Genomic DNA, 57,671 nt, shown 5'->3' with positions numbered 1-57,671 from the left:
GCCTGGCTCTCGATCCTGATCGGCTGCGCGGCGGGGCTGATCATGTTCACGGGATACGCCTATCTGTACCGTAAGCACCCGGACCAGCCTTTTACAGCCTATACACGGCAAATTCTCGGAAAATATATCGGGGCACCGGTAGGCCTGCTCTATATTATTCTCTACATAAACCTGGCCGCCCGGGATCTGCGCGATGGCAGCACCATGCTCGCAATGTCGACCATGCATCATACTCCGCTGTTCATCTTAAGCGCCCTGATGCTACTCTCGGGAGCTTATGTGCTGCATAAGGGAGTGGAAGTGCTGGGCAGAACATCCATGGTATTTGCGTTTGCCGTTCTGGGGATCGGCCTGTTCGGGACAGTGATGCTGATACTCTCCGGTACAATCAATCTGCACAGACTGTTCCCTGTACTGGAGAATGGCTTCCAGCCCGTGCTTAGCTCGGTGATTCATCAGAATTATATGTTTCCGTTCGGGGAGATGGTGTGCTTCACTATGCTGATGCCGTATTTGTCCAGTGTCAAAAAAGGACCGTGGATCATCGCCGCCGCCATGGTGTTCTCCGCGCTGCTGCTCAGCTTCACGATGGCGCTGAATGTTTCGGTTCTGGGTGCTGACATTGTTGAGCGTTCACCGCTCCCGCTGATGCCGACAATCAGCAAGATCTCCGTTTCGGATATCATCCAGCGGGTGGATATTTTCGTGGTTATGGTGCTGATCATCGGGGTGTTTTTTAAAATGGCCGTCTTCTTTGCTGCCGCGCTGATCGGAATCTCGGACCTGTTCAAGCTGCCGTACCGGAGAATGCTCTATCCCTGCGGACTGATCATCCTCTTCACCTCCATGCTGGATGCACGCAGCTTCATTGAACATCTCGATGAGGGCGGGACCCTGCTGTACAGGGTATATCCTTATTTAATGATAGTCATTCCGGCGCTGCTGGTCATCGTGACGGCGGTTCGTGATCATTTCTCCGCTCCCCGGCCAGGCTGACGGCCGTTCACCCAATAGATGGCATCCGGCACGATCAGCAGCAGCACCAGTACAGCCGCAGTCAGCTTCTCCGAGGTAGTATAGAGCAGATAATTCAGAATATAGCGGATATTCTCCGCGCCGTAGCCTAACATCAAGTCCAGCAGGTACAGGTACAGCAGCGAGAGCGCCGACAGCAGGAGAATTACGGCATATTTGCGCAGCAGCAGTTTTCTTATTTTTTTCTTCATTCCTACACTCTCCTTTTGGCAAGATTAAGCGTAGTATGAATCATTTGCCGGACTGGCATACAAGAATAACGGACGGCCGCCTCTTTTGCCCGCTAAAGCTTATCATCCATCCCGATTTATGTTACATTAGTATGAAACTAATGTCAGTCAAGGGGAGGTTCTTGCGGTGAAGCCGGATTTGCGCTCTGCATGGGAGAATAATGTGTTGGTCGGAGACGGAGCGATGGGAACTTTTTTGTATCAAAAGGGTTTCCCTGTCGGCATCTCCTACGAGGAATTGAATCTGACCTCACCGGAGGTCATTGAGGATGTGCACCGGAGCTATATCAATGCAGGTGCTGTACTGCTGGAGAGTAATACCTACTCCGCGAACTACGACAAGCTGTCGAAGTTCGGACTGGAGGCCAAGGTGGCGGACATCAACCGTGCGGGGGTCCGCATTGCCCGCCGGGCTGCCGGCGAGAACGGTTATGTAGTCGGAGCCATCGGCTCGATCCGCGCCGGCAAACGGGCCAATCTGTCCTCCTCCGAGCTGAAGAAATTCTTCTCGCAGCAGATTGCTGCGCTCCTGGAGGAAGCGCCGGACGGGATCATGCTGGAGACCTTCTATGATGTCGAGGAGCTTCATCTGGCGCTGAAGGCTGTGCGTAAGCTCAGTACGCTGCCGGTGATCTGCCAGCTGGCTGTGGACGATTCGGCGCGGACGCTGGACGGATTAACCCTGCCGGAAGCGTTCCATATTCTGCAGCAGGACGGAGCGGATGTGATCGGCTTCAACTGCAACACCGGACCGAACGGGATCAAGCGTGCGCTGGGTACGCTGCAGGGCAAGCTGGCGCTGCCGGTGTCGATCTATCCGAATGCGGGCGTAGCCGATTATGTAGACGGCCAGTACCGCTATGGCGCCTCGCCGGAATATTTCGGACAGATGGCTCCGGTGTTCGCGGATATGGGCAGCCGGATTATCGGGGGCTGCTGCGGCACCACTCCTAAGCATATCGCTGAAATCTCTGCTGCCCTGAAGGGCTATGTGGTGGAGCCGTTGCCTGAGCCCGCTGCCTTCAGTGCGCCTGAGAGCATTGCGGTGCAGGAGCATCTGGCGGATGACGGGGGACAGGGAGGCGGGGAACCGACGCTTGTTGATCTGGTCAAGGAACGCCACACCGTTATCGTAGAGCTTGACCCTCCGCGCGATCTGGACATCGCGAAGTTCATGAAGGGGGCAGAGGCGCTGCGCCGGGCCGGAGCCGATGCGCTGACGCTGGCCGATAATTCGCTTGCTGTCACCCGGATGAGCAATATGGCGCTGGGGCATCTGGTACAGGCCCGCACAGGCCTGCGGCCGCTGGTGCATATTGCCTGCCGTGACCGCAATCTGATTGGCACCCAGTCGCATCTGATGGGCTTTGACGCGCTGGGGATTGACCATGTGCTGGCCGTGACCGGAGATCCTGCCCGGTTCGGGGATCTGCCCGGCTCAAGCTCGATCTATGACCTGACTTCATTTGAAATTATACGTATGATCAAGCAGCTCAATGACGGCGTGGCCTTCTCCGGCAAGCCGCTCAAGCAGAACGCGAAGTTCGTCATCGGCGCAGCGTTCAATCCCAATGTCAAGCATCTGGACAAAGCGGTCGAGCGCCTGGAGAAGAAGATTGCCTCGGGTGCGGATTATATTATGACCCAGCCCGTGTATGATCCTGAATTGATTGCCCGGATTGCCAAGGCTACCGAGCACCTGGATATTCCGATCTTCATCGGCATTATGCCGCTGGCCAGCGGACGCAATGCAGAGTATCTGCATAATGAGGTTCCCGGCATTCAGCTTTCCGCCGAGGTCCGCAGCCGGATGGCCGGACTCGAAGGCGAGGCGGGCCGGGCCGAAGGGGTGCTGATCGCCAAGGAGCTGCTGGATGCGGCGATTGCACATTTTAACGGAATCTATCTGATTACACCGTTTATGTTCTATGATATGAGCGTGCAGCTGCTGGAGTATATTTGGGAGAAGCAAGGACGTAAGTTATCCCCCTTGTTTCGCTAGTAATAATCAATTACAATAGTGTAATGGATGTGATTCCGTTGTCATATAGTATGACCGGATACGGTCAGTCAGCCCTGCAATACGGCGGACACAAGATAACGTTCGAGGTCAAATCGGTGAATAACCGGTACTGCGAAGTTGTGCTGCGGTTGCCCAGGGAATGGACGGGGTATGAGGATAGGCTGCGCAGAATGGTTCAGGCTCATATCAGACGGGGACGGGTAGATGTTATTATTAATAGAGAACTCACCGACGGGGCGGCTGACACGCATGTGCTTGACCGCCGCAGGGTGAGCTCCTATCTGGATGCAGCGGAGGTACTGGTCCGGGAGTATGGCTTCAAGGGAGAGTTGTCCCTGCGGGATATCCTTGCTATGCCCGGTGTAATGGAACCGAAGGAAGAGACGGCTGCTGCTGACTCCTCCGGAGAACTTGCAGATCTTCTGGAGCAGGGTCTCCAGCTTAGTCTGGAGGCCCTGCTGGAGATGCGCGGACGGGAAGGCTCCTATTTGGCGGCCGATCTGACGCGCAGACTTGACCGTCTGGAAGAGCTGCATGCCGGAATCAGCAGATATGCGCCTCTGGTTGTGGAGGAGCAGCGCGAGAAGCTGCGGCAACGGCTTAACCTGCTGAATGACGGGAGCTTCCCCTGGGATGAGCATAAATTCGGCATGGAGATGGCTATTTTCGCCGACCGCTGCAATATAGATGAGGAGCTGACCCGGCTTCACAGCCATTTCGGCCAGTGCCGGGCCTTGCTGCTGGGCAGCGAGCCTGCCGGACGCAAGCTTGATTTTCTCATCCAGGAGATGAACAGGGAGACCAACACAATAGGGTCGAAGTGCAGTCATCTGGCGGTTGTGAATCTGACGCTTGATATGAAGGCGGAGCTCGAGAAGATTCGGGAGCAGGCGGCGAACCTGGAATGACAGGAACCAGGGAGCAAGCTATGATGTTACTTATGGGGGGAACAACCGGAACATGGCAATCAAATTAATCAACATCGGCTTTGGGAATATCGTGTCAGCGAACCGTATTATTTCCATTGTCAGCCCGGAATCGGCACCGATTAAGAGAATTATCCAGGAGGCCAGAGACAGGCATATGCTGATCGATGCCACCTACGGGAGGCGGACGCGGGCTGTCATTATTACCGACAGCGACCATGTGATTCTCTCGGCTGTACAGCCTGAGACGGTAGCTCACCGCCTATCCAGCAAAGACGACGATAACGACGAATAACAACAATTGGAGTGTACTATGTCAAAAGGATTGCTGATTATACTATCCGGCCCTTCCGGTGTCGGCAAAGGCACGGTATGCACAGCGCTGCGGCCGAAGATGCCTGAACTCGTCTATTCCGTTTCTGCCACCACACGCTCTCCGCGTGCAGGTGAAGAGAACGGAGTCAATTATTTTTTCAAATCCAGAGAGCAGTTCGCCGATATGATCGAAGGCGACAAGCTGCTGGAATATGCGGAGTACGTAGGCAATTATTACGGTACTCCGCGTGACTTTGTAGAGAGAACCCTCGAGAGCGGAAGAGATATTATTCTGGAGATTGAGGTTCAGGGAGCACTCAAGGTCAAAGAGAAATTCCCCGAAGGGATCTTTGTGTTCCTTCTCCCTCCGTCCATGGACGAGTTGAAGGACCGTATTCGCGGACGCGGAACAGAGCATCCTGATGTGATCAGCCACCGCATGTCTGTGGCCGAGGATGAGATCGGTTTGATCCGGCACTATGATTATGCCGTGGTGAATGATGAGATTGATCTGGCCTGCAAGCGAATAGAAAGTATTATTATCGCCGAACATTGTAAGGTGAGATGATCGGTTCTACAGGATTGGTACACTATCCACAGTAAAAGATGAAGAGGTGCCTTACATGCTATATCCATCCATTGACGAACTTGTGACTAAGGTCGACAGCAAGTATTCCCTGGTAGTCGCTTCAGCCCGCCGGGCCAGAGCACTCCGTGAAGGCGGAAAGACCGATATCATCGCTCCGAAATCCCACAAATTCGTTGGGGTTGCACTTGAAGAAATCTATGAAGACCGCATTATAGTAACGCGCGGCGAGGAATAGTCCCCTGAAATGGTGCCGTCCCTTGAATAAGGGCGGCGCAGCCGTTTCTGCCCGCTGAAGCTGCACAATGAAGTGATAATGGCCCGTACCGGGCTGTTCCTGACAACCGGAAGGTTGTTATTTTTTTCTCTATATATAAGGATCATGTGAAGCGCAGGCTGCTTTTAGCGTAAATATGACATAACGAAGCCGTAAATATGAAGATTTTCATTTCTTCTTTTCATAGCAGAATATAGAATGGGTGCAGATTGAGGAACGGAGGGAGATCAGATTGAAGAGCTTACAAGGGAAGTCGATTATACTCGGAATTACCGGCGGGATTGCTGCGTATAAGGCCGCGGCGCTGACCAGCAAGCTTACCCAGAAGGGCGCCGAGGTGCATGTCATTATGACGTCATCGGCCAAGCAGTTCATTACGGAGCTGACGCTCCAGTCATTGTCGAAGCAGCGGGTGTACAGTGATACGTTTCAGGAACGCGATCCGTCCTCGATTTCACATATTGATCTGGCGGATGCCGCCGACCTGGTCCTGATTGCGCCGGCTACGGCCAACATTATTGCCAAGATGGCCCACGGGCTGGCAGACGACATGCTGTCCACCACGCTGCTTGCCACAACAGCACCTATTATGGTAGCTCCGGCGATGAATGTCCATATGTATCAGCATCCGGCGGTCCTCAGCAATATGGAAACCCTCTATAACAGAGGTGTTCAGTTTATTGAGCCCGGTGAAGGGCTGCTGGCCTGCGGGTATGTGGGCAAGGGACGGCTGGAGGAGCCGGAAGAGATTGTGAAGGTGGTTGAGAACTTTTTTGTACTGCAGAAGGAGAAGACCTCCGGACCGCTTGCCGGTAAAAAAGTGGTGATTACCGCAGGAGGCACGGTAGAACGTATTGATCCTGTCCGTTATATCTCCAATGATTCCTCGGGTAAAATGGGCTTCGCCCTCGCGCGCGCCGCGCGTGCCATGGGTGCTGCGGTGACGCTGATTGCCGCGCGTACCGATGAGGCGCCGCCCCGTGATGCCGGTATCGATCTGATCCGCGTCCAGTCAGCACAGGAGATGCACGATGCAGTCATGGCCCGCTGGAGTCATTGCGATATTCTTGTGAAAGCAGCGGCGGTTGCGGATTACCGTCCACGCGAGAGCAGCGACTCGAAGATTAAGAAGAGCGGCAGCACCATGACGCTTGAGCTGGTGAAGACGACTGATATTCTGGAGAGCCTGGGCAGAATCAAGGACAAGCAGTTCCTGATCGGCTTTGCCGCCGAGACCGGGAATGCCGAGGTCTATGCCAAGGACAAGCTGGTCCGCAAGAACCTCGATCTGATTGTAGCCAATGATGTGGCCATGGAGGGTGCGGGATTCGGCACGGATACCAACATTGTCAAAGTGTATGATGCCGAAGGCCTGGTGCTTGATCTTCCGCTGGCTTCCAAGGATGAGGTGGCGCGCCGGATTCTGCGGCTGGCGGCTGAGCGTGTTGCCGGAGCCTTATTATAATGGATATTGCCAAGGTCATTGTCGATGTTCCTGTACGCAGCACCGACCGGCCGTTTGACTATATTATCCCGGATGCTCTGAAGCTGTGGATTGAGGTGGGCAGCAGAGTCGCTGTTCCGTTCGGCCCCCGTACGGTTCAGGGGTTCGTAGTGTCCCTGGAATCAGGGGAGACCGGCAGTGTCTCCCGGATGAAGCCGATTGTAGAAGTACTGGATCTGCTTCCTCCCTTATCGCCGGAGCTGGTTGAGCTAGCCGACTGGATGAGCCAAAGATACGCCTGCAGACGGATCTCCGCACTGCAGGCGATGCTTCCGACTGCCCTGAAGGGCAAAGCCGAGCGTTTGATCTCGCTTGGAGATTCAGAGGAAGCGTCCAGCGCTCCCGCAGATGAGCTGTTTCCGCTCTTTATTGAGGCGGACAACGAAGAACAGCAGATCATTGACTTCGTTAGGCGTCACAGCGAAGTATCCATGAAGCTGCTGACCCGTACCTTCCCCGAGGCTGCGGAGACGGTTAAGTTCATGGTGCGGCGCGGAGTCCTGGCAGAGAGCCAGTCGATCAAGGATAAGATGGGCAAAAAGAAGCTTAAGGCCGTCGACCTGGCTATTGGCTTGTCAGCAGCCCGGGAGTCGCTCTCCAGCTTCCCGGCGCGTTCAGCGCGCCAGAAGGAAGTGCTCTCCTACCTGATTGATATGGAAGCGATGCTGCCGATGCCGCTCAAGGATATTCTGGCGATTCTTCAGGTCACTGCGGGCACGGTCAAGACGCTTGCGGACAAAGGGTATATAGAGATCAGCGAAATCGAAGTCTACCGTGACCCCTACCGGGGACGGGACTTCAAGCCTAGCACCCCGCTTCCACTGACAGTGGAGCAGGAGGCTGTCTATAAGCGGATTGTGGGCACTGTCGAGCAGCAGACGCATGAAGTCTTCCTGCTGCATGGGGTGACCGGCAGCGGGAAGACGGAAATCTATCTGCAGACGATCCAGCGCTGCATTGAGCAGGGTCGGCAGGCAGTGGTGCTGGTGCCCGAGATTGCACTGACTCCGCAGATGGTGGAACGGTTCAAGGGCCGGTTCGGCAGCGGGGTGGCGGTGATGCACAGCCGGCTGTCTGTGGGTGAACGCTATGACGAGTGGCGGAAGATCCGGGAAGGCAAGGCAATGGTTGCGGTGGGAGCCCGCTCTGCGGTGTTCGCCCCGTTCGCCAATCTGGGTCTGATTATTATGGATGAAGAGCATGAAGGATCATATAAGCAGGAGGAGAATCCGAAATACCATGCCCGTGATGTGGCTGTCCGCAGGGCAGAGCAGGGCGGGGCCGTGGTAATTCTGGGCTCTGCAACACCTTCACTGGAAAGCTATCATGCCGCCAGATCGCAGAGTGACATCCACTTCTCGCCGATTCTGCTGGAGATGCCGAGCCGCGCACTGGGCAACGAGCTGCCGAAGGTGGCTGTCGTTGACATGCGTGAGGAGCTGAAGGAAGGTAACCGCTCCATGTTCAGCCGCAGTCTACATGCCGCTCTGGTGAGCAGGCTGGAGCGCGGCGAACAGACAGTGCTGCTGCTCAACCGCAGAGGCTTCTCGACCTTCGTCATGTGCCGGAGCTGCGGCTACGTTGCCGGCTGCCCGGAATGCGATATCTCGCTGACCTATCACAGCCGCAGCGACAATCTGCGCTGCCATTACTGCGGGCATGCAGAACCTGCGCCCAAGGTATGCCCGGAATGCGGCAGTGAGCATATCCGCTTCTTCGGGACAGGCACACAACGGGTAGAAGAAGAGCTGGGCAAGCTGTTCCCTGGTATCCGGGTGATACGTATGGATGTGGACACGACCACGGAGAAGGGCTCGCATGAGAAGCTCCTGAACCAATTCAGGGACAAGAAGGCCGATGTGCTGCTGGGTACACAGATGGTCGCCAAAGGACTCGACTTCCCTGATGTAACACTGGTTGGGGTCATTACTGCGGATTCTGCGCTCAATCTGCCTGATTTCCGGGCGGCGGAGAAGACCTTTCAGCTCTTGACGCAGGTTGCCGGCCGTGCGGGCCGGCACCAGCTCCCCGGCGAGGTGGTGGTCCAGTCGTATACACCGGAGCATTATTCGATTATCCACGCCAGCGGGCATGATTACCGTTCATTCGTCCGGGACGAGCTGAAGCACCGCAAAGAGCTGCATTACCCGCCGTATTGCCGGCTGATTCTGGTTACCCTGTCGCATGAGCAGCTTCCGCTGCTGCTGAAGCTTGCAGAGAACTATGCGCTCAGCATTCAGGGCAAAGCCAGACAGCTGCGCTGGTACGGCAGCCTGGACAAGCTCTCCTCGGATGCGCTGGATCTGCTGGGACCGGTCGCCTCGCCGCTGCCCCGGCTGAAGGGGCGTTACCGGTTCCAGTGCATTATCAAATGGCGCGGTGCGATTGACGCCATTGCACTGGCCCGCCAGGTGGCGGAGGAGCTGGAGGATTCTGTCCGCGATAAGGGACTGCAGATCAGCATCGATGTCGATCCGCAGATGTTGATGTAATTCCCGGGCGTGTTACAATGGTAAGGCGGTTTTGCCCTGCCGTTTCGGCAAGAAATAGAAGGATAATGTATAGCGTGAGACATATACATTCTTATATTTGAACAAGGATGGTGTTAGTGTAAATGGCAATCAGGCTGATTGTGAAAGAACCGGATGAAGTATTGCACAAAAAAGCGAAGACGGTAACCACCGTTACCCCCAATGTACAAAAACTGCTCGATGATATGGCAGATACGATGTATGACGCGGAAGGCGTAGGTCTCGCAGCTCCGCAGGTAGGAATCCTGAAGCGGCTGATTGTAATCGATGCCGATGAGGAGCATGGATTGATCAAGCTGATCAATCCCGAGATTCTCAGCATGGAGGGGGAACAGTTCGGACCCGAAGGCTGCCTGAGTATTCCCGGCCTGAACGGGGATGTCCGCCGTGCGGAGACAGTAACTGTACGTGGCCTGAACCGCGAGGGCGAGGAAGTGACCATTACCGGAAGCGGCCTGCTGGCCCGGGCTTTTCAGCATGAGATCGATCACCTGAATGGCGTGCTGTTCACAGATATTGCTGAGAAGGTCTATGAATACACAGCAGAACGCAGTGAAACTGAGGAGTGAATGAAATGAGAATAGTGTTCATGGGAACACCGGCCTTTGCAGTCCCCTCCCTGCGGATGCTGCTAGAAGAGGGCTATGAGGTAGTGGCTGTGGTGACTCAGCCGGACCGGCCGCAAGGCCGCAAGAAGACGCTGGCCCCATCCCCGGTGAAGGCGGCTGCACTGGAGCTGGGACTGCCGGTTCTGCAGCCCGAACGGCTGCGCCGCCCTGAATCGGTGGCTGAGCTGGCGGCCTATGAGCCGGATCTGATTGTTACCGCCGCTTATGGACAGATTCTTCCGAAGAGCGTTCTGGAGCTGCCGGCGAACGGATGTGTGAATGTTCATGGCTCACTGCTGCCCAAGTACCGGGGCGGTGCTCCGATACAGCGCTGTATCATGAACGGCGAGAAGGTGACCGGTGTGACGCTGATGTATATGGCGGAAGGATTGGACACCGGAGATATGATCTCGCGGGTGGAGGTAGCGATAGAGGATGACGATACTTCAGGCACGCTGTTCGAGAAGCTAAGCGTGGCCGGACGGGAGCTCCTCAAGACAGAGATGCCGCGACTGGCTGCCGGCCGTGTAGAAGCTGCCGTGCAGGATGACAGTGAAGCAACCTATGCGCCGAATCTAAACCGGGAAGATGAACGGATCGACTGGAGCCGGGGCTCGCTGGAGCTATACAACCAGATTCGCGGCCTGGTGCCGTTCTCGGGTGCGTTCACCCTGTGGAACGGCGAGACCTTCAAGGCATGGGCGGCGGTGAAGCCGCAGGCGGAGGAACAGCCGGGCGGTAGCACGGCTCCGGGCACCGTGCTGTCCGTGAGTGAACGCGGCGTTGAGGTGAAGACCGGTGACGGGACGCTGCGGCTTACAAGCGTCCAGCCTGCCGGCAAAAAAGCCATGAGCGCAGCCGACTTCAGCCGTGGTGCAACGCTTGCACCCGGCACGGTGCTCGGTTGAGCGCGGGCGGTAAGGGAGGCGGCGGACCGCGTCCGCGTACTTCCGGCAATCAGCCTGCGGCCTCCGGCACAAAGTCTGCCCCCGGCAGAACCGGCGGAGCGGGCCGGAATCGGCCGGGCGGCAAGCCTGCTGCGCCAGCTTCTGCGCGTGAGGTTGCTCTTGATATTCTGGTGCGCGTAGAGCAACAGGGTGCTTACAGTAACCTGTTGCTGGGAAGCAGCCTCCAGAAAGCGGACCTCAGCCGGGAGGATACGGGACTTGCTACAGAGCTGGTGTACGGAACCCTCTCACGGATGATTACCCTCGATTATGTCCTCAGCAGCTTCGTCAGCAAAGGGATGGCCAAGCTGGAGCCCTGGGTACGGAGCCTGCTGCGGTTAAGCCTGTACCAGATCATGTATCTGGACCGGGTTCCTTCGCATGCAGCCGTTAACGAGGCTGTGAATATCTCCAAGCGACGCGGCCATCAGGGCATCTCGGGTATGGTCAATGGCGTGCTGCGCAGTGTGCTGCGGGCGGGAGAGCTGCCGGTCTTGCCTGAGGGGCTGAGCCGGGAAGAGCGGATCTCCATCCTGCACTCCCATCCCCTGTGGATGGTGCAGCGCTGGTCGGCGGAATACGGCCCGGATACGGCAGAAGCCATGTGTGCGGCGAACAATGAGCCGCCCGCAGTCAGTGTGCGTGTCAATACAACGATGATTAGCCGGGAGGCCATGCTGGCAGAACTGCTTGAAGCCGGTCTGGATGCCGCAGAATCGAAGGTGAGTCCTGCCGGGCTGGTCATCAGAGGCGGCGGCAATCTGGCGCTGACCTCCTGGTACCGGGACGGCTATCTGTCCGTTCAGGATGAGAGCTCGATGCTGGTAGCCGAGGTTGTCGCTCCCGAAGCCGGGATGAAGGTGCTGGACTGCTGCGCTGCCCCCGGCGGCAAAAGCGCCCATATGGGCGAGCTGATGAAGGACGAAGGCTCCATATTGGCCAATGACCTGCATGAGCATAAAGCGGGGCTGATTGCCGAGCAGGCAGCACGCCTCGGCCTGGAATGCATTACCACCGCAAGCGGGGATGCCCTGGAGCTGGGTGCAGCCCTCCAGCCGGAATCCTATGACCGGATTCTGCTGGACGCTCCTTGCTCGGGGCTTGGGGTCATCCGCCGCAAGCCTGACTTGAAATGGCGCAAGCAGCCGGAGGATATTGCCAGCGTAGCTGCGTTGCAGCTTGAGCTGCTGCAATCGGTCTCCGGGCTGCTGAAGCCGGGAGGCGTGCTGGTCTACAGCACGTGTACTACCGAGCAGGCGGAGAACAGCCGGGTTGTCGCTGCTTTCCTGGAGCGCAATCCCGGCTTCGCGCAGGTCAGCTTCAAGTCAGCCGTCTGGGAGCGGCTGGAAGGAACCGCGCTTGCTGCCGGTGACGGCATACAGCTGCTCCCGCATCATTATGGCAGCGACGGCTTCTATATTGCCCGGCTGGAGCGACTCTTGTAATATAGTGATTGTGCTTCAGGACTACAGCTTCCCGCCCGCAGAATCCTCCGCGCGGCGGGCTTTTCTTTTACCGGTTCTGAGTTTTGTGTTAAAATAGGAAGAATGAGAAACAATACGCATATAATTTATGAAAGCACAGGTGCAAAAATACAATGAAACCTTTAATATATGATTTTTCTTTAGAAGAGTTGCAGCAATGGGCCAAGGACAACGGAGAGCCGGCTTTTCGCGGCGGGCAGATCTTTGACTGGCTGTATGTGAAGCGGGTCAATGACTTCGAATCCATGAGCAACCTCTCCAAGGCACTCAGAGCCAAGCTGGTTGATCAGTTCAGTATATCGGCACTCACCGAGATTACGAAGCTGGAGTCCAAGGACGGCACCGTGAAATTCCTGTTCGGTCTGCATGATGATCATGCGATTGAGACAGTTATTATGAAGCATAATTACGGCAACAGTGTGTGTGTGACCACCCAGGTAGGCTGCCGGATCGGCTGTACCTTCTGTGCCTCTACCCTTGGCGGTCTCAAGCGGGACCTGACTGCAGGGGAGATCGTTGCCCAGGTTGTCCGTTCCCAGCAGATCCTTGATGCGCGCGGCGAACGTGTAAGCAGCATTGTCATTATGGGTACAGGCGAGCCCTTCGAGAACTATGATGCAACCATGAGATTCCTGCGTCTGATGATCCATGAGAAGGGCCTGAATATTGGCCAGCGCCATATCACCGTATCCACCAGCGGAATTGTGCCGAACATCTACAAATTCGCGGATGAAGATACACAGATTAATCTGGCGATCTCGATTCACGCTCCTAACGATACGCTCCGTTCCAAGCTGATGCCGGTGAACCGCCGTTATCCGTTCGACGATGTAATTGAGTCCCTGCGCTACTATCAGGCTAAGACAGGCCGCCGGATCAGCTTCGAGTACGCCTTGATTGGCGGCGTGAATGATCAGAAGGAGCATGCAGAGGAGCTGGCGGGTGTGCTCAAGACCATGCTCTGCCATGTGAATCTGATTCCGGTCAATCATGTGCCTGAGCGCAAGTATGTCCGGACTTCCCGCAATGATATCTTTGAATTTCAGCGTATACTGGCCGATCATGGCGTGAATGTTACCATCCGCCGTGAGCAGGGCCATGATATTGCGGCCGCATGCGGGCAGCTGCGCGCCAAACATATGGAGTTGGGGTGAGGATATTTGATCAGAACAGTTCAAGCCAGCGACATTGGCCGGGTACGTACCGTCAATGAGGATTCAGTCTGGATCGGCGCTACGCGCCACGGTTATACCCTCGGCATTATTGCCGACGGAATGGGGGGACATCAGGCTGGCGATACCGCGAGCAGGCTTGCACTTGAGACGGTCAGGGGTATTCTGGACCAGCTGGAGCCTGATCTTCCGGAGGCAGAGCTGAAGGAAGCGCTGACTACCGCCATCATGGAAGCCAATAACACAGTTCACAGAGAAGCTCAGAGCGATGAGAAGCTCCATAATATGGGGACCACCATCGTTGCTGCACTGCTGAAAGGGTCGGCAGGCTATATCGGCCATATCGGAGACAGCAGGGCTTATCTGATCCGGGACGGTGAAGCCAGGCAGCTAACCGAGGACCATACGCTGGTGAATGAGCTGTTCAGGAACGGCCAGATCAGTCTGGAGGAGCTGGATAATCATCCGCGCCGCAATGTGCTTACCAGGGCGCTGGGGACGGATACAGTGGTATCCGCGGATCTGGCATATGTTACGCTTGCAATTGGTGAGCTCCTGCTGCTGTGCAGTGATGGACTCAGCAATTATGTCAGTCTGGAGCATCTGGGCAAGGTAGCCGGAATTAATGAAATATCTCTGGAAGAAAGAGCAGAGCGATTACTTCAACTGGCATTGCTTGCGGGCGGCAGCGATAATATAAGCGTTGCTATGCTGGAACACCAAGGAGAGGCCGCAGTGCCCGAGACAAAGGAGTGGGAAAGATGATCGGTCACGAATTGGGCGGCCGTTACCAAGTCATCGAACGGATCGGCGGAGGAGGCATGGCGCTTGTCTATAGAGCCCATGATATTCTGCTTAACCGGAATGTTGCTATCAAAGTACTGCGCAATCAATTTGTGCATGATGAGGAATTCATCCGCCGGTTCCGGCGGGAGGCGCAATCAGCTGCATCATTATCTCATCCCAACGTAGTCAGCATATACGATGTCGGCCAGGAAGATGAAGTCCATTATATCGTTATGGAATATATTGAAGGCAAGAACCTGAATGAGATTATCAAAGAGCGGGCACCGATGCAGGTGGATGAATCCGTGCGGATTGCCTCGCAGATTTGTGATGCGCTGGATCATGCGCATATGAACCAGATTATTCACCGCGATATTAAGCCTCATAATATTCTGATTGGACGTAACGGGCGGGTTAAGGTTACCGACTTCGGGATCGCCCGGGCCGTTACCTCCACGACGATTACCCAGACAGGCTCTGTGGTCGGTTCTGTGCACTATTTCTCTCCGGAGCATGCCAAGGGCGTAACTACAGGCGAGAAGTCGGACCTCTACTCCCTGGGCATCGTACTGTATCAGATGCTTACAGGTGTATTGCCTTTCTTAGGGGAGAGTCCGATCAGCGTGGCGCTGAAGCATCTGCAGGAGGAATTCGAGGAGCCGCGACTGCTGAATCCGCTGATTCCGCAAAGCGTGGAGAATGTAATCCTGAAGTCGATGCGCAAGAACCCGGAGGAGCGCTACCAGTCTGCCAAGCAAATGCTGCAGGATCTGGAGACCTGTCTGCTGCCTGAACGGCGCAGCGAAGCCAAGATGCTGTTCCAGGACGATGATGATGAGGACAGAACACGCATCATTCCGGCGATCAAGCCGCTGCAGCGCGGGCTAAGCAGCCGTGGCGGCGGAGAGGAACGAATCCGCAGTATGGAGGAAGCTCCTCCGCCAGCTGCTGTGAAGCGCAAGGGCCGTGCAGCGCTGTGGATCAGCCTTACGCTGGTCGTGTTAATCGCCATGTCCGGAATCGTCTGGTATGTCAATTCCAAGCTGTCGGTCGATGAAGTCTCGGTGCCTGCGGTGACGGGGAAGACCTTCCAGGAGGCCAAGGCCGAGCTTGAGGCTGTGGGCCTGTTTGCCGAGGAGCCCGCTCTGGTTGAGTATAATCCTAATTTCGAAGAGAATATTGTCTGGAAGCAGAACAAGACCAATACGATGGTCAAAGAAGGAACTCATATTATTCTGACGGTAAGTGCAGCCAAGGTGCTTCCCAAGCTTAAGGATGTCTCTAACCTGAGTTATGACGATGCGGTCAAGGAGTTAATCGCGCTTGGCATAGCCCAGAGCAGAATCACTCCTGATGAACGCTTCAGTGAGGAATTTGCCAAGGGTAAGGTCATTAGCTCTGAGCCTGCCGCAGACACTGAATATGATCCTGAGACGGTAACCGTCAAGCTGATCGTGAGCAAAGGCAAAGAGAGCACCCAGATGCCGGATCTCATCGGGAAGACGGAGAAGGAAGCCAAGGCTGCGCTGGAGAGTGTAGGTCTAGTGCTGGATGCGGTCAAGGAAGAGCCAAGCTTCACTTACAAGAAGGGTGAGGTTACGAAGCAGTGGGCCTATGAGGCAGGGGATCTGGTCCCTCCAGGCGAGAAGATTACGATCTACATCAGCACAGGGTACCCGCCGGAGGCTCTGGAATTTACGTTCAATGTTCCGGTTGCACCAGTTGCAGAAGGCAAGAAGAGCAAGATCCGCATTGTCTTTGCAGATGCGCGCAACAATGGCGAGAATCAGGAATGGGGCACACGCACCATCGGCAAGAGTCAGATCTTATCTGTGAACATGCTGCTTGCCCCTAACAAAGACGGCATGGTATCTGTATACCGTGACGGGGAGTTCCTGGAGACTTATCCGATCACTTATGTCGATGTTAAAAATAACACGGTGCAGCAGCCTGAACCGCCTCCGGTGGAGACTCAGACGCCTGCACCGACGGTTGCTCCTACCGAGCCTGTTCAGCCTACTGAGACTCCAGCTCCTGACCCGACAGCAGAGCCGGCGATTATTCCGCCGGACACCGGAGACGGAGAGGTAACGGGCGAGACGGACCAGACGGGTTATGTTCCGGGTAACGGACAGAATAACAATGAGCTGGCTTCCGCCCTCAGCAATGGCAATAGTAAGGGTAACGGTAAGGGCTCTGACAACAAGCCAGGCAAAGATAAAGGCCATAAATAATAGAACAGAGATAAGCTTCAGCCGGGCTGCCGGGAATACGGGCAGGGCTGAAGCAGCGAAATGACCCGGGGTTCTACACACTTGGGTCATTTGCGTAAATATACAGGAGAGGAAGGCTCAGCATGTATGCCTGAAGGAATCATAATCAAAGCGTTAAGCGGATATTACTATGTTAAGCCGCTCAAGGATGAACAGATTGTAACGGAGGAAGAGGCGGTACAGTGCCGGGGGCGCGGCATTCTGAAGAAGAAAGGAATTGCGCCGCTGGTGGGTGACCGGGTAATCTATGTGCTGACCGAGAACGGAGAGGGTATGGTAGATGAGCTGCTTCCCCGTGAATCGGAGCTGATCCGCCCGCAGGTGGCTAACGTGAAGCTCGCGGTGCTGCTGTTCTCCGTACGGGAGCCGGATATGAATCTTAATCTGCTGGACAAGTTCCTGGTTCATATCGAGCATTCCAGCCTGGAGACACTGATTGTGCTCACGAAGCAGGATCTGGCTGATGATGAAGGGCAGGCTACGGAAGCCGTCAAAGCTCTATATGAGCAGATTGGTTACGAGGTCATGGTCACAAGCTCGCTGAACGGATCAGGGGCGGATGAGCTGCGTCAGCGTCTGGCTGGTATCATCAGCGTCTTCTCGGGACAGTCGGGCGTAGGGAAGTCCACACTGCTCAACCGCCTTGTACCGGGCCTGGCGCTGGAGACAGGAGAGATCAGCCTTCGTCTCGGGCGCGGACGGCACACCACACGCCATGTAGAGCTGATGGATATAGGTAATGGAGGATTTGTGGCCGACACTCCGGGCTTCAGCCAGCTGGATTTCCTGGAGCTGGGAGTGGATGAGCTGTCCGTGTGCTTCCGGGAGTTCGCCTCTTATGCGGAGAACTGCAAATTCCGCGGCTGCAGCCATCTGCACGAACCGGGCTGCAAGGTGATAGAAGCCTTGAAGTCCGGGGATATTGCAGATAGCCGTTACGAGCATTACAAGCTGTTCTTTAATGAAATGAAAGATAAAAAGCGGAGGTACTAAACTTATGGTGAAAATTGCTCCTTCCATATTGTCAGCAGATTTCGCAGCGCTGGGCGCAGAGGTGGCCGAAGCGGAAGCCAGCGGTGCGGACTGGATTCATGTAGATGTGATGGACGGACATTTTGTGCCGAATATTACGCTGGGTCCCGCGATTGTGTCCGCGGTGAGATCCCATACTTCTTTACCTCTGGATGTACATTTAATGATTGAGAACCCGGAACGCTATATCGCTGATTTTGCGGCAGCGGGCGCTTCTGTGATTACGGTACACGCCGAAGCCTGCGTACATCTGCATCGTGTAATCCATCAGATCAAGGAGCTCGGCCTGATGGCAGGGGTGGCCATTAATCCGGCTACGCCGGCTGCTGCGGTGCGTGAGGTCCTGGAGGATGTCGATATGGTGCTTGTGATGACCGTCAATCCGGGCTTCGGCGGGCAGGCCTTCATTCCGCGCACCCTGCATAAGATTACGCAGCTCCGGGAGTGGGCTGAAGAGATCCATCACAAGGGTCTGCTTATCGAGGTAGACGGCGGAGTAGCCGAAGCTACGGCACCGCTTGTAGCTGGAGCAGGGGCGGATGTGCTTGTGGCAGGTAATGCAGTGTTCGGCCGCAGCGACCGCGCAGGAGCGATCAGGGCCATTCGAGAGGCGGCGGACAGCGCTGTCCGGTAATAGGTGATGACGCCCATTTACTATGGAACGAATTGACCCTCAATCTGCTGCATTCGCATACGGAAGGTATAGGCCAAGTTGTGGTCGCATAAATATGGTTACATGAGCAGAAATCTCATGTAGCCTTTTTTGCAGAGGTCTGCAATCGATGGTATATTCTTCATCTAGACAGGATAGTCTCCTACTGCACGGCATGAATTGATGGGAGGGTTAACTATGAAATTTTATACGTTCAAGCTGCCAAGATTTTTGGGAGGTTTTGTTAAAGCGATTTTGAACACGTTTCAGAAGAGTTAGGTTAAAGAAGACAAGTAAATATGAAAAAAAGCACCTTACGAATGTAAAGGGTGCTTTTTGCTACAAATATAATATCTCTTCTATTCTCGCTGAAACGGATACCGTCTATGAAAGGACGGCATGTCCGTTTCTACTTGGTATGAGATACCGCTAGGCCCGGCAATGACCGGATACTAGACGCGTTCAACTTTACCGGATTTCAAAGCACGGGTGCTGACGTACACGCGTTTCGGTTTGCCGTTCACCAGGATACGAACCTTCTGAACGTTAACTCCCCAAGAGCGACGGTTGCGGTTGTTAGCGTGAGACACGTGGTTACCGCTGCCCGGTTTCTTGCCTGTTACTGTACATGTGCGGGACATAGATTACACCTCCTTGTTACTTACACCTGCGTAAAACAATACTTGAATATCATATCACAGCAAAAATTGCTTCGTCAACCGATTCAAAAACATTTATTTCTGTAGACTCTTATAGTACAATATAAATTAGTGCATTATGTCCAGTTGATCATCGAATTGATTAGGCATGAAGTTAGGAAGGGGAATTCTCATTGAGTAAGCGTTCTATAAACGGGACAGATTTTACCGCAATGGTACTAGCCGGTGCGGAAATGCTGCAGCAGCATGCCGAGCATGTCAATTCATTGAATGTGTTTCCGGTGCCGGATGGCGATACGGGCACGAACATGAATCTGACCATGACCGCAGGCGCGAACGAATTGAAGAGAAACAACACAGCCTCTGTCGGTCAATGTGCGGGAGTGCTGTCGAAGGGACTATTGATGGGCGCGCGGGGGAACTCCGGCGTTATTTTGTCACAGCTGTTCAGAGGTCTTGGACGTTATGCGGCCCAATATGATGAGCTTAATACACAGCAGTTCGCTGCAGCACTGCAGACCGGGGTAGATACCGCCTATAAGGCAGTGGTGAAGCCGGTTGAAGGCACCATTCTTACGGTTGCCAAGGAAGCTGCAAGACATGCAGTGTATTATGCACGCCGCACAACGGATATTATCGAGCTGATGACCGAAGTCCTGGCCAAAGCCAAGGAAGCCTTGGCGCATACACCTGAGCTGCTGCCTGTGCTGAAGCAGGTGGGCGTGGTGGATTCGGGTGGCCAGGGTCTGGTCTACATCTATGAAGGCTTCCACCAGCATCTGACCAGCGGAGCAGTCTCAGCACCTGTACAGACTCCTGTGCAAGGACAAGCAGCGGCCCCTGTAGCTGTGCCGGCGCCGCTGCTAACCAAACCTGAGCATGCGTTGTCCTCCGTACAGTCTTCCGCGCAATCACAGCTCCATACGGAAGACATTGAATTTTTATATGATATGGAATTTTTCATTAACCGTCAGCTTGGCGCAGCCGTGAAAGCGGATTTTGATGAGGAAGCTTTTCGGAAAGCGTTATCAGTTAACGGGGATTCTATCATCGTCATCTCAGATGATGAGACAATCAAGGTGCATGTGCATTCCAAGACTCCCGGAGAGGTACTTAACCTGGCGCTCGTCCACGGGGAGATTACCCAGATTCACATCCTTAACATGCGTGAGCAGCACCGCGATCTGTTGACTGCCGGTATGGACATCGCACCGATGCCGGATGTCTTCGCCGATATCCCGGAAGAGAAGGCCAGCGTTCAGGCGCCGGCGGTTCCTCCTGCGGATGATCTGGCGCCGTACGGCTTCATTGCGGTCTCCTCGGGAGACGGAATCTCGGATATCTTCCGCAGTCTGGGTGTCGATGCGATCCTGGCCGGCGGCCAGACGATGAATCCCAGCACAGAGGATTTCGTGAATGCGATCTCTTCCATTTCGGCGAAGCATATCTACATTCTGCCGAATAACTCCAATATCGTCCTGGCTGCGCAGCAGGCCAAGGAGCTGCTGGAGGGCGAACGTGAGATTACAGTGATTCCAAGCAAGAGTATCCCCCAGGGGATCTCGGCTGCCTTTGCCTTCCAGGAAGAGGATGCGGTTGATACCAACACCAGCAATATGCTGGAGGCGATTGCCCAGGTCAAATCCGGACAGATTACCAATGCTGTACGGGATACCGTGATGGAGAATCTGGAGATCAAATCCGGTCAGTATATCGGCATCGAGAGCTCCAAGATTGTTGCAGCTGCCGATGATTTGCTTACGGTCAGCAAGCAGCTGCTGTCAAGCATGCTGGTGAATGGTGATGAGATCGTTACTGTGCTGACCGGTGCAGACACCGAGGCGGATATTACGGATGCCCTCGGGAGCTGGCTGGAAGAGACGTACCCGCAGGTTGAGGTAGAGATTCATGAAGGCGGCCAGCCGCTGTACTATTATCTTTTCTCAGTTGAGCCTTAGAATCTCTTACTCTTAAGTGCCCTAATCAAGCAGAGTGGAACAGCCAAATCATAGTATGGGGAGGAACAATATGAATCGTACCGTAATCGTTACCGACAGCACCTCCGATATCCCGCCTGCTCTGGCGGAGCAGTACGGCATTGAAGTCGTTCCGCTGACGCTGATGTTCGGCGAAGAGGCATTCCGGGATAATGTGGATATGACTCCGGAACAGTTCTACGAGCGTCTTCCCCGCTCGCCGCAATTGCCGACCACTTCGCAACCGTCTCCTGTAGAATATATGAATGTGTACCGCCGTATACAGGAGCAGCATCCGGGCAGCTCAATCCTGTCCTTCCACATCTCCTCCGGCTTAAGCGGCACCTACCAGTCTGCTGTCATGGCCAAATCCATGCTGGAAGAGGAGGGAGAAGCTATCACCGTGGTAGATAGCCTCTCCGCCTCCTACGGCTTCGGGTTCATGGTCGTGGAAGCCGCCCGGCTGGCGGAAGAGGGGCATGCTCCTGCTGAGATTCTGGCGAAGGTGGAGAGTCTGCGCCAATCCCGCAAGCTGTATTTCCTTGTGGATACACTGGAATATCTGCAAAAGGGCGGTAGAATCGGCAAGGCATCGGCCATCCTGGGTACGCTGCTCAATATCAAGCCGATCCTGTCCATTGATGCGGAAGGCATTATCTATGCGGTAGAGAAGGTCAGGGGACGTAAGAAGGCAGTCGCCCGCATGATCGAGCTGTTCAAGGCAGATCTGCCGGGTGTGAATACAATACATGTGGCCGTGGGTCATACAGCTGAACCGGCTTCCGGCGAAGAGTTCCTGCGGGAATTAGCCGGACATTTCACCTTGAAAGAGAAGGTTCTGACCAATGTCGGCCCTGTCGTGGGCAGCCATGTCGGGAACGGAACCTTAGCCGTATTCATCTGGCCCGCCTAAGTATAGGGGATGAACATGGTGCTTACTTTGGATTCAATTGAAGTGAAACAAATAACTGGCGTGAGCGCTCAAAAGCAAAGTGAGCTTCACGCCTTTGGCGTCTTTACAGTGAAGGACTTGCTGGAGTATTACCCTTTCCGGTATGAGGATTTCCGTCCGAAATCTCTCAGTGAGGTCAAGCACGGCGATAAGGCGACCGTAGTAGCCAAGGTCATCGGTATTCCGGTGCTCCAGCGCTTCGGGGGCAAGTCCCGCATGAGCTGCAAGATGGTGGCAGAGCCGTGGATGTTCACTGCTACATGGTTCAACCAGCATTATGCGCGTGAACAATTGACGGTCGGCCGTGAAGTGGTGCTTACGGGGAAGTGGGACCAGAAGCGCAATCAGATTACGGTGACTAACTATGAATTCCCGGACCGGGGCGAAGGCAAGACGGGAACACTGCAACCGGTATACTCAATCGGGGGCAAGATTACACAGTCCTGGATCCGCCGAATTATTGGCCAGGCTCTGCAGCAGTACGGGGACCTGATCCCGGAGATTCTGCCGCACAGCATTATGCGCAAATATGACTTCATGTCACGCAAGCGGGCCATTGCCACGATCCATCAGCCGGAGGATACGCGCGAGGGGCAGCAGGGAAGACGCCGGATGGTGTATGAGGAGCTGTTTCTGTTCCAGCTCAAGGTACAAGCCTTCCGCGTGCTGAACCGCGGCCGGATGGATGGTGTGGTTCATACGGTGGACAATGCAACCGTAAGACAATTCGTGCGCAGCCTGCCGTTTGAGCTGACTGATGCCCAGAAGCATGTGGAGCTTGAGATTCTGCAGGATATGCGTTCAGGGTATTGCATGAACCGGCTGCTTCAAGGCGATGTGGGCTCCGGCAAAACCGTACTCGCAGCGATTGCGCTCTACGCGACTGTAAGATCCGGATTTCAGGGTGCGCTGATGGTCCCGACTGAAATCCTGGCAGAGCAGCATATGCGCTCGCTCACGAGGATGTTCGAGCCGTTCGGCATCACCGTGGGCTTGCTGACCGGGAGCGTGTCCGGCCGTAAACGGAAGGACCTGCTGGCCTCTCTACAGATGGGGATGCTGGATGTGGTTGTCGGAACCCATGCGCTGATTCAGGAGGATGTCTTCTTCCGCAGCCTGGGGCTTGTGGTTACGGATGAGCAGCACCGCTTCGGGGTGAACCAGCGCAGTGTTCTGCGGCGCAAGGGGTACAACCCGGATGTGCTGACGATGACCGCCACTCCGATTCCGAGGACGCTGGCGATCACTGTCTTTGGCGATATGGATGTGTCTACGCTGTCCGAACGGCCGAAGGGGCGTGTGCCGATCACCACCTACTGGGTGAAGCCGGATCTGATGGAGCGGGTGATGAACCTGATCAGCCGCGAGATCGGGCAGGGGCGGCAGGCTTATCTGATCTGTCCGCTGATTGAGGAGTCGGAGAAGCTGGATGTGCAGAATGCGATTGATCTGCATGTGCAGATGTCGCAGGCTTTTCCGGACTATAAGGTGGGCTTGCTTCACGGGAGAATGACGCCGTCTGAGAAGGATGAAGTCATGCGGAACTTCTACAGTAACGAACTGCAGCTTCTGGTGTCTACAACGGTCGTAGAGGTCGGTGTCGATGTCCCGAATGCTACGCTGATGATCATCATGGACGCTGACCGCTTCGGGCTGTCTCAGCTGCATCAGCTGCGCGGCCGGGTCGGCAGAGGGGAGCATGCTTCCTACTGTGTGCTGATGGCTGATCCGAAGTCGGAGATCGGGCGCGAGCGGATGACCGCGATGACAGATACGGATGACGGGTTCGAGGTATCAAGGCGGGATCTGGAGCTGCGGGGACCGGGGGATTTCTTCGGGACGAAGCAGAGCGGCCTGCCGGAATTCCGTCTGGCGGATATGACTGCTGACTTCGAGACGCTTGAGCAGGCGCGCGATGATGCCGCTGAGTTGCTGCGGGAGGCTTCATTCTGGACCTCGGCGGATGTTGCGCCGCTGCGCGGGTATTTACAGCAGGAACAAATTTTCCAGGGGGATTTAATTGACTGAACAGGCACATCCGGGCACCTGCCCTCATATACTGTGAATGATTGGATATGACAGGAGGTGCTGTACTTGGGTTATCAGCAATATGGAATCAGTCCCCAGCTGGTGGATCGCATCAAGCTGAAGATGAAGAATTCGGCGGTCAAGGAACGCGTCAAGAATATGATTACCGGCATCTCCAAACAGGAGCTGCAGGATACAGCAGTCGTGCGCAAGCTGGTGCGTAATGCCTCGGCGGTGATGCATGAGAAGCTGACGAACGCACAGGAAGAACAAATTGTGAAATTCGTCATTGCCCAAAAGATTGATCCGAACAATACGTTTCACCTGATCCGCTTATGGGGGATGTTCCGCTGACAAATAGCGGGATTCAGGAATCTCCGATAGGTTTGTAATCCAAAAAGGGGATGTCCATAGCCATGAACTGGCTGGGGCACCCCTTGTTTTGGGGTTGGATGGACGTTTACGCTCGGTGAGGACGCTCCGCGAACGAAACGTTGTTACAATCGCTGTGCTCGTAAGAATTTTTTTCATTCCCCTTAGCGGTGAAAATCCGGAGACTGCTGATGCTTCCGAAGCGAGCTTTCCTGCGGAAAGCTTTCAGGCGACCGCTATCGCTTTTCCGCGGGTCATTTCGTTCTCTCCGCTGTTTAAGCGGGAAATGGACCATGGACCAACTTTGCTTGCCAATGGATCTTGAATAAGATATTCCTGAACATCACCTCGTTCGTGTCGTGAATGCCGCAGTTCATCGGCTGGATGACGCCATCTTTGACGCGGCCTACCCTGGTGGTGGCCGTGACAGCTACCATCCCAAAATGCTGATCAAAGTCATCATTTACGCCTACACCCAGCGAATCTATTCTTCTCGTCAAATCGCCAATCCGTCCGGGAGAACCTCCTCTTCATGTGGCTCGCCGGACGGCAGCGGCCAGACTTTCGTACTTTGAATCGTTTCTGTTCCCAGCGGATGAAGACCGTTCTCGAAACCGTATTTACAGCCGCACATGGAACAAGCACGGCAGCGTGCCCATAATGTATTAAACCAAGCTGCAAATGACCAATTGCATGTTAAGTTTGAATAAGATATAGGTTTTGTTGATCGAAGCAGGAACTTAAAAGGTTTGGGTGTTTCGTATCCCGCTTAAACAGCGGAGAGGACGGAACGATTGTGGAAAAGCGACAGCGGTCGCCTGAAAGCTTTCCTCAGGAAAGCTCGCTTCGGAAGCATCAGCAGTCTGCGGATTTTTACCGATCAGGGAAATAAATAAAATCTGGAGACCACAGCGATTGTAACAACGGTCCGTTCGCGGAGCGTCCACCCAAGTGCTCACGTTGATCCTATTCCTCACTCAAAAAGGAGCTGTCCCAAGTAGCCATTTCACGGCTTTTGGGACAGCTCCTTTTTACTTGTTATATAGGAAACTATAGTTTCCTGCTGCTGTGGAAAAGGTGAGTGTAGATTTGTGGATAGTAGAGGGGCATTTGAAACAAATGTATGTGAAAAACAGCATATATTGTGCTCGCAAGCAGGCATATGGACCAAATGTATGTGAAAAACAGCATACATTATGTTCTCAAACAGGCATACGGTCTAAATGTATGTGAAAAACAGCATACATTGTGTTCGCGCGAAGGTAGTTAATTCATCCGTTTCGCCGCCCTGGAAGGCACCAGCTCAGCCGGGCGGCTTATTGCGGAACAGAGCACGAATCCGGTTGTTCCGCGCGGCATTGATCACAATCTTGCTATCCTGATCACAGTCATGCACGATAGAGGCGAGCTGTTCTTCCTCCAGCCTGCTTGCCAGGCAGAAGACCGTACCAGGCTCGCCCTCCGGTCCTGTGGATCTTACGAGCTTCACCTCGCGGTCCAGCGACTGCTGGAGCTTGCGGCGGATCTCCTCGCATTTGCTGCTGGTAATAAAGACCGCCTGCGTGAGCGAGAGGTCCCTTAAGGAGAACCGCAGCGCTTCAAAGGCAAGCAGATACGCAATGATACTGTACATCGCCTGATCCCAGCCGAATAATGATCCGCCGTAGAGCAGGATGAGCATATTGAACAGCATAATCGGCATCTCAGCCGATTTGGGCGGCCCTCCGTTCAGCAGCCGGACGCTCTGCTTCTCGCTTCCGGCGGTCAGCCCTCCGAAGCGTACAGAGATGCCCAGGCCGAACCCGAGACATAGCCCCCCGGCAATAGCCGCGGGCAGCGGCTCGCTGATTGCCGCCGGGAAATGGTGCAAGGCCAGAGACCCTGCCGTCAGACAAATCAGGCCAAGCATCGTATACAAGGCAAAGCGGAGATTAATCTGCCTGCGCGACATCAGAATAAAGGGAAGGTTGAACAGGAACAGGAATAATCCAAGCCGCATTTCGGTCACATGGGACAGCAGGGCGGATAATCCGGCAATGCCGCCCGGAAGCAGCTTATGCGGCATAAGGAATAGCTCCAGACCCACGGCTGCAAGTAATCCTCCGCCTACAATGGACAGCAGACGCAAGGTTTTGGAATAACGTAAGGGTGCAGCATTTCTATATCTGACTCTCATAAGATTTCCTCCTTTCAGCAGGAAACCGGAATTTGTGTTGCGGATTACGGCGCTTGCAGCTTCATTCAGCGTACAGCCGTACTCCTACGAAATGTGAATTATATTTCAGCGGAAGCAGCAGCAGCCGCTTCAGCAGAATGTAAATGAAGGGGAGCAGCGATACACAGAGCAGCAGCCCGGGAGGTCCGGACTCCAGCGTCAGCGGGTTCTCACGGGGAGCAAGCCGGACGGCCTGGGTGTCATAGATCTGCGTATGATGCACGCGCACTGGCTGGGCCAGCTTATGCTCATAGCGGTCCGGCCTTACAGAATGCATCTCAGGCTCTTGTTCCTGCAGCATCTGGAGGGCCATGATCAGAAAAGTCAGCAGCAGCACCGGAAGAAACACAGCCTTCAGCAGATCCAGCAGCGTCAGACGCGTCCAATCTCTCCTCATGAGAACACCCCCCTTTTTGTAAATTGTAGTTAAAGCATATCATAGGATCTTAGCAGGACCAAATATAATACGCTATTATTTCAAGGCCTGCGACTGAGGAATAACGAAACCGGAGCTGCTACGCTGCGTATTCTCTAGTAAATTGAACTTTTTGTGAAAAAATGATCGGAAGGAGCAGTTAATTTGCATAATGCAGGCGTATTTAACGGTTTGTACCCGGCAGCGGCCAGCAGCCAGAGCGGATTTTTCACGGAGGGGCCATTCTTGTTAAAGCTCATTCTGCTGCTGATTGCGGGCGTTGTTGCTTACACGATTTGGAGAGGACTCAAGATCTGGATGACGAACCAGACCAGCCCTCTGCAATCAAGGGTAGTTACGGCTGTTGCCAAACGGACAGAGGTCTGGGGCGGAAGAGGGCATATGGGGACGCATACGAGTTATTATGTGACCTTTGAATTCCATAATGGCAGCCGCAGAGAGCTTGAAGTGAAGCCGAGGGCGTATGCCATGATTGTTGAGGGGGACCGGGGGGAGCTGTCGTACCAGGGCAGCCGGTTCAAAGGATTCGTGCGGGCAGGGATGCAGAGGGATAGCGGGTGATTGTTGAAGCGAACGGAGAATCTCTGCATGAAGAGCTGGAAGTAACCTTTGGAATAACATTTATTTGCAGCAAAAAAATGCAAGGAAGCGGACCTGTCGCTAAGTGAGCGAGCCCGGGAAAGCTTCCTTGCATTTATTGTGTCCGGGTCTAGAGTACGCGCTGCATGTGCAGAATTACGTTGCTCCAGTATCCGCTGTCCAGCTCACTGATCTGCACGCCGGGGTCACCCCAGGTGTGAATGAAATTCCCGCCGCCGATGTAGATACCGACATGACCGGGAACCGCGTCGCTCTCGAAACGTCCGGGTACGGTGAAGAAGATCAGATCGCCGGGCTCCAGCGAGCTGCGCGATACCCGTCTGCCGATATTGTCCTGATCTTTGGCCAGCCGGGGCAGATCCACCCCGAATTTCTGAAAGACATGGCGTGTAAAGGACGAGCAGTCGAAGCGCTTGGTCTCCTCATAGGAGCCAGCACCGAAATCGTAGGGGACACCGAGAAATTTCTTGGCATAGGCGACCAGCTCTCCCGTGTCCACATTTGATACACTCTGAATCCGCAGCGGCTTTGCAGCCTCCACCTTGCCGGAGTCCTCTGTACTCTCCCTTTCGGAAGGGGTTGCGATGTTAATCTCGCCGGTGCCGGGATTCCAGCCGACCTCTGTCTGCAGCAGCTTGGACAAGGCGGTGGGGGTGATATAGATTTGACCTTCACGGCGGACGGGGACATCGGGAAGGGTGATGTGCTGGCCTAATGAGAATGCCTGGCTGGAATCCGGCCGCAGCATATACATGACATCACTATAGCCGAGCTTGGTATAGCCGCCGCTTGCCGTGTCATCCTTCATCCGGAAGCCGATGGAAGCGACAGCCGGTTTGAGCGGAATCCAATACTTGCCTTCCTTGTCGGTAAAAGAATTCTTCTCATAATAGCTGCCTGCGAACGTTCCGGTTGGCGTCAGCGAGTTAACCTTGGGAGTGCTGTCCTTGCTGGTGTAGGTGCAGGCGGTTGTTCCGGCAATGGCGGTAGCAAGGATGGCGGAGGATAATAAAATTTTGCTGGTACGCAGATTGATTATTGGCATGGGGCACGCTCCATCTTCAAACTTTAAGGTAAGTTTGTGCAGGACCGCTTTTTTTATGTGCTGCAGGCCTTAGCAAACAATGTCAAGAGAAACCGCAGATTGTTGAAGCGGGGAGACACTCATTGTGCGTATTTTGTAAAATATGGACCTCACTTAAATGATTGACGGGAAATCAACCTACATATAATATATGTTTAATAGATTCGGGGAGCAGATGGGGACAGGGTGCGGGCCTTCGCTTTAATGCTTTTAAAGATGAAAGCGATAATGCTGGACCGCTAGCCCAGGTTCTCGCGCTGAACCCGTACAAGAAGAGGGGTAATCTGATGAAGACGAAGAAGATTTGGATGGGGCTAAGTATGGCCTTGATGCTCGTAGCTGCCGGTTGCGGGAACAATAATGCAGCAGTGAAGAATGACGCGGGCACCGGGAATGCCCCGGCCGCAGCGACGGAAGCTCCAGCCTCAAATGCAGGCTCCGGCGATGCCAAATCCTATAAGATAGCCATCTCGCAATACGTGGAGCATCCGTCACTGGACGCTACCCGTGAGGGATTCCTGGCTGCGCTGAAGGATGGAGGGATTGTCGAAGGGGAGAACCTGAAGGTGGATCTTCAGAACGCTCAGGCAGACCAGGCGAACAACCTGTCCATTGCCCAGAAGATTGCCGGCGACAAGAACGATCTGGTGCTGGGGATTGCTACACCTTCGGCTCAGGCTGTCGTACAGAATGTGAAGGACACTCCGATTCTGTTCGCTGCGGTAACCGACCCTCTCGATGCCAAGATTGTCAGTGATCTGGAGCATCCCGGAGGTAATGTGTCAGGCGCATCGGATACCAATCCGGAGTCGATTACCCGCCTGATGAACTTCATTGCGACGCAGTTCCCCAAGGTGAAGAAGCTGGGCCTGGTCATTAATGAAGGGGAGCCCAATGCTGTAGTTATGGCAGATATCGCCAAGGGTGAGCTGGACAAGCACGGGATCGAGCTGGTGAAGGCGGCGATTACGAACACTTCGGAAGTGAAGCAGGCTGCGGAATCGCTTGTAGGGCGCGTCGATGCGCTGTACATTACACTCGATAACTCCGTTGTCAGTGGCGTAGACGCGATTATCCAGACGGCTAACGACAACAAGCTTCCGTTCTTCTCGGCAGACCGTGATACGGTGGAGAAGGGTGCTTTTGCTACAGTAGGCTTCAAATACTATGATCATGGCTATCAGGTCGGCCAAATGGCGGTAGAAGTGCTTAAGAACGGAAAAAGTCCTGGTGATATGAAGGTGACGATGCAAGAGAAGTTGGACTTGGTCCTTAATCTCAAGGCGGCGGCAGCACAGGGAATTGAAGTAACGGATGCTATGAAGGCTGAAGTGGCTGATCCGGGCAATAATATTATTCAATAACCTACAGAGTTCATAAACAGGGTGCGTCCGAGCTGGGCGCCCTTTGCCGCTTGAGGGAGGAAGTCAGCAATGTATAATTCATTAATCGGGGCTCTGGAAATGGGCCTGCTCTACGCATTCATGGCACTTGGGGTGTATATTACCTTCCGTATTCTGGATTTTCCCGATCTGACAGTGGATGGAAGCTTCACAACAGGCGGCGCAATTGCCGCAGTGATGATCGGTAACGGGTATTCTCCGCTGCTGGCGACCTTATGTGCGCTGCTCGGCGGAATGGCGGCAGGGATGTGTACCGGGCTGCTCCATACCAAAGGGAAAATCAACGGGCTATTGTCCGGCATTCTGATGATGATTGCCCTCTATTCGATCAATCTGCGGATTCTGGTGAAGCCGAATGTCTCCCTGATGGGGGAGGATACGTTATTCAGCTCCATCAATCCTCTGCTGGTCATGCCGTTTATCGTCGTGCTGGTCAAAATCCTGATGGATCTGTTCCTGCGTACCGATCTGGGACTGGCCCTGCGGGCCACCGGTGACAACTCGCGGATGATCCGCAGCTTCGGAGTGAACACGGATACAACAACCATTCTGGGGATCAGCCTGTCGAACGGGCTGGTGGCGCTCTCAGGCGCACTGATCGCCCAGTATTCTACCTTCGCAGATGCCTCGATGGGAATCGGGATGATTGTCATCGGGCTAGCGTCGGTAATTATCGGGGAAGCGATCTTCGGTGCGAAGAACGTCTTCCGGGCGACACTGGCTGTGCTGCTCGGCTCAATCGTGTACCGGATCGTTGTCGCTCTGGCCCTCCGGGTATCTTGGCTCAAGGCTTCCGATCTGAAGCTGATCACCGCAATTATCGTCATTATTGCCCTCGTCTTCCCGTCGGTTCAGCGGTATGTGAAGCAGAAGAGCACGGCCCGCAGACGGACCGCAGAGCTTGCCGAGCTGGCTCAGCGCAGCAAGCAGAGAGGAGGGGCCGATAGTGTTAAAGCTTGATAATGTATGTAAGCTGTTCAACCCCGGCTCGCCGGATGAGAAGGTCGCGCTGCTGGGGATTGATCTTGAACTGAACGCCGGGGATTTCGTAACGATTATCGGCAGCAACGGTGCCGGCAAATCTACGCTGATGAATATTATCTCAGGTGTGATGAAGCCCGATCTGGGGGAAGCGCGTATTGAGGGCAGCTCGATTAGCCATCTGGCGGAATATCAGCGCGCACGCTGGATCGGCCGGGTCTTCCAGGACCCGATGGCCGGGACTGCGCCGCATATGACGATTGAGGAGAACCTGGCCATGGCCTACAAGCGGGGTAAGCCCCGCGGGCTGTCCTTGGGTGTCAATGCGCACAGACGCACACTGTTCCGCGAACAGCTCAGCCGCCTGGGCATCGGCCTGGAAGACCGGCTGCGCGCCAAGGTGGGACTGCTCTCAGGAGGCGAGCGGCAGGCGCTGAGCCTGCTGATGGCGACCTTCACCCAGCCACAGATTCTGCTGCTGGATGAGCATACAGCTGCGCTGGACCCTTCGCGCGCCGAGCTGATCACAACCCTTACGGAATCCATTGTCCGTGAGATGAAGCTGACTACGCTGATGGTTACCCATAACATGGATCAGGCGATCCGCCTGGGTAACCGGCTCATCATGATGGATAAAGGCTCCATCATCCTCGATTTCGATGAGACGCGCAAGAAGGATCTGACGGTTGAGCGTCTGCTTGGCGAATTCGAAGCGATCAGCGGCCATAAGCTGGCCGACGACCGGATGATGCTGGGCTGATTCAGGATCATTATTCTTTAGCGCTATCGCTTGATCTGCCGCCGGTTTAACCGGCAGCGGGTCAAGCTTTTTTTGAAATATAAGAATTTATATGTTGCACACGATAACTTATCCTTCTATTTCTCGCTGAAACGGTACCGTCCTTTAAAAGGACGGCAAAGCCGTTTCCACTTGCCATTCCAGGCGCTAAGGTCCGATTCACTTCCGGGTATGAGAGGTAAAGTTAAGGGAAAGAACATAACTTGAACATCAAACACCAAATGGAGGCGACTGGACATATGACTGCGAAGAAACTGGAAGGCAAGGTAGCGATTGTTACAGGAGGCGGCTCGGGCATCGGCCGGGCATCTGTGCTGGAGTTCGCCAGAAGCGGAGCCAAGGTGGCACTTCTGGACCGGACGGTGGAGAATGCGGAGAAGGTGGCCGCTCAGATCCGGCAGGAGGGCGGGGAAGCTGCAGTGTTTGAATGCGATATCGCTGATCCGCCGCAGGTGGAGCATGCTGTGAAGCAGGTTATCGAGAAGTGGGGACAGCTGGATGTGGTCTTCGCCAATGCCGGGATTAACGGGGCCATGACACCGATTGAGACGATGGACATCGAGTCCTGGGATCAGACGATTCAGATTAATCTGCGGGGCACCTTCGCCACTGTCAAGTATGCCATCCCCCATCTCAAAGAGAAGGGCGGCAGCATTCTGATCAACAGCTCGATCAACGGTAACCGGGTATTCTCCAATGTCGGGTTCTCTGCCTATAGTACGACCAAGGCGGGTCAGGTGGCTTTTATGAAAATGGCTGCTCTTGAGCTGGCCCAGTACAAGATTCGTGTAAACGCTATCTGTCCGGGAGCAATTACCACGAATATCGATGATAATACCTATCCTTCGGATGATCTTAAGGAAGTGCAGATTGAAGTGGAATTCCCGGATGGCGGGCAGCCGCTGGAGAAGGGGCCGGGGCGTCCGGATCAGGTGGCCAAGCTGGCGCTGTTCCTGGCTTCTGAGGATTCGGATCACATCACGGGTACGGAAATCTACTGTGACGGCGCGGAATCCCTCCTGCACGGCTAATCCTTCTATAAGTCACTCATCGCTCATATGATGGAATAAGTGAAGTCTTCTCTGAAGCGGACGATGTTCCTGGCCGAAGCCTCAGGCAGTACTGCCTGAAGCTCCCGGTTAGCGGGGATAGGCGTCCGTTTCTTTTGTAACCCTGGCAGCAGAAAATTTCAGTAAAGATTGCAGCGTTTTTCAGGTATACTGTTTCTATGTGCCATGACGGGCGAGAAAGGAGGAAAATGAATTATGAATATGGACCTGCTGCATATGGAGTCAATCATCAAGCTGCTTGTGGCCATGCTGTTCGGGCTGTTCATCGGCATTGACCGCCAATTGAAACAGAAACCGCTGGGAATCCGGACCAGTATGGTCATCAGCATCGCCAGCTGTCTGGTAACTCTGGTATCCATTCATGCCTATGACAAATTCGGCGGACCGGAGCATCCGAACATGGACCCGATGCGTCTGGCGGCGCAGATTGTCAGCGGTATCGGTTTTTTGGGGGCGGGTGTTATTCTGCGCAGAGGCGGAGATGCCATCTCCGGGCTGACCTCGGCGGCGCTGATCTGGACGGCTTCCGGTATCGGGATCGCGGTCGGTGCGGGCTTTTATGTAGAGGCGGGTTACGCGGTTATACTGCTTATGTTCGCGGTTAACGCCGTTCCGCTGCTTATCAAAGCCATCGGACCTGAAGTCCTGAACAAGCACGAGATCTCCATCAAAATCATTATGGAACCGAATTATATTCTGACGGATGTGATTCAGAAGATTGAGCAGCGGAATGTCATTACCGACCAGCGCAAAACACGTAAAACCGGCCGGACCATCCGACGAATGAAGATCAAGGATCTTGAGGATGGCAGGCAGATGATCGACATGGTCGTTTCTGCGCCAGACAAGGATTATGCTACGGAAATCTATTATGATGTGAAAAAAATCGAGCATGTCATGAGTGTCGAAGTGGAGCAGCTGTAAAAATGGCATGTTGCCATTCCGGCAGATGTGGTACTCTATCTATGAGAGAGTCATTTTGATCATATGGAAGGGGATTATTGTAATGACACCGATTACAGCATTTGAAGGACACTATGAGGGAGAAGCCGCTGTCTGGCTGAAGGCCGGCCGTTATGAAGCGGCTATTCTGCCGGGCATCGGCGGGAATCTGATCTGCTTCCGGGATACTGAGAGCGGTTACCGTTTCTTACATGAGCCTGGCGCGGAAGAGATGGAAGCATTCAAGGCGAACCCGGGCATTCACGGTATTCCTGTGCTATTTCCGCCGAACCGCTATGAGGATGGAGAGTTCCCGTGGAATGGACAGACCTATCATCTGCCTGTCAACGAGGCTAAGACCGGCAATCATCTGCATGGCTTCCTACATACAGCTGCATGGGAGGTAGAGGAATTCGGCACCGGTACAAGCGAAAGCTTCGTTACTGTAGCGATCAAGGTGGATGAGAACCATCCGTCCTATCAGTATTTGCCGTTCAAATACACGGTCAAGCTGCGCTATACGCTCGGTGAAGGCGGCCTGTCCCAGCAGCTGCTGGTCCACAATGACGGCGATGTGCTGATGCCTTGCCTGCTGGCGTTCCATACCGCGATTAATGCTCCGTTCGCACCAGGCAGCAGCGCGCAGGATTACCGTGTTAAGCTAACGATCGGCGAACGCTGGGAGCTTAACGAGCGGATGCTGCCAACCGGCAAATTCCAGGAGCTGACTGCCGATGAAGTGGCTCTGCGCGGCGAAGGATTGTATCCGTTCTACGCGTCAATGGACAACCACTACACCGCAGCCGCCCAGAATGGACGGAACCGGATGGAGCTTACCGACAGTAAGGCCGGAGTTACGCTGGTGTATGATGTGGGCACCTCCTATAAGCAATGGATGATCTGGAACAACGGCGCGACCGAAGGCTTCTTCTGCCCGGAGCCGCAGATCAACCTGGTGAACGCCCCGAAGGTGGATCTGCCTGCCGATGAAATTGGCTTGTTCGGGCTGGAGCCTGGGGAATATTGGGAGGAGAGCAGCCGGATATACGTGAAGTAGGCTTAGGCACAGGCGTCATTCCGGTGAATATTTGGACTTCCGGCCGCTGTTGTCCCCAGATTTCTTGATTTGTACCGCTTACCGCGGTGGAAATCCGGGGACAAAGGCGGACGCTACCGCTCCTACAGTTCCAAAATCCCCCTCCAATCCTTGGCCTAATTAGTTATTATCCTTTTCAGTCTATCCCGCTGGGATGAGAATAGAAAAGAGAGAAGAGCAGTGTCTGATGTTTGGATGCTGCTCTTTTTTGTAGTTTTGTGCCCATTTGGCTACTTAATTTTAAGGCGGTTTTAAGCTAAAAGGCGTATACTACTCCTTTAACAGTTAGGAGTGAATGCACTTGTCACGGTTATTGCCATCGAAGCGTTTGTCGTATTTATTGATCATTTTGCTGGCTGTGGGATTTGGGCTGAATTTGTTTTTGCAGGCTGCTTCTTTTCGGATGGATGTCTTTCGTGCTTTGGAATGGGTTGGCGCTTATCCTTGGCTGTATTGTACCGGAAGTCTGTTTATTTTCTTCATTCTGCTCTTAAGCTCAGTGATTGTGCCAAATGCGTATGCGGGGCCGGCGGTGGTCTCGGCGCTGTTCGTGCTGCTGGGGATTGCCAGTGATCAGAAGCTGGCTACGAGAGGCGAACCGCTGTTTCCGTGGGATCTGATGCTGCTGAAGAATGCCGAAGGCATGAGCAAGATTACCAGCGGGATGATCTCTCCGTTTGCTATAGGGACCGCTGTTCTGGTGGTTGCCGGTCTGGTCCTTGTGATTATTAAGCTGCCGAAGAACCGGATCAGATTGTCCTTGCGCGTGACGCTGGCGGGAATATCTGTGGGGCTAAGCGCGTGGTTTCTTGTGCTGGTCACCGGTCAATCTCCTGTCGTTGCAGCAATGAGCTATCAGAACATCTTCTGGAACCAGAAGGTGAATTATACGCAGAACGGGTTCGTCTATGCGTTCGCCGGGAATCTGCGGCAGAGCCTGATGGACAAGCCGGAAGGCTACAGCCGTGAAGCGGTTGAAGCGGTAGCTGCCAAGTATTCGGCATTGCCGGAGACGCCGGTACAGGCCACGCCAGGGGAGCAGCCGAACATTCTGTTTATGATGAATGAGGCGTTCTTCGACCCTACGCGCCTGCCCGGATATACGCTTAGCGAAGATCCGCTGAAGTTCATCCATGGGGTGGCGGGCCAGACGCCGTCCGGTTATTTGCTGTCCCCGGAATTCGGCGGCAATACGGCTAATGTGGAGTTCGAGGCCCTGACCGGGCTGTCGATGTATTTTCTGGGGGATGGAACGATTCCTTATCAACAGCGCATCGTCAAAATGTCCTCCCTGCCGTCGATCGTCAGTATACTCAAGGACAGAGGGTATGAGGCTCTGGCGTTGCATCCGTTCGATGATACCTTCTATAACCGTAACCGTGTCTATCCGGTGTTGGGGTTCGACCGCTTCACAAGTGAGAAGGATCTGCCGGACGCTGACCGCCTGACTCCAGAGGGGTATGTCTCGGATAAAGCAGCTGTACAGGAGGCGGTCCGGCAGCTTCAAGAGGCATCGGGCCCGGCATTCCTGCATCTGGTGACGATGCAGAATCATTTTCCTTTCACCAAAGGCCTGAACGGACCGAATACCATCACCGTTCAAGGCGGACTGCCGGAGCAGAAGGATGAGCTGGAGACTTATGTGCAGGATACCAAGCTGACAGACGAGGCCATGGCTTATCTCCAGCAGGAGCTGCTGAAGATCAAGCGGCCCACCATCGCGGTGTTCTGGGGAGATCATCTGCCTGCGCTCAGCGCCGGGATCTATACCGCAGCAGGCTGGGATCAGGAGCCAAGGCTGAAGCATGAGACGAAGCTGTTGGTACTCGCTAACTTTGAGATCGGGAAAGAGCCGCTCGGGACGCTTAGCCCGGCCTTTCTCGGCCCTGCGGTCTTCCGGTTATCCGGGCAGACGCTGCCGGCCTTTTATAAGCTGCTGGAGCAGGTACGGGCGGAAATTCCGGGACTTAGCAAGAAGGTGCTAATCGGGCCGGGCGATACCGGAATTCTGCAGGAGCTGACCCCTGAGCAGCAGGCGCTGCTGGATGACTACCGTCTGGTCGAATATGACCTGCTGGAAGGGGAGAAATATGCGGAGTCGCTGATGTTCTGAGCACTCCGCCGTGGCTTAGCGCAGCCCCACATCATGGAAGCGGTTCTCAATCGGCTCCCGCAGCAGCAGACGAATGGACTGGATCGCTGCGGTCTCGATACGCTTCGCTTCCCGGAGGAGCGGAATCAGGCCCTCAGCATTAATGGAACATGGAGCCTCTGGAGCTTGTACGGGCCTCTCGTTAAGAGCGTCTGTAATTTCATTATAGACAGCGGCCAGAGCCGTATAATGTTCGGCAATCCCTTCAAGTTCGGGCCAGTACAGGCTGGCTTCCCATGTGTAGGCTGCCGTATCCTGTTTCATTCCTGCATAGAAGATCAGCGTCTCATAGGCTCCGGCAGCATCATAGTTCCCGTCCGCCAAGGCCTCAAGCATGGCATCATAGGCCTTAAGTCCGCAGGCATATTGCGATTCCGGCAGCATCGGATCATGAACCTCTGCCTTGTACACCGCTTGAATGAAGGACTCTCTGATTACCTGAAGCCTATCTTTTGGGACCTGACCTTCATAGATCTGGCCGTACCAATAAGGTGAATCATTCCTCCCAAGCTGCTCGTAAGGCAGTTCGTGCTCAGCGGCTGAATTCAGCTCCTTGTAATAAAAGAGCTGCTGCTGATCATCACAGCGGGTAATCACTACGAACCGGTCCTTCCAGCAGACCACCCCGGTGCCCTGCTTAAGTGATTGACGGATTGCCGCAATGGCCTGTTTCTGATAGAGAGGGAAGGTAGGGCTGAAGTTAAAGCCTGCACCCTGCATGGCGATAAGGCCGATCAGATCTGCCGCTACGAAATGTTCAGCCGCCCAGTTATAAGCTGTAGCTGAATCCGGGTGAAGCTGCCTGTGCACGGACAGGCGGAAACATAAGGCCGTCATGCCGGACAGCATATGGACGGGCAGGCTGAACCAGCCTTTGGCCGAGAGGACCTGGTGCATGGCATCTGCAAAAGAAGAAGAGAGCGGCACACGCAGCTGATCCGTAGCGGCTGAAGCTTGTTTGTTATGATAATCACTCATCGTGCGGTATGCGCCCCCCATCTTGGCAGTGTGGACCGTTTCTGGTCCGGGTACTGTTCTGAAATTACCCGAACCAATTGCATGGCCCGCTCCTCCAGCTCCAAGGCCTTCTCCAAAGCAGAGCAGAGGGAAGGAAGCTGTTCCTGGTTCAGCAGCTTGCTCCCATTCTCCTTCTGGATTGCAGCAGCCACCGGGCCGGCCAGCTCCTCCGCCAGCTCATCATACAAGCAGCTGACTTCCTTAAGCCCCGGCAATACGGACTGAACCTCCCGCAGATAAGCGGAGATCTCGGTCCGTGAAGTCATGTACGATTCAAGGATGTAAATAGCACCGTAGCTGTCGAATCCGCCGTGCTGAAGCGCCCGGATCAGGAAGCTGTAGGCCAGGCGGCCTGAACCGAGGCTTAAGTCAGGAAGTGTTTTGTGAGGAGTCTCCCAATCCTCCAGCGCAAGCCGCAGCGACTCCAGTACAGCATCCTGCAGCGGAAACTTCACACGCTCTCCGATATACATACAGTCCCAGAAGGGCGTGAAGTTCAGGCCGAAGTTATCATACAGCACAACCTGCGTCTCACCGGACCAGCCATCCTGTACATAGAACACCCGGTCCTCCTCATCATAACCATGAATCACGCCGAATTCCGGTATCCAGTAGATGCAGGCCCGGCCGCGGTCCAGACTCTGCTTGACATTGTCAATGGCGATCCGTTGATACTCCCCGAACGAATCATGTCTGGTTCTTCCGCCGTCATATTGGAAGAAGATGCCGAGGTTATCGGCGGCCGCACTATGCTCTGTGCCCCACTGCCCATAAGCCGTAACGGATAAGGGGAGGAGCTTCTCGTGTACGGTGAATTTGAAGGCCATGCCGCTTAGCCCGGAGAGCATGAATTTCGGACTCTCGAATAAACCGGCGGCAGTCACTACGGCATAGAGCGCATCGGTAAAAGATTTGGATTCACGCTTCATCTGAACGTCAAGAATTACGCCTGTTCGCTTGCTCACTGTTCATTCTCCTGTTCATCCAGCCGTCTCACTGCAACCTCACAGATGCTGCGGAGCTTGTCCTTCAGCCATTTGGGAGACAGGAGGGCACTCCACTCCGAGTGGAGCAGATGTGCAATGAACGCGCTGGTATCATAAAAATCAACCTCATAGACATGCTCAGCAGCAGCACGGAGCCGATAACCACCCCATGAGCTGTCCTGAGGTACTTGGTTAATACATATTCTCGCCGTGAATGGCTTCAAGGGTCTGGCCTGCTCCGCCGGTGCCGCAGGGCCGTCTTCTCCGGCTGTGAAGACCCTGCCGGTCAGCGTTAGCTGACGGATGCCGGACAGGCTGAAATACTCACTCCGGCCATCGCCCTCCATAGCGGCCTCCAGATAATCTTCCTCCACCCGCCGGCTTAGCCGCAAAGGGCAGAGATACAGCTCCTGCGAAGTGTCCTCCCCGGCAAGGTAGAGAACATGGACCACCCTGCGGGCCGAGATCGCCTGCTCCAGCATCTCCATCATCTGTATGCGGTGGGCATTCACTTCAAAGACAGGCAGCTTAAGCTCCCTGTCCGTAAGAGGCTGCTCCGTGAACCGCTCCAGCAGCCCCCCGACCTTGCGTATACTCTGGGCATTCTCATAATCATAGTGGCTATACCGGTAAGCCAGATATTTAAGCACCCGCTGCTCCTCGTCCGTAATGTACAGATGAGGCAGCACGAAGCTGTTGTCCTCGTATATATATCCGCGCTGCTTCGCCACATACCGGAGCGGAGCCCGCAGCGATTCTGTCAGGTATTCAATATCCCGCTGGGCTTGGCGCCTGGAAATCTCGAACTGCTCCGCCAGCTTGCTGCTGTTCGGATACGCCAGCTGGCGGACCTGCTGGTCAAACCACTGAATCCGGTGAATATGGCTCATGCTGCTCCTTCCGCTCCTTTCAGTAGCTTTCAGTATAGCTCCTGATGATTATGAAGACCAGAGGGACAACTTCCCTGAATAAGAAAACAAGGATGCTCCCTGCTCCCATGCACGGAGCATGAAGCAGGGCAGACATCCCTGTATCGCCTTACTTGGTTGCTGCGTCCACTCTAACCTGCGTGGCTTTGTCGCAGCGCTTGCAGACCTTTAGGGCGGTACCGTCGGATTTTATTTTGGTGTAGAGAAGCTTGATCCGGGTGGACCCGCAGACCGGGCAGGTGCCGCGTCCGCGGGAAGGGAGGGTCCAGAGAACCCGTCCGCGTTTGGTTTTTGACATTCTTGTAATCCTCGTTTCATTGAATTGATGGTACTTGTCCAGTATAGAACAATCGGTACGACATAAAATGTCGTAGCAGATAACGATCTTTATCTATAGGCTCTGTAACGTAATTGACGGAACGGCTGCCAAGCCAGTAGACTAGATTGGTCATAGATGGAAGAACCTGGGGCCTGTGGGCCTTCGGCATTCATTGTTATGAAAGGGGTTACATTTGTGAAAAAGCTGTGGCTCGTCTATGTGCTGTTAATCGGCATCTTCGTGCTCTACGTGCTGAATTACAAGCAGCAGGGAAAGGCGGCAGACCCGTGGGAGACTACCGGACTGCGCGGTAATATTGAGGACAAATATGTGATGGTCACGTTCCAGATCGGCATTGATTACTGGAAAAGCGTGCTGAAGGGCTTCGAGGATGCCGCAGAGGAGCTTAATGTATCCGTCGAGTATCACGGCTCTACCCAGCATAACGCGAGTGAACAGATGACGGTGCTGGAGCAGACCATCGCCAAGAAGCCGGCGGGGATTGCTATTTCGGCCGTGAATTCCAAGCTGCTTACAGCGACGATTAACAAGGCTGTGGAGAGCGGCATTCCGGTGGTGCTGTTTGATTCGGGAGCGGAGGGCAGCAAGGCGTATTCCTTCCTGGGAACGGACAATTATAATGCCGGAACGAAGGCGGCGCATAAGATGGCCGAGCTGACCGGGGGCAAGGGCGAGGTCGCCATTATCACCACACCGGATCAGCATAATCACCAGGAGCGGACGGACGGCTTCACGGATACCATCCGCAGCAAGTACCCGCAGATGAAGCTGGTGGCGGTCAAGGATGGGCGGGGAGATCAGGTGGCGTCCAGGGAGGCTGCCGAGCAGCTGCTGGTGCGGTATCCGCAGCTGGCAGGGATTTTTGCCACGGAAAGTAATGGCGGTATTGGGGTTGCGGAAGCCGTGGAAGCCGCCCCTGGCAGCCAACCGGTCCCGCAGATTATCAGCTTCGATACGGATAAAGGCACACTCGATCTGGTGAAGGAAGGCAAGATTGCCGCAACCATGGCCCAGGGCACCTGGAATATGGGTTATTGGTCGCTGACCGAGCTGTTTCATCTGCACCGTGATCTGGAGGCTGACCCTGAAGCTTATGCCAATAATAAGCCCCTGCCTGTCCCCGATTCTGTAGATACCGGAATTGATGTGGTCACGCGGCAGAATGTGGACAATTATTATGCCAAATAGGCGGCAGAGGGGGAGCCTGTGATGCGCAAGGCCGGCGTGAGCATGGAAAAGCTGAAGCTGAATAATATGCCAATCCGCTATAAGCTGATTATTCACTTTTTGCTGATTAGCATTCTGCCTTCTATTGGACTGGGGCTGTTGATTGGCTGGACGGTGGACCGGATCGTGGAGGAGCAGAGCACCGAGAACACGATGCAGCTCATCCGCAAGGTGAATACCGCCATTGAGAGTGATGTGGAGAATCTGCAGAAAATTACATACCTGATCTCGTTCGATCCGGGCGTCCAGAAGTTCCTGAAGGGGGCGCCGCCGGTTCCGGCACAGCCGGACTCCGCAGCGGGCAACGGGGAATCGGCGGAATACAATATCCGCAAATTTCTGCAGGGCTTCACCACGCTCAGCTCCGAGATTGCCGGCATTATGCTGGTCAACCGTGAAGGCGATTTCATCAGCAACGAGATGTATACCCGTTCCGGTACCCGGCTGACGGAGGAGAGCTGGTACAAGCAGGCGGCAGAGAATAAGGGGATCTTCCTGATCGTCGGGCATCCGTATGGCCGTGCGGTCAGGTCCCATGTGGACTATAAGGAGAGCGAGGTGGTCTCCGCTGTGCGGGCCATTGTGAATCCTGAGACGCAGGTGGTCCAGGGCGTGGTGCTGGTGGATCTGAAGCTGCGGGTGATCGCGGAGACGGCTAGAGATGTCACGCTCGGCAAGACCGGATATCTGACAGTGGTGGACAATCGCGGAGAGATGATCTACGCGCCGCAGCATCCTTTAATGCGTACCATCCCGGCAGGTCTGTTCACTGAGTCCTCGGGCATTACCTCGGAGACGGTAGACGGCCGCAAGCTTCAGCTGATCTACCGGACCTCGCCGTTTACCGGCTGGACCACGATGGGCGTGTTCCCGATGGATGAGTCGGCTTATGGAATCCGCGAGATTACGTTCAATGTTGTTACCTTTGTATTTGTAGTCTGTATGCTGGGCATGACCGCATCGTTCTATCTGGCCTATTCGATCTCCCGTCCTATCGGCCAGCTGGCTTCCTTCATGAGCAAGGCGCAGTCCGGCGATCTGACGATCCGCTACTGGGGCAGCCGTTCCGATGAGATCGGGCTGCTCGGCCGCAGCTTCAATACGATGCTGGCCCAGATTGGCCGGCTGCTATCCCTGACCGAGCTTCAGGCGCGGCAAAAGCGTGAGGCGGAGCTGCGCAGTCTCCAGGCGCATATCAAGCCGCATTTTCTGTACAATACGCTGGATACGATTCACTGGATGGCCCGCAGCAAGGGAGCGGAGGATATCGCCGAGGTCGTCCAGTCCCTCTCCAGGCTGTTCCGGCTGGGCTTAAGCAAAGGGAGCGATATCATACCGCTCTCCGATGAGCTGGAGCATATCGTCAGCTATCTGAAAATTCAGCATGTCCGTTATAGCACGAAGCTGACGTATTCCATTGAAGTGGAGCCGCACTTACAGGAGCTGTATGTGCTTAAGCTGCTGCTGCAGCCGATGGTGGAGAACGCGATCTATCACGGCATCAAGGAGCGGCGCGGCCCCGGACACCTCTCCATTGCAGTCGTGGAACGGGACAACGACCTGTCTCTTACTGTTCGCGATGATGGTGCAGGGATGTCTGCAGATAAGCTGAAGGAGCTCAGGCGGCGGCTTGAAGCGGTAGGTACAGAAGAACTGGAGCGCCCGGAGACGGAAATAGCTGTAACAGGCACCGCAGGAAGCGGCTACGGCATATTGAATGTGCAGGCGCGGATCAGGCTGACCTATGGAGCGCCGTACGGTATCCAGATAGAGAGCGGGCCGGGTCAGGGAACTCTTGTAACGGTGCGTCATCCGGTTGTTCGTGAGAGTTACCCAGAGAAACAATAGGATAGAGGAGGATGATCTGTACATGATGGACAAATGGAAAGTAATCATTGCCGATGATGAGCGTATTATCCGGGAGGGCATCCGGCAATGCGTGGACTGGGATAGCCTGGGTATGGAGGTGACGGCAGAGGCAGAAGACGGGGAGGAGGCGCTGGAGCTGGCTGTGGAGCATGCCATCCATATCGCCCTGGTGGACCTGAACATGCCGATTATGCATGGCATGGAGCTGATGAAGCGGCTGCGGGAAGCGCTGCCCGGCTGTAAGATTATTGTAATCACCGGCCACGATGAATTCGCTTATGCGCAGGAGTCGATCCGGCTGCAGGTGAATGATTATATTCTCAAGCCTGCGGAACCGAAGCAATTGATGCAGGTGCTGCGGGGCGTCCGCGATGAGCTGGAGTCCGAGCGGCAGCAGAGCCAGCATCTGGAGCAGGCTTCCCGGCAGCTGATGAAGAACTTTCCCCTGCTGCGCGAGCGCTTCTGCCAGGAATGGCTGGACGGTAATCTGAGCCAGGCGGAGATCCGGGAGCAGCTGCAATTCCTCAAGCTTCCGCCGCAGCGGCCGGAGCTGATCGGCATCATCCGCTGGAGGTGGGAGGGCCAGCATCCGGCGATGAAGGAGAAGGAGCGGCAACTCTTCTTATTCGCCATAGAGAATATCGCCTCCGAGCTGTTGGACCCGTATCCTAAGGTGATGTTCCGGGACGCCGCCGGATTGATCGTTATCCTGCTGTGGGATGCCGCAGGGGAGCGTATCCTGGCCGGAGTGGAGGCCGCGGTGCGCAGCCATCTCAAAATCGCCGTTGAAGTCGGCACCCGGCTGATCCAAGGCGAGATTACAGAGCTGGCCGCCGCCTACCGGAGCTGCCGGGTGGCGCTGGTCAAGGAGCAGCCGCTGTCCCCGCTCGTCCGCCGGGCGAAGCAGCATATCCAGGAGCATTACAGCGAATACGGGCTTACCCTGGAGGCCACAGCAGGCTTGCTTCAAGCCTCTCCGGTCTACCTGAGCCGCTTGTTCAAGCAGGAGGTGGGCGAATCCTTCGGCGCATATCTGACCCAGACCCGTATCCGCCGGGCCGCCCAGCTTCTGCATTCCACCGAGCTCAGTATTAACGAGGTGGCAGAGCAGTCAGGCTATGAGACCCAGCATTATTTCAGCACCGCCTTCAAGAAGCAGACCGGGGTGGCGCCGCTGCAGTTCCGTAAAGGGGTGCAGGCTGAGGTACGAAAGTAACTGAAGATACTGAATTAACAGTGGGGGAATGCTTCCGCAGCCATCTATAGGCGCGACGCATTCCTTTTTATATATATAAAGTTGAAATTTCACAAAAACAGTAGCCTCAGTGTAAATACGGCACCTGCCCCCGGTTGCTATACTCGATTTGTCACACGGGAACACCTGTGGAAGACATCAGAATAGTTCAGGGGGTAGTGCAGGAATGAAAAAATATTCAATGATCACGCTTCTGCTAACAATGGTACTCATCTTGTCTGCATGCGGCAACAGCGGTAATTCATCCAGCAGTGCTGACGGCTCTTCCGGCGGCGGGGATACATCCAAGGGCAAGGTGGGCATTGCGATGCCGACCAAATCCTCGGAGCGCTGGGTGAATGACGGCAACAACATGGTCAAGGAGTTCGAGAAGCTGGGCTACGGGACGGATCTGCAATATGCGGAGGATGTTGTCGAGAATCAGGTCTCGCAGATTGAGAACATGATCACCAAAGGTGTGAACGCGATTGTAATCGCTTCAATTGACGGCGAGGCGCTGACGGATGTGCTGCAGAAGGCGCATGACGCCAACGTTAAGGTGATCGCTTATGACCGTCTGATCAAAAAAAGTGAATTCGTAGACTATTATGCGACCTTCGATAATTTCAAGGTAGGTGTGCTGCAAGGCTCTTACATTGAAGAGAAGCTTGGCCTGAAGGACGGCAAAGGCCCGTTCAACATCGAGCTGTTCGGCGGATCGCCGGATGACAATAATGCCTATTTCTTCTTCGATGGTGCCATGTCGATTCTGAAGCCTTACATTGATTCCGGTAAACTGGTGGTCCGCAGCAAGCAGCTTACGATGGATAAGGTAGCTACGTTGCGCTGGGACGGCGCTGCCGCCCAGTCACGGATGGATAACCTGCTGAGTGCGAACTATGCGGGCGATAATCTGGACGCTGTCTTGTCTCCATACGATGGCATCAGCATCGGTATCCTGTCTTCGCTCAAGGGTGTAGGCTACGGCTCCGGTGACAAGAAGCTTCCGGTGGTTACCGGACAGGACGCCGAGCTGGCTTCCGTGAAGTCCATTCTGGCCGGAGAGCAGACCCAGACGGTATTCAAGGATACCCGCGAGCTGGCTAAGAAGGCAGTGGAGATGACGGAGAGTGTGCTGAAGGGGACCGAAGCCGAAGTCAACGATACCACCACCTACGACAACGGGGTCAAAATCGTCCCGTCCTACCTGCTGGAGCCGGTCTCTGTGGATGCGGCCAACGTGGATAAAGTGCTGGTGGACGGCGGGTACTACACCAAAGAGCAGCTCGGACAATAATAATCCGCAGCAATTTCTCGCGGTTTCCCGGCGGCATTGAACAACGAAAAAATCCGCCGGAGAACCGCTGCACAGTCACAAGGAAAGCTGGGTGAGAGGCATATGAGTGAAATTATTTTGGAGATGAAAGGCATCACCAAGACATTCCCCGGCGTCAAAGCGCTCTCGTCAGTCAATCTGCAGGTGAAGGCAGGCGAGATCCACGCCCTCTGCGGAGAGAATGGGGCAGGCAAGTCCACGCTGATGAAGGTGCTTAGCGGAGTGTATCCGCACGGGACGTATGAAGGGGATATCTATTACCAGGGGCAGGTATGCCAGTTCAAGGATATCAAGGACAGCGAGGGCCTGGGGATCGTCATTATCCATCAGGAGCTGGCGCTGATTCCGTATTTGTCGATTTCGGAGAACATCTTCCTCGGCAATGAACAGGCCAGACGCGGGGTGATCAACTGGAACGAAACGACGGTCAAGACCAAGGCGCTGCTAACGACCGTCGGCCTCAAGGAATCGCCGTTTACAGGAGTCTCTACGATAGGTGTCGGCAAGCAGCAGCTTGTAGAGATCGCGAAGGCGCTCTCCAAGGAAGTGAAGCTGCTCATTCTCGACGAACCGACAGCGGCGCTGAATGAGGATGATAGCGAGAATCTGCTGCTGCTCATTCTGGAGCTGAAGAAGCAGGGGATATCCTCGATTATCATTTCCCACAAATTGAACGAAATCGAGAAGATAGCGGATTCCGTCACGATTCTGCGCGATGGACAGACCATCAAGACCCTGGATATGAAGCAGGATGCCGTTACAGAGGATGTCATTATCAAAGGCATGGTCGGGCGTGATCTGACGAACCGTTACCCTGAGCGCACACCGGATCCGGGCGAGACGATCTTCGAGATTCGGGACTGGAATGTCTACCACGAGACACAGGCGGACCGCAAAATGCTGGATCAAATTAATCTCTACATCCGGCGCGGTGAGGTGGTCGGCATTGCCGGGCTGATGGGCGCAGGGCGCACGGAGCTGGCGATGAGTGTGTTCGGCAAGTCTTATGGCAAGCGGATCAGCGGCCAGACTTTTATGCACGGCAAGGAGGTACACCTGAATAACATCAGCCAGGCGATAGAGCATGGGTTAGCCTACGTAACCGAGGACCGCAAGCATTACGGCCTGATCCTGATCGACGATATCAAGCGGAACATCTCGCTCAGCAGCCTGAAGAAGCTCTCCCGTCATGGCGTCATTAATGAGAACGAGGAGGTACTGGTCGCAGAGGAATACCGCAAGAAGCTGAACATCAAGACCCCCAGCATCCTGCAAAAAACCGTGAATCTCAGCGGCGGCAACCAGCAGAAGGTGGTACTCAGCAAATGGATCTACGCCCAACCGGATGTGCTGATCCTCGATGAGCCTACGCGGGGCATCGATGTCGGGGCCAAATACGAAATCTATTCCATCATCAACAGTCTTGCCGCAGAGGGGAAGGGCGTGCTGGTCATCTCTTCCGAGCTGCCGGAAATTATCGGGATGTGCGACCGGATCTACACCATGTGTGAAGGGCGGATCAGCGGGGAAGTGGTACGGAAGGATGCGTCGCAGGAGCTTTTGATGAAATTTATGACACGAAGCAGGGGGTAACACCGCATGGGAGCCATTAGTGAACTGTTCAAAAAAAATATCCGCCAATACGGCATGATCATTGCCTTGATTTTTATTTCGGTGTTCTTTCAAATTCTGACCGACGGCATTCTGCTGAAGCCGCTGAACGTGACCAATCTCATTCTGCAGAACAGCTACATACTGGTGCTGGCTATCGGGATGGTGCTGGTAATCATCACTGGGCATATCGACCTCTCGGTCGGCTCGGTAGCTGCCTTCATCGGTGCCCTGTCGGCCATTATGATGGTGGATATGGAGCTGAATCCGGTGCTGGCCGTAGTCATCTCGCTGCTGATGGGCGCGCTGGTCGGGGCCTGGCAGGGCTTCTGGGTCGCTTATGTCAAAATCCCGGCGTTCATCGTGACCCTGGCGGGCATGCTGCTGTTCCGGGGACTGACGATGATCGTGCTGAACGGGCAGTCGATTGCGCCTTTCCCAAAGACTTTTCAGAAGATCAGCTCCGGGTTCATTCCCGATGTCGCCAGCGGGGGCTCGCTGAATGTGCTGACCCTGATCATCGGTGTTCTGCTGTCGCTGCTGGTGATCTATCAGGAAATCCGCAGCCGCCGGATCACGGTGAAGTACGGCTTCGAGCGTTCTCCAATCTGGATGTCTGTTGCCAAGGCTGCTGCGCTGGTGATTGTCATCAACCTGTTCACCTATGTTCTGGCGCAATATAACGGGATTCCTAACATTCTTGTCATTCTGATGGTGCTGATCGTGATGTACTCCTTCGTCATGAACCACATGACCATGGGTCGGCATATCTATGCCCTGGGCGGCAATGAGAAGGCGGCCAGCCTCTCCGGCGTCAAAACCAAACGGGTGACCTTCTGGGTATTCGTTAACATGGGTGTACTCGCTGCCCTGTCCGGTCTGGTCTTCGCGGCCCGCCTGAACTCGGCTACCCCTAAGGCCGGTACGAACTTCGAGCTGGATGCTATCGCTGCCTGCTTCATCGGCGGAGCCTCCGCGTCCGGGGGAATCGGAACCGTAGTCGGTGCCATTATCGGCGGTCTGGTCATGGGCGTCATGAACAACGGCATGTCGCTCGTCGGCCTCGGCGTAGACTGGCAGCAGGGGATCAAGGGACTGGTGCTGCTGCTTGCCGTAGGCTTTGATATCTATAACAAATCGAAGACAGCCTGATATAAGATAGAACCGGGCCGGAACTGCTCCAGGGGGAGCGGCTCCGGCTTGCCTGTCGTACAAGTTCTCCCGCACAGCTTGCAGCATACGGCTCTGGCATGGATAATAGCACCTAAGGTGCTTTATATTTCATGTTATATAGATTGAACTAAAATTTAAGTTAAAGGAAAAGTGGCGGAGGGGAATTTTGGAACTGGAGGAGCGGAAGCGACCGCCTTTGTGTTTGAATTTCTACCGCGTAATGCGGTTTAATTTAGGAAATTCAAACACAACAGCGGCCGGAAGTCCAAAACTTCTCTGGAGTCACGGCTAATCCCAAAACATAAAAACCATTAGTTCAATTTATATAGTACAGGAGGCTACAGATGCAGATTATTGCCATGCTGACCATGCTGATTGACCATGTCGGCCTGATCTTTTTCCCGGGTGAGCTTGCCTGGAGATATGTGGGGAGAATTGCCTTTCCGATCTACTGCTACGCGCTGGCGCAAGGCTATATCCATACCTCTTCCAGACCCCGCTATTTCCGGCGGCTGCTCGTCATCGCTGTGCTGGCGCAGATTCCGTACAATCTGGCGATCCATCCGGGAGGCTGGAATGTCGTCTTCACCCTGCTGATCTCAGCGCTTGTCCTTGCCCTGCTTGATAAGCTGCCGAATCTGTGGGCGGGTATTCCGGTAGTAGCCGTAGCTGTGCTGCTGATGGATGCTCTGCCTCTGGACTACAACGCTTACGGCCTGCTGCTGGTGCTGATCTTCCGTTATACCCGTTCTTACGTGCTGGTGCTGGCGCATTTGGCGCTGAATGTATTCTATCTGTTCTATTATAATTGGCTGGTGCAGATGGCCAGCATTATTCCGACCCTTCTGATTGCGCTGACTCCGGGTTTTTGGGTGCTGCTGGAGAAGAAGCGTCTGCCGCGCTGGGTCTGGTGGTGCTTTTATCCGGCCCATTTAGCAATACTTGCGTTGGTAAAGTTTCTCTTTTTCAAAGAATGGGTATTTATAGAATGGCGGAGTTTATTTAGCGTATGAGGGTTCATCATTTCCAGGTGCTGTATTTACAAATCCATGCTCCTCTGAGATGATGGGTACGTTGCCAAATTATGAGCTAGAGGAGACATGCTATGAAGAAAATGAAAGCAAGAACCAAATGGCTGGTGCCGATTCTCGCCCTGCTACTGATTCTGTCAGGCTGCCAAGCGGTTGGCGGCTTCGATGTCAATAAGGCACTGCTGGGGGATCTGGATGTCAAATCCTCTGAATCCAGCACTACGATGACCCTGAACGCTGTTCCTGCAGCAGGTATCACCGCAGAGGACAAGGAAGTTATTGATCTTATTAATTCCTTATCGCTTACGCTCGGCCATGTGAAGGTTCAGGATAACGGCAACGTCTCGGCCACGGGAGTTGTGGGTTACAAGGAGTTCAAGATTCCTTTCTCCCTCTTCACCGACCAGAAGAACCTGGTCTTCACCGCTGAAGGCGCGAAGCAGCCGTTCTACATGCCGCTTCAGAGCAATGAAATGTTGCTCGGTCTGGAAGCAACCGATCCGGCCAAGACCTTGGAATTCACTAAGCTGGCCTCCCAGTTTGTGATCAAGAATCTTCCGAATCCGGGTGCGATCACAGTGACATCCGTTAATGAATCCGTATACGGCCAGCCAACCAGCTTGACGAAGCTACATACGGAAATTACAGGGGAAGAGCTTCCGGTATTGCTTAAGAGCTTCCTGAGATCTGTGTCGAAGGATACCGAAGGCTTCACCGCTCTGATTAGCGGTCTGTATGATTACATGTATCCGCTCATCAAAGACAGAGCTGAAGATCTGAACAGCATCGGTCTGGGCGATATTCCGCTGGAAGACAAAGAAGGGGTAGTCACCGTAGTGCATGATGCAGCCAAGCTGGCTGTGGATGCTCTCCTGCTGGTCTATGACAAGCAACTGGAGAACCTCTATGAATCGACCCCTGAACTCAAGACTGTTCTCGGCAAGGATACGAAGCTGACTGCGGATATCTTCGTAGATAACGGCTTCCATGTCCGCAAACAGAACATCGACTTCAATGTTGCTCTTCCGGCCGATGAATATCTGCCGCTGCAGAGCATCAGCATGAAGCTGGTGTCCGAGACCTGGAATGTGAACGGTCCGGTAACGGCTGATCCAATCAGCACCGTGGGTGCAATTGATTATTCCAAGGGTGACCTTACTCCAGGGGAAACGCTGAGAAGCTTCGATGCCAATTCATCCGTCTATAAGCTGCTCAAAGAGGAGATGGCAATTACCTCCAAGAGCCTAATGATCGCACCGGATGACGATTACTATTATCCGGTCGTGAAGAATGGTACTACCTATGTACCGCTGCGCTATGTCGCAGAGGATCTGGATGCCAAGGTAGAGTGGGATGGACCTAACAAATCGATCAAGGTAACTGACGATGTATACGGCGATCAGCTCGTATTCAAAATCGGTTCCGCGCAGGCACAAATTGCCGGCAAGACCGTGAAGCTTCCGTTAGCAGTATTCGTAGATGAGTATGGAGATGCTAATGTGCCGCTGCGTGTATTGGCTGAAGGCCTGCATGCTACGGTTGAAGTAGATGATGACGGCTATATCTGGATCGAACGTCCGTAAGAAGTACAGTTATAGTCAACAAACCGGGACCCCTGAGCAATCAGGCGGTTCCGGTTTTTTTGTTGAATAGGAAATTATGATTTTCGTCCGGTGTCTTGGAGCATCGGCAGGATCTATATTCTGGATCAGTAATAGGATTTCACCGGACACATGGACAGCGCGTGGTCATCTGGGCCGGATGTGGTCGAAAAACCGACCACAATGGGGATGCCGCAGGCATTTTGTTCTGTGGGAGTTACCGGTCTTGCCTTGACAATATAGGTTTATTGCAATAGACTTAACATTATTAGGTCTACTGCAATAAACTTATAAGGAGTGAAGAGGATGGAGCCATACAAATTATTTGATGCCGAATATAAATTCGCTTGCCTGATCTGGGATCATGAGCCGATTAATTCTACAGAGCTGGTGAAGCTGAGTCTCTCGGAACTGGGCTGGAAGAAGTCCACGACCTATACCGTATTGAGAAAGCTATGTGAGCGGGGAATTCTCAGAAACGAGGGGGCCATGGTCACAGCTATCATCCCGAAGTCGGAGGCGCAGCGGCATGAGAGCCAGACGGTAGTGGACAAAGCCTTTGGCGGGTCGTTGCCGCAGTTTTTGACTGCTTTTCTCGGGGATAAGAAATTGTCCGCGAAGGAAGCGGCGGAGCTGAAAAGGATTATCGAGGAGGCCTCCCGATGACGGACCTGTGGATCAGCATTCTGAATATGAGCGTTACAGCCAGTTATGTAGCCGTGGCCGTCATGCTGGCAAGAGTCCTGCTGCGGCGCGCGCCCAAGATTTTCTCCTATATCCTGTGGTCAGCCGTAATGATCAGGCTGATCCTGCCCGTCAGCTTCACTTCAAGCTTCAGTATCCTGAGGCTGGCAGGGCGGCCTGCAGGCTCGCCCGGCACAGGGCAGCTGCAATTCGTTCCGCAGCATATAGGGAAGCAAGCGCAGCCTGCATTGGACACCGGAACAGGTTCAGCAGGAAGCCTGTGGAACAGTCTGTCTCCGCCGGTAGCACCGTCGGCAAGCGTGAATCCTGTGCAAGTCATCCTGTGGGCCGGCAGTATGATCTGGCTGACAGGTGTTATAGTCCTGCTGCTGTACAGCGTGATCTCTTACCTGAGAGTCATGCGCAGTGTCCGTACAGCAACAATTGTGAAGGGGCATGTCTTTGAGACGGACCAGATCATGACTCCATTCGTATTCGGCTTCTGGAAGCCAAGGATCTACATCCCGGCCGGGATGAGCGGACAGGTGCTGTCCCATATCCTGCTGCACGAGCAGACTCATATTAACCGGCGGGATTACCTGATCAAGCCGCTGATGTTCCTGCTGGTCATTCTCCATTGGTTCAACCCGCTGATGTGGCTGTCTTTTGTGCTCATGAGCAAGGATATGGAGATGTCCTGCGATGAAGCGGTGATCCGGAAGCTGGGTCCGCAGGTTAAAAGCAGTTACTCAGGCTCCCTGCTTGGCTTCTCAGCCCGCCGGAGCGGTCTTATGACCGGCAGTCCGCTGGCTTTTGGAGAGAGCAGTGTAAAGGCGCGGATTAAGCATATTCTTGCTTACCGCCAGCCGACCTCGGGGAGTGTAGCCGCTTTTACCCTCGTTCTTGTGATCCTGCTGATTGGATGTACCGCTAATCCCAAGCCTGTGCAGCATCCGTCGCAGCTGTTATATTCCGGTTATACGATGGATCAGCTGCTGGAGAGCAAGACAAAGTATATTGGTGACGCCAGCAAGGTCACAGCGCTGCTTGGTGCAATGCCGCTGCCGCAAGGACTGGAGAGGGCAGGCATTGAGCTGACAACCGGCTCCCGCCCGTATGAGTTAACCATCAATTATACAGTAAACGATATTAAGGGAATGTGGAACGATGAGCTTCAGGCGTTAAGCCGGGACCCACTCCTGAAGAATTCGGTCCTGCTGTTCACCCTGATTGATAACGCGGATATTATTAATTACTCACTTGCGGATGAAGGGATAACATACAGCTTCACGTTCGCCAGAGAAGAGATAGATAAGCTGCTTGGAGAGGATGTCCGCCCGTATGGAGCGGATGAAGCTGGTCTTCGTAAGCTGATCGACCGGCTGGATAGTGTCAAGCTGACTCCTTAAATGCCGATTTTTACAGAATCCTGCTTGCCGCCCTGGATGGTTGTAGTAGCCGGTGCGGCGGGTGGAATGGTGATCGGGTGGTGACTTAAGCGTATAACTCATGGAATGCTCCCTACGTGGGGTGCAACCTAGAGGGGCGTAATGCTGGGGGATTATGTATGCCGACTTTTTCCAAGACCTAATTCAACATAATAACAGAACGCAAAGAAACAGTCTATATTTTTCTCCGGGAATGGAATAGAGTGGAGTAGCCGGCAATACAAGAAGAAGCGGAGTGTGGTTACTTGAAATTTCATTGTCATCTGGAGGCTGCTGTATTACAGGAGTATGTGGAGAAGGTCTTAGGCTCGAGTTATACCGTCGTAAAGGTTAGCAAGATGGAGGGCGGTGCCCAGAAGGTGGTCTATAAGCTCGACTTCAGCAATGGCTTCTCCTGTATTCTGTATGTGTGGGATCTTGCCATGAATTATTTCCAAGAAGAAATCGTTAATCATAATATACATGCTGAGTCCTACGGGAGCGAATTATTTGAGAGCAATAACAGGTTCCTGACGGAGCATGCAATCCGTACGCCATTACTCTATGATCTGAACAGGGACAGAGACCGGTACGATTTCGATTATGCACTGGTTGAATATGCTGCCGGACAAGATGCCGAGGTGTATTTCCAACATCCCGATAACAAGGTTCAGGATAAAGTCTTCCGGCAGCTGGGAGAAATGATTCACGCCTTGCATAGGATTCAGAGCAGAACCTATGGCAAACCGGGTGAAACTACGCCTAACAACATACAATGTCATCTGCATCAATTATACAATGGGATAAAACAGCTATCTTACGCCGCAGAGCATGTGGAAGCCATCCGCAAGAATCAAGGAAAACTGCTCGAGCAGCTATACAGCCTGGAGTCTAAGATAGCACTCCGCAACAGCTACGGATTCATTCACGGGGAGCTTGGCCCCAACCATGTGATCGTTACGGATCAGCTGGAGCCTTGCCTGATTGATATTGAAGGCGCTGAATTCTATGATATTGAACATGAGCACAGCTTCCTAGAAATGCGTTTTGGAGAGCATTACCGACGTTATTTGAATAATGTTCAGCTCGATGAGAACCGGAAGCGGTTCTATAAGCTTCATCATCATCTTTCATTGATATCAGGCGGGTTGAAGTTAGTTCACCGAGGGTTCCCTGACCAGCAGCTTGCCAGAGGAATTGCCGATCGTCATACTCACTGTGCGCTCCAGTTTATAGAAGCTTAAACCTGGAACAAGCCTCTCTTTCGTATACCGGAAGGGAGGCTTTGCTGTCTGCTATTGTGTAGTCAGAACCATCTCCAGCGAGGTATTGCTCACTTCTGCATGCTCCGCCATACTGCGGATATATCCCGACATGAAGCCGCCCTCCATACTCTCCCACAGCTTGAATCCCGGCATCGCCCGGATCTCCTCCAGCGAATCAGCAGCGTTCCCGGCAAAATACTTCACGTTCAGCTTCGACATCACCTCAGCCATCGACTGCTTCTGCGCCTCCGTGAAGCTGCTCTCCTTCAGCCGGTTCATCGCTTTGTCATAGGAGTTCTCTGCGAAAATCTGCTCCGCATACGCCTTGAAGTTCAGCAGGTGCGGATCGGTCTTGTGGTTGGCCTTGGCCCAGCCGTCAACATCTACTTGAGCAGTGTGGTAGGTCACGGCCCGTGAAGCGGGATCGAAGGTCATTCTGCCGTACTGGTGCGGATTCACCGCCATGGCGCTTGTAGCAATATCATAGACAGGCAAGGCCGGATCTATCGAGGCTTCCGGAGGATCGCGGCGGATATCCTGCATATGAATATGCCCGGATAATACCAGGTTTAGCCCACTCTTGCGAAATGCCTTCATCGTCTCCTGGCTGTTGTTGAGCTTGAACCCGGATACGGCCATGGAGGTATGGCTCAGCAGATTATGATGCATCACTGTAATAATCGAAGCATGCTCCTGAGCGGCCAGCTTCACATTGTCATCGATCCAGGCAAGGGTGGACGGCAGCAGGCGCCCGTCGGTCTGCGGAAAATTATATTCTTCGTTATGTGCATACTGGGCACTATCAAGCATTAGCAGCCACAGGCCCGGAGCGGCCTTCACCACATAGCTTAAGCTGTCCGCATCCCGCGAGACCGCCTCGTTATATCCGAAATCGTCATAGATGCGCAGGAAATCCTCTACATTAATATGCTTGGCAACGATCTGCTTGTCACCGTCGAACGATCTGGCCCAGGGGTTGTTGATATCATGGTTGCCCGGAGTCACGTAGACGCGGGTTCCGGCAGCCTCCATCCGGTGCAGCTTCGCAGCCAGCTCCTGATGACTGTCCGCTTCCCCGTTATTGGTGAGATCTCCGCTCAGAATGAGAAAAGCCGGCTTGTTCTGTTCCACATCCCGGACCAGAGCTTCGGTCAGCTCATCGCTGTAAGGAAGCATTTTGCCATCGCCGCCTGTGACATAGGTCTGAAAGGCCTGACCGCCGTCCTCCAGGGATTTGTCCAGATAATGCGTATCGGTGGCGACCCAGAAGGATACAGGTTCTCCGGGTTCTATAGCAGGGGTCACGGCCTCAGCAACTGCTGGAGCAGCGTTCAAGGCAGAAGAAGCGGAGTCTTCACACCCGCTGAGGATGAGGGTGGAGGAGAGGAGCATCATTAAGGTGAGCTTTACCGCATGGGTTGTGCGGTTATGAAGAGAGGTGCGCATGGCTTAACCTTCTTTCTGTATTTTTGGCTGAACCATTGTAGCTTATTTATGAGGGGGTTGTATATACGATATGTTAGCCGTTGTTTCTAAACCTCTATAATAGCTTATAGAAAATAGTGGAAGGTGCATAATTGAAGGCAATTCAGCGACACTAAGAGCGGATATACAAAATAAAGCGCTGGTACAGGAAAAACTTGTGAATGATGTGTTGTATTCAGACCGGAACAGTGTTATGATTAAAAAAAAGTAAGTTACTTAATTAAATGGAGGTAGTTATTTTATGTCTAAGACTTTTTTTGAAGCAGTAAAAGGTAGACGTTCCATATACGCCATCAGTAAAGAATCCCCAATCTCTGATGAACAAATTCAGAAGATTGTAGAAGAGGCTGTTCTACATAGCCCAACTTCCTTCAACTCGCAAAGCTCCAGAGCTGTAGTATTGCTGGGCGAACAACATGATAAGCTGTGGGATATTACTGCAGAAACCCTGCGTAAGATCGTTCCTACTGAACAATTCGAAGGCACGGCTCAGAAGCTGTCCTCCTTCAAGGCCGGTTACGGCACTGTGCTCTTCTACGAAGATCAGGCAGTGGTGAAGCACCTGCAGGAGAACTTTGCACTGTATGCTGAGAACTTCCCGATCTGGTCCAACCAATCCTCAGGGATTCTGCAATACGTAGTATGGACTGCCTTCGCCGAAGAAGGTCTGGGAGCATCCCTTCAGCACTATAACCCGCTGATCGATGATGAAGTGAAGGAGACCTTCGGTATTGCTGCGGACTGGAAGCTGATTGCCCAGATGCCATTCGGCAACATCTTAACCCCTCCAGGCGAGAAGGAATTCCAGCCGATTGAAGAACGTGTGAAGGTAATCAAGTAAGGAAACCCTGCGATAAGCAGTTTAGAACCTCCCTGATCCGGCTAATTATGAATATAGCCCGTTCAAGGAGGTTTTTTATAATGCCATGGGATAAAGATAACTACCCGGATTCACTGAAGAACTTCATGGCCCCCGTTCGCAACAAGGCGGTGGAGATTGCCAACGCCCTGCTGGAAGAAGGCTACGAGGAGGGGCGGGCCATCGCCATTGCCACTGCACAAGCCAAGGAGTGGGGCGAGAATCACGATAAGCAGATCCGCAAAAAGGATCACTGACCGTTCAGCGTGGACTCCGCTGGTAAGGCGTTCATCTGGACATAAGCAAAGAGGACAAGCGGTTATCCGCCTGTCCTCTTTGTATAACTAGCTTGTCCATCAACAGAGTTATTTCGTTGCAGGAGCTTCTGTTGCAGCAGCAGGAGCTTCACTGGCTGCCGGAGTAGCAGATGCATCCGGTTTATCGGTCAAAG

The 57,671-nt window shown here is 54.1% G+C and carries 53 protein-coding genes and 1 pseudogene (2 of these 54 running past the window's edge); 43 read left to right on the top strand and 11 right to left on the bottom strand.

The annotated features are described in order from the left end of the window. On the top strand, nt 1-996 hold the 3' portion of the coding sequence (locus MKY96_RS14925; RefSeq protein ID WP_340941333.1) for a GerAB/ArcD/ProY family transporter. 105 nt of this gene lie to the left of the window's left edge; 996 of the gene's 1,101 nt are visible here — the last part of the coding sequence; its start codon lies off the left edge, out of view; its stop codon occupies nt 994-996. On the opposite strand, the gene MKY96_RS14920 is transcribed toward MKY96_RS14925, so the two are convergent. Then, nucleotides 969-1,226, bottom strand: coding sequence for a hypothetical protein (locus MKY96_RS14920; protein WP_340941332.1), 258 nt, complete (start codon nt 1,224-1,226; stop codon nt 969-971). The genes MKY96_RS14925 and MKY96_RS14920 overlap by 28 nt on opposite strands. Before the next feature lie 166 nt (nt 1,227-1,392). Here MKY96_RS14920 and MKY96_RS14915 point away from each other — a divergent pair, with 166 nt between their 5' ends. The 16 genes from MKY96_RS14915 (at nt 1,393) to spoVM (ending at nt 18,660) form a co-directional block, all read left to right on the top strand. Then, the gene (locus MKY96_RS14915) at nt 1,393-3,267 is read left to right on the top strand and encodes a bifunctional homocysteine S-methyltransferase/methylenetetrahydrofolate reductase (protein ID WP_340941331.1); all 1,875 of its coding nucleotides are present in this window, start codon (nt 1,393-1,395) and stop codon (nt 3,265-3,267) included. 38 nt (nt 3,268-3,305) lie between these two features. Further along, nucleotides 3,306-4,196 (top strand): YicC/YloC family endoribonuclease, encoded by an 891-nt coding sequence (locus tag MKY96_RS14910; RefSeq protein ID WP_340941330.1) that lies wholly within the window; start codon nt 3,306-3,308, stop codon nt 4,194-4,196. Nucleotides 4,197-4,248: 52 nt separating this feature from the next. Beyond that, nucleotides 4,249-4,509, top strand: coding sequence for an extracellular matrix/biofilm regulator RemA (gene remA / locus MKY96_RS14905; protein WP_006209218.1), 261 nt, complete (start codon nt 4,249-4,251; stop codon nt 4,507-4,509). 18 nt (nt 4,510-4,527) lie between these two features. Then, entirely contained in the window at nt 4,528-5,097 is a 570-nt protein-coding gene (gmk, locus tag MKY96_RS14900; protein WP_036694520.1) for a guanylate kinase, read from the top strand. A gap of 55 nt (nt 5,098-5,152) precedes the next feature. Then, a complete protein-coding gene (gene rpoZ, locus MKY96_RS14895) occupies nt 5,153-5,353 on the top strand; it encodes a DNA-directed RNA polymerase subunit omega (protein ID WP_076074388.1) in 201 nt (66 codons plus the stop codon). A gap of 271 nt (nt 5,354-5,624) precedes the next feature. Continuing rightward, nucleotides 5,625-6,857 (top strand): bifunctional phosphopantothenoylcysteine decarboxylase/phosphopantothenate--cysteine ligase CoaBC, encoded by a 1,233-nt coding sequence (gene coaBC, locus MKY96_RS14890; RefSeq protein ID WP_340941329.1) that lies wholly within the window; start codon nt 5,625-5,627, stop codon nt 6,855-6,857. Next, complete coding sequence (gene priA / locus MKY96_RS14885) at nt 6,857-9,388, top strand: primosomal protein N' (protein WP_340941328.1); 2,532 nt, start codon at nt 6,857-6,859, stop codon at nt 9,386-9,388. The genes coaBC and priA overlap by 1 nt, the downstream gene beginning before the upstream one ends. Before the next feature lie 122 nt (nt 9,389-9,510). Continuing rightward, nucleotides 9,511-9,996: a peptide deformylase gene (gene def / locus MKY96_RS14880; RefSeq protein WP_340941326.1), complete on the top strand. Its 486-nt coding sequence runs from the start codon at nt 9,511-9,513 to the stop codon at nt 9,994-9,996. Nucleotides 9,997-10,001: 5 nt separating this feature from the next. Next, nucleotides 10,002-10,943, top strand: a complete 942-nt coding sequence (gene fmt, locus MKY96_RS14875; protein WP_340941325.1) for a methionyl-tRNA formyltransferase — start codon at nt 10,002-10,004, stop codon at nt 10,941-10,943. Beyond that, the gene (rsmB, locus tag MKY96_RS14870) at nt 10,940-12,427 is read left to right on the top strand and encodes a 16S rRNA (cytosine(967)-C(5))-methyltransferase RsmB (RefSeq protein WP_340941323.1); all 1,488 of its coding nucleotides are present in this window, start codon (nt 10,940-10,942) and stop codon (nt 12,425-12,427) included. Before fmt ends, rsmB begins: the two co-directional genes overlap by 4 nt. Nucleotides 12,428-12,579: 152 nt before the next feature. After that, nucleotides 12,580-13,620: a 23S rRNA (adenine(2503)-C(2))-methyltransferase RlmN gene (rlmN, locus tag MKY96_RS14865; RefSeq protein ID WP_036729399.1), complete on the top strand. Its 1,041-nt coding sequence runs from the start codon at nt 12,580-12,582 to the stop codon at nt 13,618-13,620. A gap of 6 nt (nt 13,621-13,626) precedes the next feature. Next, nucleotides 13,627-14,403 (top strand): Stp1/IreP family PP2C-type Ser/Thr phosphatase, encoded by a 777-nt coding sequence (locus MKY96_RS14860; RefSeq protein WP_340941322.1) that lies wholly within the window; start codon nt 13,627-13,629, stop codon nt 14,401-14,403. Next, nucleotides 14,400-16,658 carry a Stk1 family PASTA domain-containing Ser/Thr kinase gene (gene pknB, locus MKY96_RS14855; protein WP_340941321.1) on the top strand — a complete coding sequence of 753 codons (2,259 nt, stop codon included), beginning with the start codon at nt 14,400-14,402 and terminating at the stop codon, nt 16,656-16,658. Before MKY96_RS14860 ends, pknB begins: the two co-directional genes overlap by 4 nt. 126 nt (nt 16,659-16,784) lie before the next feature. Beyond that, entirely contained in the window at nt 16,785-17,690 is a 906-nt protein-coding gene (gene rsgA, locus MKY96_RS14850; RefSeq protein WP_340941320.1) for a ribosome small subunit-dependent GTPase A, read from the top strand. Nucleotides 17,691-17,694: 4 nt separating this feature from the next. Next, nucleotides 17,695-18,363 (top strand): ribulose-phosphate 3-epimerase, encoded by a 669-nt coding sequence (gene rpe, locus MKY96_RS14845; protein ID WP_340941319.1) that lies wholly within the window; start codon nt 17,695-17,697, stop codon nt 18,361-18,363. Nucleotides 18,364-18,579: 216 nt separating this feature from the next. Next, nucleotides 18,580-18,660: a stage V sporulation protein SpoVM gene (gene spoVM / locus MKY96_RS14840; RefSeq protein ID WP_020431362.1), complete on the top strand. Its 81-nt coding sequence runs from the start codon at nt 18,580-18,582 to the stop codon at nt 18,658-18,660. 173 nt (nt 18,661-18,833) lie between these two features. Here the strand turns inward: spoVM and rpmB are convergent, their stop codons facing one another. Next, nucleotides 18,834-19,022, bottom strand: a complete 189-nt coding sequence (rpmB, locus tag MKY96_RS14835; protein ID WP_076074411.1) for a 50S ribosomal protein L28 — start codon at nt 19,020-19,022, stop codon at nt 18,834-18,836. A gap of 191 nt (nt 19,023-19,213) precedes the next feature. On the opposite strand from rpmB, the gene MKY96_RS14830 reads away from it, so the two are divergent. From MKY96_RS14830 to MKY96_RS33925, 5 genes and pseudogenes are all read left to right on the top strand, one after another. After that, nucleotides 19,214-20,998, top strand: coding sequence for a DAK2 domain-containing protein (locus tag MKY96_RS14830; protein ID WP_340941318.1), 1,785 nt, complete (start codon nt 19,214-19,216; stop codon nt 20,996-20,998). 70 nt (nt 20,999-21,068) lie between these two features. Continuing rightward, nucleotides 21,069-21,929 (top strand): DegV family protein, encoded by an 861-nt coding sequence (locus MKY96_RS14825; protein WP_340941317.1) that lies wholly within the window; start codon nt 21,069-21,071, stop codon nt 21,927-21,929. Between the two features lie 15 nt (nt 21,930-21,944). Beyond that, a complete protein-coding gene (recG, locus tag MKY96_RS14820; protein WP_340941316.1) occupies nt 21,945-23,996 on the top strand; it encodes an ATP-dependent DNA helicase RecG in 2,052 nt (683 codons plus the stop codon). A gap of 66 nt (nt 23,997-24,062) precedes the next feature. Continuing rightward, nucleotides 24,063-24,350, top strand: coding sequence for a stage VI sporulation protein F (locus tag MKY96_RS14815; protein WP_340941314.1), 288 nt, complete (start codon nt 24,063-24,065; stop codon nt 24,348-24,350). A 350-nt stretch (nt 24,351-24,700) separates the two neighbouring features. Continuing rightward, nucleotides 24,701-24,996 (top strand): annotated as a pseudogene (locus MKY96_RS33925) (transposase); the annotation flags it as partial. A 675-nt stretch (nt 24,997-25,671) separates the two neighbouring features. On the opposite strand, the gene MKY96_RS14805 reads toward MKY96_RS33925, so the two are convergent. Further along, nucleotides 25,672-26,544: a YitT family protein gene (locus tag MKY96_RS14805; RefSeq protein ID WP_340941311.1), complete on the bottom strand. Its 873-nt coding sequence runs from the start codon at nt 26,542-26,544 to the stop codon at nt 25,672-25,674. 61 nt (nt 26,545-26,605) lie between these two features. Next, nucleotides 26,606-26,980 carry a hypothetical protein gene (locus MKY96_RS14800; protein WP_340941310.1) on the bottom strand — a complete coding sequence of 125 codons (375 nt, stop codon included), beginning with the start codon at nt 26,978-26,980 and terminating at the stop codon, nt 26,606-26,608. Nucleotides 26,981-27,244: 264 nt separating this feature from the next. On the opposite strand from MKY96_RS14800, the gene MKY96_RS14795 reads away from it, so the two are divergent. Then, complete coding sequence (locus tag MKY96_RS14795) at nt 27,245-27,580, top strand: DUF2500 domain-containing protein (protein ID WP_340941309.1); 336 nt, start codon at nt 27,245-27,247, stop codon at nt 27,578-27,580. A gap of 148 nt (nt 27,581-27,728) precedes the next feature. Here the strand turns inward: MKY96_RS14795 and MKY96_RS14790 are convergent, their stop codons facing one another. Continuing rightward, nucleotides 27,729-28,664 (bottom strand): C40 family peptidase, encoded by a 936-nt coding sequence (locus MKY96_RS14790; RefSeq protein WP_340941308.1) that lies wholly within the window; start codon nt 28,662-28,664, stop codon nt 27,729-27,731. Nucleotides 28,665-28,990: 326 nt separating this feature from the next. Between MKY96_RS14790 and MKY96_RS14785 the strand changes: the two genes are divergently transcribed. The 7 genes from MKY96_RS14785 (at nt 28,991) to MKY96_RS14755 (ending at nt 37,107) form a co-directional block, all read left to right on the top strand. Further along, on the top strand, nt 28,991-30,067 hold the full coding sequence (locus MKY96_RS14785; protein WP_340941307.1) for an ABC transporter substrate-binding protein: 1,077 nt from the start codon (nt 28,991-28,993) through the stop codon (nt 30,065-30,067). A 69-nt stretch (nt 30,068-30,136) separates the two neighbouring features. Beyond that, nucleotides 30,137-31,066, top strand: a complete 930-nt coding sequence (locus MKY96_RS14780) for an ABC transporter permease (protein WP_340941306.1) — start codon at nt 30,137-30,139, stop codon at nt 31,064-31,066. After that, nucleotides 31,053-31,847, top strand: a complete 795-nt coding sequence (locus MKY96_RS14775) for an ABC transporter ATP-binding protein (RefSeq protein ID WP_076074433.1) — start codon at nt 31,053-31,055, stop codon at nt 31,845-31,847. Before MKY96_RS14780 ends, MKY96_RS14775 begins: the two co-directional genes overlap by 14 nt. A 278-nt stretch (nt 31,848-32,125) precedes the next feature. Then, nucleotides 32,126-32,917 carry an SDR family oxidoreductase gene (locus tag MKY96_RS14770; protein ID WP_340941305.1) on the top strand — a complete coding sequence of 264 codons (792 nt, stop codon included), beginning with the start codon at nt 32,126-32,128 and terminating at the stop codon, nt 32,915-32,917. A gap of 240 nt (nt 32,918-33,157) precedes the next feature. Next, the gene (locus tag MKY96_RS14765) at nt 33,158-33,880 is read left to right on the top strand and encodes an MgtC/SapB family protein (RefSeq protein WP_340944578.1); all 723 of its coding nucleotides are present in this window, start codon (nt 33,158-33,160) and stop codon (nt 33,878-33,880) included. An 82-nt stretch (nt 33,881-33,962) separates the two neighbouring features. Then, entirely contained in the window at nt 33,963-34,955 is a 993-nt protein-coding gene (locus MKY96_RS14760) for an aldose 1-epimerase (protein ID WP_340941304.1), read from the top strand. Nucleotides 34,956-35,397: 442 nt separating this feature from the next. Then, nucleotides 35,398-37,107: an LTA synthase family protein gene (locus tag MKY96_RS14755; RefSeq protein ID WP_340941303.1), complete on the top strand. Its 1,710-nt coding sequence runs from the start codon at nt 35,398-35,400 to the stop codon at nt 37,105-37,107. A gap of 15 nt (nt 37,108-37,122) precedes the next feature. Here MKY96_RS14755 and MKY96_RS14750 read toward each other — a convergent pair whose 3' ends face one another. The 4 genes from MKY96_RS14750 to MKY96_RS14735 all read right to left on the bottom strand — a co-directional run bounded on the left by MKY96_RS14750 (nt 37,123) and on the right by MKY96_RS14735 (nt 40,376). Beyond that, complete coding sequence (locus tag MKY96_RS14750) at nt 37,123-38,124, bottom strand: hypothetical protein (RefSeq protein WP_340941302.1); 1,002 nt, start codon at nt 38,122-38,124, stop codon at nt 37,123-37,125. Further along, complete coding sequence (locus MKY96_RS14745) at nt 38,121-39,128, bottom strand: hypothetical protein (RefSeq protein ID WP_340941300.1); 1,008 nt, start codon at nt 39,126-39,128, stop codon at nt 38,121-38,123. Before MKY96_RS14745 ends, MKY96_RS14750 begins: the two co-directional genes overlap by 4 nt. Further along, entirely contained in the window at nt 39,125-40,039 is a 915-nt protein-coding gene (locus MKY96_RS14740; RefSeq protein WP_340941299.1) for a helix-turn-helix transcriptional regulator, read from the bottom strand. Before MKY96_RS14740 ends, MKY96_RS14745 begins: the two co-directional genes overlap by 4 nt. Nucleotides 40,040-40,187: 148 nt before the next feature. Continuing rightward, entirely contained in the window at nt 40,188-40,376 is a 189-nt protein-coding gene (locus tag MKY96_RS14735) for a hypothetical protein (RefSeq protein ID WP_340941297.1), read from the bottom strand. A 216-nt stretch (nt 40,377-40,592) separates the two neighbouring features. Here MKY96_RS14735 and MKY96_RS14730 point away from each other — a divergent pair, with 216 nt between their 5' ends. The 11 genes from MKY96_RS14730 to MKY96_RS14680 all read left to right on the top strand — a co-directional run bounded on the left by MKY96_RS14730 (nt 40,593) and on the right by MKY96_RS14680 (nt 54,855). After that, nucleotides 40,593-41,606, top strand: coding sequence for a substrate-binding domain-containing protein (locus MKY96_RS14730; protein ID WP_340944577.1), 1,014 nt, complete (start codon nt 40,593-40,595; stop codon nt 41,604-41,606). A 42-nt stretch (nt 41,607-41,648) separates the two neighbouring features. Further along, nucleotides 41,649-43,493 carry a cache domain-containing sensor histidine kinase gene (locus MKY96_RS14725; RefSeq protein ID WP_340941295.1) on the top strand — a complete coding sequence of 615 codons (1,845 nt, stop codon included), beginning with the start codon at nt 41,649-41,651 and terminating at the stop codon, nt 43,491-43,493. 22 nt (nt 43,494-43,515) lie between these two features. Then, nucleotides 43,516-44,730 carry a response regulator gene (locus MKY96_RS14720; RefSeq protein ID WP_340941294.1) on the top strand — a complete coding sequence of 405 codons (1,215 nt, stop codon included), beginning with the start codon at nt 43,516-43,518 and terminating at the stop codon, nt 44,728-44,730. A gap of 205 nt (nt 44,731-44,935) precedes the next feature. After that, nucleotides 44,936-46,045 (top strand): multiple monosaccharide ABC transporter substrate-binding protein, encoded by a 1,110-nt coding sequence (chvE, locus tag MKY96_RS14715; protein ID WP_340941293.1) that lies wholly within the window; start codon nt 44,936-44,938, stop codon nt 46,043-46,045. 102 nt (nt 46,046-46,147) lie between these two features. After that, nucleotides 46,148-47,677, top strand: a complete 1,530-nt coding sequence (gene mmsA, locus MKY96_RS14710) for a multiple monosaccharide ABC transporter ATP-binding protein (protein ID WP_340941292.1) — start codon at nt 46,148-46,150, stop codon at nt 47,675-47,677. A 6-nt stretch (nt 47,678-47,683) separates the two neighbouring features. Continuing rightward, complete coding sequence (gene mmsB / locus MKY96_RS14705) at nt 47,684-48,847, top strand: multiple monosaccharide ABC transporter permease (RefSeq protein WP_340941290.1); 1,164 nt, start codon at nt 47,684-47,686, stop codon at nt 48,845-48,847. A 365-nt stretch (nt 48,848-49,212) separates the two neighbouring features. Further along, nucleotides 49,213-49,881 (top strand): TraX family protein, encoded by a 669-nt coding sequence (locus MKY96_RS14700; protein ID WP_340941288.1) that lies wholly within the window; start codon nt 49,213-49,215, stop codon nt 49,879-49,881. A gap of 92 nt (nt 49,882-49,973) precedes the next feature. Then, nucleotides 49,974-51,482, top strand: coding sequence for a copper amine oxidase N-terminal domain-containing protein (locus MKY96_RS14695; protein WP_340941287.1), 1,509 nt, complete (start codon nt 49,974-49,976; stop codon nt 51,480-51,482). A gap of 324 nt (nt 51,483-51,806) precedes the next feature. Next, entirely contained in the window at nt 51,807-52,166 is a 360-nt protein-coding gene (locus MKY96_RS14690; protein WP_340941285.1) for a BlaI/MecI/CopY family transcriptional regulator, read from the top strand. Further along, nucleotides 52,163-53,593, top strand: a complete 1,431-nt coding sequence (locus tag MKY96_RS14685; protein WP_340941283.1) for a M56 family metallopeptidase — start codon at nt 52,163-52,165, stop codon at nt 53,591-53,593. The genes MKY96_RS14690 and MKY96_RS14685 overlap by 4 nt, the downstream gene beginning before the upstream one ends. Nucleotides 53,594-53,922: 329 nt before the next feature. After that, entirely contained in the window at nt 53,923-54,855 is a 933-nt protein-coding gene (locus tag MKY96_RS14680; RefSeq protein WP_340944574.1) for an aminoglycoside phosphotransferase family protein, read from the top strand. Nucleotides 54,856-54,906: 51 nt separating this feature from the next. On the opposite strand, the gene MKY96_RS14675 is transcribed toward MKY96_RS14680, so the two are convergent. After that, the gene (locus MKY96_RS14675; RefSeq protein WP_340941282.1) at nt 54,907-56,322 is read right to left on the bottom strand and encodes a metallophosphoesterase; all 1,416 of its coding nucleotides are present in this window, start codon (nt 56,320-56,322) and stop codon (nt 54,907-54,909) included. 280 nt (nt 56,323-56,602) lie between these two features. Between MKY96_RS14675 and MKY96_RS14670 the strand changes: the two genes are divergently transcribed. Next, nucleotides 56,603-57,202, top strand: coding sequence for a nitroreductase family protein (locus MKY96_RS14670; protein ID WP_036729316.1), 600 nt, complete (start codon nt 56,603-56,605; stop codon nt 57,200-57,202). Nucleotides 57,203-57,282: 80 nt separating this feature from the next. Continuing rightward, nucleotides 57,283-57,477 carry a DUF2188 domain-containing protein gene (locus tag MKY96_RS14665; protein WP_340941281.1) on the top strand — a complete coding sequence of 65 codons (195 nt, stop codon included), beginning with the start codon at nt 57,283-57,285 and terminating at the stop codon, nt 57,475-57,477. 108 nt (nt 57,478-57,585) lie between these two features. Here the strand turns inward: MKY96_RS14665 and MKY96_RS14660 are convergent, their stop codons facing one another. Beyond that, nucleotides 57,586-57,671: the final stretch of a peptidylprolyl isomerase gene (locus tag MKY96_RS14660; RefSeq protein ID WP_340941279.1), read on the bottom strand. Its footprint extends 1,093 nt past the window's final position; only the last 86 of its 1,179 coding nucleotides appear in the window; its start codon lies off the right edge, out of view; the stop codon is at nt 57,586-57,588.

Source organism: Paenibacillus sp. FSL R7-0302, from assembly GCF_038006885.1.
Taxonomy (GTDB): domain Bacteria; phylum Bacillota; class Bacilli; order Paenibacillales; family Paenibacillaceae; genus Paenibacillus_AQ.
This window is presented reverse-complemented; position numbering and strand designations above follow the sequence as displayed.

Coding starts and splice junctions, on each gene's coding strand:
- MKY96_RS14920 (WP_340941332.1), bottom strand. CDS start 1,226: ATGAAGAAAAAAATAAGAAAACTGCTGCTGCGCAAATATGCCGTAATT.
- remA (WP_006209218.1), top strand. CDS start 4,249: ATGGCAATCAAATTAATCAACATCGGCTTTGGGAATATCGTGTCAGCG.
- gmk (WP_036694520.1), top strand. CDS start 4,528: ATGTCAAAAGGATTGCTGATTATACTATCCGGCCCTTCCGGTGTCGGC.
- rpoZ (WP_076074388.1), top strand. CDS start 5,153: ATGCTATATCCATCCATTGACGAACTTGTGACTAAGGTCGACAGCAAG.
- priA (WP_340941328.1), top strand. CDS start 6,857: ATGGATATTGCCAAGGTCATTGTCGATGTTCCTGTACGCAGCACCGAC.
- def (WP_340941326.1), top strand. CDS start 9,511: ATGGCAATCAGGCTGATTGTGAAAGAACCGGATGAAGTATTGCACAAA.
- fmt (WP_340941325.1), top strand. CDS start 10,002: ATGAGAATAGTGTTCATGGGAACACCGGCCTTTGCAGTCCCCTCCCTG.
- rlmN (WP_036729399.1), top strand. CDS start 12,580: ATGAAACCTTTAATATATGATTTTTCTTTAGAAGAGTTGCAGCAATGG.
- pknB (WP_340941321.1), top strand. CDS start 14,400: ATGATCGGTCACGAATTGGGCGGCCGTTACCAAGTCATCGAACGGATC.
- rsgA (WP_340941320.1), top strand. CDS start 16,785: ATGCCTGAAGGAATCATAATCAAAGCGTTAAGCGGATATTACTATGTT.
- rpe (WP_340941319.1), top strand. CDS start 17,695: ATGGTGAAAATTGCTCCTTCCATATTGTCAGCAGATTTCGCAGCGCTG.
- spoVM (WP_020431362.1), top strand. CDS start 18,580: ATGAAATTTTATACGTTCAAGCTGCCAAGATTTTTGGGAGGTTTTGTT.
- rpmB (WP_076074411.1), bottom strand. CDS start 19,022: ATGTCCCGCACATGTACAGTAACAGGCAAGAAACCGGGCAGCGGTAAC.
- MKY96_RS14825 (WP_340941317.1), top strand. CDS start 21,069: ATGAATCGTACCGTAATCGTTACCGACAGCACCTCCGATATCCCGCCT.
- recG (WP_340941316.1), top strand. CDS start 21,945: ATGGTGCTTACTTTGGATTCAATTGAAGTGAAACAAATAACTGGCGTG.
- MKY96_RS14805 (WP_340941311.1), bottom strand. CDS start 26,544: ATGAGAGTCAGATATAGAAATGCTGCACCCTTACGTTATTCCAAAACC.
- MKY96_RS14800 (WP_340941310.1), bottom strand. CDS start 26,980: ATGAGGAGAGATTGGACGCGTCTGACGCTGCTGGATCTGCTGAAGGCT.
- MKY96_RS14790 (WP_340941308.1), bottom strand. CDS start 28,664: ATGCCAATAATCAATCTGCGTACCAGCAAAATTTTATTATCCTCCGCC.
- MKY96_RS14785 (WP_340941307.1), top strand. CDS start 28,991: ATGAAGACGAAGAAGATTTGGATGGGGCTAAGTATGGCCTTGATGCTC.
- MKY96_RS14780 (WP_340941306.1), top strand. CDS start 30,137: ATGTATAATTCATTAATCGGGGCTCTGGAAATGGGCCTGCTCTACGCA.
- MKY96_RS14770 (WP_340941305.1), top strand. CDS start 32,126: ATGACTGCGAAGAAACTGGAAGGCAAGGTAGCGATTGTTACAGGAGGC.
- MKY96_RS14765 (WP_340944578.1), top strand. CDS start 33,158: ATGGACCTGCTGCATATGGAGTCAATCATCAAGCTGCTTGTGGCCATG.
- MKY96_RS14760 (WP_340941304.1), top strand. CDS start 33,963: ATGACACCGATTACAGCATTTGAAGGACACTATGAGGGAGAAGCCGCT.
- MKY96_RS14755 (WP_340941303.1), top strand. CDS start 35,398: ATGGATGTCTTTCGTGCTTTGGAATGGGTTGGCGCTTATCCTTGGCTG.
- MKY96_RS14750 (WP_340941302.1), bottom strand. CDS start 38,124: ATGAGTGATTATCATAACAAACAAGCTTCAGCCGCTACGGATCAGCTG.
- MKY96_RS14740 (WP_340941299.1), bottom strand. CDS start 40,039: ATGAGCCATATTCACCGGATTCAGTGGTTTGACCAGCAGGTCCGCCAG.
- MKY96_RS14735 (WP_340941297.1), bottom strand. CDS start 40,376: ATGTCAAAAACCAAACGCGGACGGGTTCTCTGGACCCTCCCTTCCCGC.
- MKY96_RS14725 (WP_340941295.1), top strand. CDS start 41,649: ATGGAAAAGCTGAAGCTGAATAATATGCCAATCCGCTATAAGCTGATT.
- MKY96_RS14720 (WP_340941294.1), top strand. CDS start 43,516: ATGATGGACAAATGGAAAGTAATCATTGCCGATGATGAGCGTATTATC.
- chvE (WP_340941293.1), top strand. CDS start 44,936: ATGAAAAAATATTCAATGATCACGCTTCTGCTAACAATGGTACTCATC.
- mmsA (WP_340941292.1), top strand. CDS start 46,148: ATGAGTGAAATTATTTTGGAGATGAAAGGCATCACCAAGACATTCCCC.
- mmsB (WP_340941290.1), top strand. CDS start 47,684: ATGGGAGCCATTAGTGAACTGTTCAAAAAAAATATCCGCCAATACGGC.
- MKY96_RS14700 (WP_340941288.1), top strand. CDS start 49,213: ATGCAGATTATTGCCATGCTGACCATGCTGATTGACCATGTCGGCCTG.
- MKY96_RS14695 (WP_340941287.1), top strand. CDS start 49,974: ATGAAGAAAATGAAAGCAAGAACCAAATGGCTGGTGCCGATTCTCGCC.
- MKY96_RS14690 (WP_340941285.1), top strand. CDS start 51,807: ATGGAGCCATACAAATTATTTGATGCCGAATATAAATTCGCTTGCCTG.
- MKY96_RS14685 (WP_340941283.1), top strand. CDS start 52,163: ATGACGGACCTGTGGATCAGCATTCTGAATATGAGCGTTACAGCCAGT.
- MKY96_RS14675 (WP_340941282.1), bottom strand. CDS start 56,322: ATGCGCACCTCTCTTCATAACCGCACAACCCATGCGGTAAAGCTCACC.
- MKY96_RS14670 (WP_036729316.1), top strand. CDS start 56,603: ATGTCTAAGACTTTTTTTGAAGCAGTAAAAGGTAGACGTTCCATATAC.
- MKY96_RS14665 (WP_340941281.1), top strand. CDS start 57,283: ATGCCATGGGATAAAGATAACTACCCGGATTCACTGAAGAACTTCATG.